Annotated in this window: 43 protein-coding genes; 13 read left to right on the top strand and 30 right to left on the bottom strand. The window is 56.6% G+C overall.

Features of this window, described 5'->3' with window-relative positions; all coding sequences use genetic code 11:
• Positions 1-152: 152 nt before the first annotated feature.
• Positions 153-524: a helix-turn-helix domain-containing protein gene (locus ABLV07_RS15665; protein ID WP_046883312.1), complete on the bottom strand. Its 372-nt coding sequence runs from the start codon at positions 522-524 to the stop codon at positions 153-155.
• 89 nt (positions 525-613) lie between these two features.
• Here ABLV07_RS15665 and ABLV07_RS15660 point away from each other — a divergent pair, with 89 nt between their 5' ends.
• The 4 genes from ABLV07_RS15660 to ytfE all read left to right on the top strand — a co-directional run bounded on the left by ABLV07_RS15660 (position 614) and on the right by ytfE (position 4,166).
• Complete coding sequence (locus ABLV07_RS15660; RefSeq protein ID WP_046883313.1) at positions 614-1,462, top strand: SDR family oxidoreductase; 849 nt, start codon at positions 614-616, stop codon at positions 1,460-1,462.
• An 80-nt stretch (positions 1,463-1,542) separates the two neighbouring features.
• The gene (locus tag ABLV07_RS15655) at positions 1,543-2,367 is read left to right on the top strand and encodes an AraC family transcriptional regulator (RefSeq protein WP_045379637.1); all 825 of its coding nucleotides are present in this window, start codon (positions 1,543-1,545) and stop codon (positions 2,365-2,367) included.
• Between the two features lie 76 nt (positions 2,368-2,443).
• Positions 2,444-3,418: a DMT family transporter gene (locus ABLV07_RS15650; RefSeq protein WP_348853606.1), complete on the top strand. Its 975-nt coding sequence runs from the start codon at positions 2,444-2,446 to the stop codon at positions 3,416-3,418.
• An 82-nt stretch (positions 3,419-3,500) separates the two neighbouring features.
• On the top strand, positions 3,501-4,166 hold the full coding sequence (ytfE, locus tag ABLV07_RS15645; protein ID WP_348853600.1) for an iron-sulfur cluster repair protein YtfE: 666 nt from the start codon (positions 3,501-3,503) through the stop codon (positions 4,164-4,166).
• A gap of 64 nt (positions 4,167-4,230) precedes the next feature.
• Here the strand turns inward: ytfE and cycA are convergent, their stop codons facing one another.
• Positions 4,231-5,634 carry a D-serine/D-alanine/glycine transporter gene (cycA, locus tag ABLV07_RS15640; RefSeq protein WP_015368603.1) on the bottom strand — a complete coding sequence of 468 codons (1,404 nt, stop codon included), beginning with the start codon at positions 5,632-5,634 and terminating at the stop codon, positions 4,231-4,233.
• A 307-nt stretch (positions 5,635-5,941) separates the two neighbouring features.
• Entirely contained in the window at positions 5,942-6,562 is a 621-nt protein-coding gene (fklB, locus tag ABLV07_RS15635) for an FKBP-type peptidyl-prolyl cis-trans isomerase (protein ID WP_002886687.1), read from the bottom strand.
• Positions 6,563-6,771: 209 nt separating this feature from the next.
• On the opposite strand from fklB, the gene ABLV07_RS15630 reads away from it, so the two are divergent.
• Positions 6,772-7,443 carry a LysM-like peptidoglycan-binding domain-containing protein gene (locus ABLV07_RS15630; RefSeq protein ID WP_015368604.1) on the top strand — a complete coding sequence of 224 codons (672 nt, stop codon included), beginning with the start codon at positions 6,772-6,774 and terminating at the stop codon, positions 7,441-7,443.
• Positions 7,444-7,475: 32 nt separating this feature from the next.
• Here the strand turns inward: ABLV07_RS15630 and ABLV07_RS15625 are convergent, their stop codons facing one another.
• The 5 genes from ABLV07_RS15625 to rpsF form a co-directional block, all read right to left on the bottom strand.
• Positions 7,476-8,411, bottom strand: coding sequence for a DMT family transporter (locus ABLV07_RS15625; RefSeq protein ID WP_063445132.1), 936 nt, complete (start codon positions 8,409-8,411; stop codon positions 7,476-7,478).
• 145 nt (positions 8,412-8,556) lie between these two features.
• Complete coding sequence (rplI, locus tag ABLV07_RS15620) at positions 8,557-9,006, bottom strand: 50S ribosomal protein L9 (RefSeq protein ID WP_015368607.1); 450 nt, start codon at positions 9,004-9,006, stop codon at positions 8,557-8,559.
• A 41-nt stretch (positions 9,007-9,047) separates the two neighbouring features.
• On the bottom strand, positions 9,048-9,275 hold the full coding sequence (gene rpsR, locus ABLV07_RS15615; RefSeq protein WP_000135199.1) for a 30S ribosomal protein S18: 228 nt from the start codon (positions 9,273-9,275) through the stop codon (positions 9,048-9,050).
• Between the two features lie 4 nt (positions 9,276-9,279).
• Positions 9,280-9,594, bottom strand: coding sequence for a primosomal replication protein N (priB, locus tag ABLV07_RS15610; protein ID WP_015704181.1), 315 nt, complete (start codon positions 9,592-9,594; stop codon positions 9,280-9,282).
• 5 nt (positions 9,595-9,599) lie between these two features.
• A complete protein-coding gene (gene rpsF / locus ABLV07_RS15605; RefSeq protein ID WP_004098001.1) occupies positions 9,600-9,995 on the bottom strand; it encodes a 30S ribosomal protein S6 in 396 nt (131 codons plus the stop codon).
• A gap of 339 nt (positions 9,996-10,334) precedes the next feature.
• Between rpsF and ABLV07_RS15600 the strand changes: the two genes are divergently transcribed.
• Both ABLV07_RS15600 and ABLV07_RS15595 read left to right on the top strand, forming a co-directional pair.
• Positions 10,335-10,610, top strand: a complete 276-nt coding sequence (locus ABLV07_RS15600) for a DUF1471 domain-containing protein (protein ID WP_020079809.1) — start codon at positions 10,335-10,337, stop codon at positions 10,608-10,610.
• 147 nt (positions 10,611-10,757) lie between these two features.
• Positions 10,758-11,951, top strand: coding sequence for an MFS transporter (locus tag ABLV07_RS15595; protein WP_015704179.1), 1,194 nt, complete (start codon positions 10,758-10,760; stop codon positions 11,949-11,951).
• A gap of 61 nt (positions 11,952-12,012) precedes the next feature.
• Here ABLV07_RS15595 and ABLV07_RS15590 read toward each other — a convergent pair whose 3' ends face one another.
• Genes ABLV07_RS15590 through ulaA form a run of 6 tightly spaced genes read right to left on the bottom strand, consistent with a single transcriptional unit; the run spans position 12,013 to position 16,427 of the window.
• On the bottom strand, positions 12,013-12,699 hold the full coding sequence (locus ABLV07_RS15590) for an L-ribulose-5-phosphate 4-epimerase (protein WP_032713526.1): 687 nt from the start codon (positions 12,697-12,699) through the stop codon (positions 12,013-12,015).
• Positions 12,699-13,553, bottom strand: coding sequence for an L-ribulose-5-phosphate 3-epimerase (locus ABLV07_RS15585; protein WP_032713524.1), 855 nt, complete (start codon positions 13,551-13,553; stop codon positions 12,699-12,701). The genes ABLV07_RS15590 and ABLV07_RS15585 overlap by 1 nt, the downstream gene beginning before the upstream one ends.
• 9 nt (positions 13,554-13,562) lie before the next feature.
• Positions 13,563-14,216, bottom strand: coding sequence for a 3-keto-L-gulonate-6-phosphate decarboxylase UlaD (ulaD, locus tag ABLV07_RS15580; RefSeq protein ID WP_015368613.1), 654 nt, complete (start codon positions 14,214-14,216; stop codon positions 13,563-13,565).
• A gap of 15 nt (positions 14,217-14,231) precedes the next feature.
• Positions 14,232-14,699, bottom strand: coding sequence for a PTS ascorbate transporter subunit IIA (gene ulaC / locus ABLV07_RS15575; protein ID WP_015368614.1), 468 nt, complete (start codon positions 14,697-14,699; stop codon positions 14,232-14,234).
• A gap of 9 nt (positions 14,700-14,708) precedes the next feature.
• A complete protein-coding gene (gene ulaB, locus ABLV07_RS15570; protein ID WP_001577590.1) occupies positions 14,709-15,014 on the bottom strand; it encodes a PTS ascorbate transporter subunit IIB in 306 nt (101 codons plus the stop codon).
• A 12-nt stretch (positions 15,015-15,026) separates the two neighbouring features.
• Positions 15,027-16,427, bottom strand: coding sequence for a PTS ascorbate transporter subunit IIC (ulaA, locus tag ABLV07_RS15565; protein WP_015368616.1), 1,401 nt, complete (start codon positions 16,425-16,427; stop codon positions 15,027-15,029).
• 364 nt (positions 16,428-16,791) lie between these two features.
• On the opposite strand from ulaA, the gene ulaG reads away from it, so the two are divergent.
• Entirely contained in the window at positions 16,792-17,856 is a 1,065-nt protein-coding gene (gene ulaG, locus ABLV07_RS15560; RefSeq protein ID WP_045396887.1) for an L-ascorbate 6-phosphate lactonase, read from the top strand.
• 103 nt (positions 17,857-17,959) lie between these two features.
• Positions 17,960-18,715, top strand: a complete 756-nt coding sequence (gene ulaR, locus ABLV07_RS15555) for an HTH-type transcriptional regulator UlaR (RefSeq protein ID WP_015368619.1) — start codon at positions 17,960-17,962, stop codon at positions 18,713-18,715.
• Here ulaR and yjfP read toward each other — a convergent pair.
• Positions 18,712-19,428 carry an esterase gene (yjfP, locus tag ABLV07_RS15550; RefSeq protein ID WP_116326568.1) on the bottom strand — a complete coding sequence of 239 codons (717 nt, stop codon included), beginning with the start codon at positions 19,426-19,428 and terminating at the stop codon, positions 18,712-18,714. The genes ulaR and yjfP overlap by 4 nt on opposite strands.
• A 209-nt stretch (positions 19,429-19,637) precedes the next feature.
• On the opposite strand from yjfP, the gene bsmA reads away from it, so the two are divergent.
• Together bsmA and yjfN are read left to right on the top strand one after the other, a co-directional pair.
• The gene (bsmA, locus tag ABLV07_RS15545) at positions 19,638-19,946 is read left to right on the top strand and encodes a biofilm peroxide resistance protein BsmA (RefSeq protein ID WP_015368621.1); all 309 of its coding nucleotides are present in this window, start codon (positions 19,638-19,640) and stop codon (positions 19,944-19,946) included.
• Positions 19,947-20,086: 140 nt separating this feature from the next.
• Complete coding sequence (gene yjfN / locus ABLV07_RS15540; RefSeq protein WP_020079815.1) at positions 20,087-20,362, top strand: DUF1471 family protease activator YjfN; 276 nt, start codon at positions 20,087-20,089, stop codon at positions 20,360-20,362.
• Here yjfN and ABLV07_RS15535 read toward each other — a convergent pair.
• Positions 20,353-21,990 (bottom strand): isovaleryl-CoA dehydrogenase, encoded by a 1,638-nt coding sequence (locus ABLV07_RS15535; protein WP_348853601.1) that lies wholly within the window; start codon positions 21,988-21,990, stop codon positions 20,353-20,355. The two genes, yjfN and ABLV07_RS15535, sit on opposite strands and share 10 nt — an antisense overlap.
• A gap of 179 nt (positions 21,991-22,169) precedes the next feature.
• On the opposite strand from ABLV07_RS15535, the gene ABLV07_RS15530 reads away from it, so the two are divergent.
• The gene (locus tag ABLV07_RS15530; protein WP_348853602.1) at positions 22,170-23,465 is read left to right on the top strand and encodes an MFS transporter; all 1,296 of its coding nucleotides are present in this window, start codon (positions 22,170-22,172) and stop codon (positions 23,463-23,465) included.
• Between the two features lie 20 nt (positions 23,466-23,485).
• On the opposite strand, the gene rlmB is transcribed toward ABLV07_RS15530, so the two are convergent.
• From rlmB to nnr, 14 genes are all read right to left on the bottom strand, one after another.
• Complete coding sequence (gene rlmB, locus ABLV07_RS15525; protein WP_015704174.1) at positions 23,486-24,217, bottom strand: 23S rRNA (guanosine(2251)-2'-O)-methyltransferase RlmB; 732 nt, start codon at positions 24,215-24,217, stop codon at positions 23,486-23,488.
• An 81-nt stretch (positions 24,218-24,298) separates the two neighbouring features.
• A complete protein-coding gene (rnr, locus tag ABLV07_RS15520; RefSeq protein WP_047063860.1) occupies positions 24,299-26,740 on the bottom strand; it encodes a ribonuclease R in 2,442 nt (813 codons plus the stop codon).
• A 91-nt stretch (positions 26,741-26,831) separates the two neighbouring features.
• Positions 26,832-27,266, bottom strand: coding sequence for a nitric oxide-sensing transcriptional repressor NsrR (gene nsrR, locus ABLV07_RS15515; protein ID WP_015368627.1), 435 nt, complete (start codon positions 27,264-27,266; stop codon positions 26,832-26,834).
• Positions 27,267-27,416: 150 nt separating this feature from the next.
• On the bottom strand, positions 27,417-28,715 hold the full coding sequence (locus ABLV07_RS15510; protein ID WP_002885665.1) for an adenylosuccinate synthase: 1,299 nt from the start codon (positions 28,713-28,715) through the stop codon (positions 27,417-27,419).
• Positions 28,716-28,818: 103 nt separating this feature from the next.
• A complete protein-coding gene (locus tag ABLV07_RS15505) occupies positions 28,819-29,016 on the bottom strand; it encodes a DUF2065 domain-containing protein (protein WP_015368629.1) in 198 nt (65 codons plus the stop codon).
• A 198-nt stretch (positions 29,017-29,214) separates the two neighbouring features.
• Positions 29,215-30,219, bottom strand: coding sequence for a protease modulator HflC (gene hflC / locus ABLV07_RS15500; RefSeq protein WP_015368630.1), 1,005 nt, complete (start codon positions 30,217-30,219; stop codon positions 29,215-29,217).
• Between the two features lie 2 nt (positions 30,220-30,221).
• A complete protein-coding gene (gene hflK, locus ABLV07_RS15495) occupies positions 30,222-31,484 on the bottom strand; it encodes an FtsH protease activity modulator HflK (RefSeq protein ID WP_015368631.1) in 1,263 nt (420 codons plus the stop codon).
• 58 nt (positions 31,485-31,542) lie between these two features.
• Positions 31,543-32,823 carry a ribosome rescue GTPase HflX gene (hflX, locus tag ABLV07_RS15490; protein ID WP_032713510.1) on the bottom strand — a complete coding sequence of 427 codons (1,281 nt, stop codon included), beginning with the start codon at positions 32,821-32,823 and terminating at the stop codon, positions 31,543-31,545.
• 75 nt (positions 32,824-32,898) lie between these two features.
• A complete protein-coding gene (gene hfq, locus ABLV07_RS15485) occupies positions 32,899-33,207 on the bottom strand; it encodes an RNA chaperone Hfq (RefSeq protein ID WP_015368633.1) in 309 nt (102 codons plus the stop codon).
• A 92-nt stretch (positions 33,208-33,299) separates the two neighbouring features.
• Positions 33,300-34,250, bottom strand: a complete 951-nt coding sequence (miaA, locus tag ABLV07_RS15480) for a tRNA (adenosine(37)-N6)-dimethylallyltransferase MiaA (RefSeq protein WP_032706712.1) — start codon at positions 34,248-34,250, stop codon at positions 33,300-33,302.
• A complete protein-coding gene (mutL, locus tag ABLV07_RS15475; protein WP_230250481.1) occupies positions 34,243-36,105 on the bottom strand; it encodes a DNA mismatch repair endonuclease MutL in 1,863 nt (620 codons plus the stop codon). Before mutL ends, miaA begins: the two co-directional genes overlap by 8 nt.
• Positions 36,106-36,115: 10 nt before the next feature.
• Complete coding sequence (gene amiB, locus ABLV07_RS15470) at positions 36,116-37,465, bottom strand: N-acetylmuramoyl-L-alanine amidase AmiB (protein WP_015368636.1); 1,350 nt, start codon at positions 37,463-37,465, stop codon at positions 36,116-36,118.
• 16 nt (positions 37,466-37,481) lie between these two features.
• Positions 37,482-37,943 (bottom strand): tRNA (adenosine(37)-N6)-threonylcarbamoyltransferase complex ATPase subunit type 1 TsaE, encoded by a 462-nt coding sequence (gene tsaE / locus ABLV07_RS15465; RefSeq protein WP_015704166.1) that lies wholly within the window; start codon positions 37,941-37,943, stop codon positions 37,482-37,484.
• On the bottom strand, positions 37,936-39,447 hold the full coding sequence (gene nnr / locus ABLV07_RS15460) for a bifunctional ADP-dependent NAD(P)H-hydrate dehydratase/NAD(P)H-hydrate epimerase (RefSeq protein WP_348853603.1): 1,512 nt from the start codon (positions 39,445-39,447) through the stop codon (positions 37,936-37,938). The genes tsaE and nnr overlap by 8 nt, the downstream gene beginning before the upstream one ends.
• A gap of 13 nt (positions 39,448-39,460) precedes the next feature.
• Between nnr and queG the strand changes: the two genes are divergently transcribed.
• Positions 39,461-40,600, top strand: coding sequence for a tRNA epoxyqueuosine(34) reductase QueG (gene queG, locus ABLV07_RS15455; RefSeq protein WP_348853605.1), 1,140 nt, complete (start codon positions 39,461-39,463; stop codon positions 40,598-40,600).
• Positions 40,601-40,921 lie beyond the last annotated feature (321 nt).

Here is a 40,921-nt window from a genome sequence, read left to right as displayed (position 1 = left end):
CGAAGCTGGCCTGTAGCCCGGATAAGGCGCCAGCCGCTATCCGGGTACATCTCCCCGGTGGCGCTGCGCTTACCGGGGCTACAAAGCGGAGCTGGCCGGTAGCCCGGATAAGGCGCCAGCCGCTATCCGGGGTTACAGGGAGTGATACATTTTCACTCCCCGTGGTTAGCCAGCACCGCGGGGAGATTCAGCTCGATCCAGTCCGCCAGCGCCGCCACCTTCTCGCTCACCTGCAGGCCGAGCGACGTCAGGCTATATTCAACATGCGGCGGCACCACCGGATATGAAACACGGTCGATAAAGCCATCCTGTTCCAGCGCCTGTAAGGACTGCGCCAGCATCTTTTCGCTGACGCCGCCCATTTTGCGCCGCAGATCGCTAAAGCGGTGGGTCCCCTCGCGTAGCGCCACCAGAATCAACACGCCCCAGCGGCTGGTCACGTGTTTTAGCACATCACGCGACGGGCACTGTTCAGCAAACAGATTCCCGTTGCGCAGTTTGTCGCTCAGCGTCGGTTCGGCCATTTTATACTTACCTTTTTGTACGTACTTACTAAAAGTTAGTTAAGGTGTTAGCTTACCACAACTGCCAATGAACACGAAGGAGAAGACCTATGATCGCGATTACCGGCGCCACCGGCCAGCTTGGCCAGCACGTACTGCATGATCTGTTAAAAACCGTCCCCGCCAGCCAGATCGTGGCGATTGTCCGCAACCCGGCGAAAGCGCAAGCGCTCAGCCAGCGGGGCGTCACTGTGCGGCAGGCCGAGTACGGCGATGAAGCCGCGCTTACCGCCGCGCTGCAAGGGGTTGATAAACTGCTATTAATCTCATCAAGCGAAGTCGGCCAGCGCGCCGTTCAGCACCGTAACGTCATTAACGCCGCCAAAGCCGCTGGGGTGAAATTTATCGCCTATACCAGCCTGCTGCATGCCGATACCTCACCGCTGGGCCTGGCCGGCGAACATATCGAAACCGAACAAATGCTGGCTGATTCCGGTATTCCTTACGCGCTGCTGCGCAACGGCTGGTATACCGAAAACTATTTAGCCAGCGCGCCGCCAGCGCTGGAACACGGCGTGTTTATCGGCGCCGCCGGCGAAGGTAAAATCGCCTCCGCCACCCGTGCCGATTATGCCGCCGCCGCCGCTCACGTTATCGCCGGTGAGGGCCATGCCGGGAAAGTTTACGAACTGGCGGGGGACAACGCCTGGACCCTGAGCGAACTGGCTGCCGAGCTGAGCAAGCAAAGCGGGAAAAATGTGGTTTATCAAAACCTCAGCGAAGCCGATTTCGCCGCCGCGCTGAAAAACGTCGGCCTGCCGGCCGGGCTTGCCGATATGCTGGCGGATTCCGATACCGGCGCGTCGAAAGGCGGACTGTTTGACGACAGCCGCACTCTGAGCAAACTGATTGGCCGCCCGACCACGTCGCTTGCCGATAGCGTTAAAGGCATCATTTAACCGCTCCCTGTCAGTTTTTGCGGTTGCGTCCCGGCGCTTCATCTCTAATATTGAAGGGATGAATCGTCGGGAGACACGGCATGCAGGGCGTACCACCACAATTTAGCGATGAAAAAGACCACGCGCGCTTTCGCCATCTCGAACAACTTCCCGGCGTTGAGCTCTATCACGCCCATATTTCCCGTTATGCCTTTGAACCGCATACCCATGAAGCCTTCGGCATCGGCGTGATTGAACAAGGCGCCGAACGCTTTCGCTATCGCGGCAGCCAGCACGTCGCCTCTGCCAATTCCATCGTCACCATGAATCCGGATGAGCTCCATACCGGCGAGGCGGAAACCGCCGAAGGCTGGCGCTACCGGATGATTTATCTGGAGCCGGATCGGCTGGAGGCCTTCACCGGCGTTCGCCACTGGTGGTTCAGCGAGGTCGTGCGCCAGGAGCCGCAGCGAGCCCGGCAAATCGGCCAACTGATTTACGGCCTGTGGCACGCAGACGATCCGCTGGCGCAGCAGGGGATACTGCTCGACCTGGTTGATACCTTCCGCCCGCTGGCTCACCATGCGCCAATGGCGCCGGAAGCGGCGCACCGCTTCGATCGGGTACGCGACTACCTGCACGATAACTATATGCGCGCCGTCAGCCTTGATGAACTGGCGCAGGTGGCAGCGCTCAGCCCCTATCACTTCCAGCGCCAGTTTAAAGCCCACTTTCACGTTACCCCGCACCAGATGCTGATGGCGATTCGCCTGTGGCGCGCCAAGGCGTTTCTGACCCACGGCATGCCTGCCGCCGAAGTGGCCATTGCCGCCGGGTTAACCGACCAGTCACATTTAACCCGCGCCTTCACCCGTCGCTACGGCATCACACCGGTGCGTTACCAAAAGCAGGTCGCCGGGCGCTAAAGCGCAATCTCATACAATATTCTTTCCCTCGTACCCTCCTACACTTGGCGCAAGCAAACTGAAGATGGATGTCATCATGATTAGCGGCGTGTTGTATGCCCTGCTGGCGGGGTTAATGTGGGGGCTGATTTTCGTCGGCCCGTTGCTGGTGCCGGAATATCCGGCGGTGCTGCAGTCGATGGGGCGCTATCTGGCGCTGGGACTTATCGCCCTGCCGCTGGCGTGGCTCGGCCGCGCGCGTCTACGCCAGCTGAACGGCAAGGATTGGTGGACCGCGCTGGCGCTGACCATGATGGGGAACCTGATCTATTACTTCTGTCTGGCCAGTGCCATTCAGCGCACCGGCGCGCCGGTATCGACAATGATTATCGGCACCCTGCCGGTAGTACTGCCGGTGTGCGCCAACCTGCTTTATAGCAAGCGCGATGGCAAGCTGCCGTGGCGGCGGCTATTTCCGGCGCTAATCTGTATTGCCCTGGGGCTGGTGTGCGTCAACGTGGCGGAGCTACAGCACGGGCTTCCTGATTTCAGCCCGTGGCGCTATGGTTCGGGCATTGTTCTCGCGCTGATCTCCGTCGTCTGCTGGGCGTGGTATGCCCTGCGCAACGCTCGTTGGCTGCGTGAAAACCCGGATAAGCCGCCAATGATGTGGGCTACCGCGCAGGCGTTGGTCACCCTTCCGGTCTCGCTGGTCGGTTATATCGCCGCCTGTGGGTGGCTGCAGAGCCAGCATATCGACTTCCCGCTCCCCTTCGGCCCGCGCCCGGCGGTGTTCATCGTCCTGATGCTGGCGATCGCCGTACTCTGTTCATGGGTCGGCGCACTGTGCTGGAATATTGCCAGCCAGCGTCTGCCGACGGTGATCCTCGGGCCGCTGATCGTCTTCGAGACGCTGGCCGGTTTGCTGTACACCTTCCTTCTCCGCCAGAGCCTGCCGCCGCTGCTGACGCTCAGCGGTATCCTGCTGCTGGTGCTCGGCGTGGTGTCGGCGGTTCGCGCCCGCCCGGAGAAACCGGTCCTGCAGGAACTGCGCGTTGAGCCAAAAAAATAGCCTGGTATCCCAAAGGGGTATTCCCATCGATATAAGATGCATTTAATATGCATCTTATATTTTTGATGACGAGGTAATTGCTATGGCTTTCCGTGACCAACCTTTGGGCGAGCTGGCGCTGAGCATCCCGCGCGCCTCCGCGCTGTTCCGTAAATACGATATGGATTACTGCTGCGGCGGCAAACAAACCCTGGAGCGCGCGGCGACGCGCAAAGCGCTGGATGTTGCGGTGATTGAAGCCGAGCTGGCGAAACTGGCCGAGCAGCCGGTCGAGCGCGACTGGCGCGCCGCGCCGTTCGCCGACATCATCGACCACATCATCGTTCGCTATCATGATCGCCACCGCGAACAGCTGCCGGAACTGATCCTGCAGGCAACCAAGGTTGAACGCGTCCACGCCGATAAACCGAACGTGCCAAAAGGGCTAACCAAATATCTGACCATGCTGCACCAGGAACTCTCCAGCCACATGATGAAAGAGGAGCAGATCCTGTTCCCGATGATCAAGCAGGGGATGGGAACTCAGGCCGGTGGTCCTATCAGCGTGATGGAAAGCGAGCACGACGAAGCGGGCGAACTGCTGGAAGTCATCAAGCACATCACCCATAACGTGACACCGCCGCCGGAAGCCTGCACCACCTGGAAAGCGATGTACAACGGCATTAACGAGATGATTGACGACCTGATGGAGCACATCAGTCTGGAAAATAACGTGCTGTTCCCGCGTGCCCTCGCCGGAAAACCATAAAAAAAGGCGCCCGCAGGCGCCCTCTCGACATTGTCAGTTTATTGGCCACTCCGGGTGGCCTTTTTTATTTCGCCAGACGTTTTTTACCGGCAAACAGCCAGCCCGCGCCCAGCAGAACAAACCACAGCGGGGTAACCATCAGCGCTTCGCGGGTATCATCTTCCAGCGTCAACAGCACCAGTACGAAGACGAAGAAGGCCATGCACACCCAGCACATCACTTTACCCAGCGGCATCTTATAGATGGACTTCTCGTGCAGCTGCGGACGCTTTTTACGATAGACCAGGTAAGAGCAGAGGATAATGGTCCAGACGAACATGAACAGAATCGCCGACACCGTGGTGATCATGGTGAACGCGGCAATCACGCTCGGGTTGACCATCAGCATCACCACGCCGCCCAGCAGGCACATGCAGGAGAAGGTTAAGCCCTTCGCCGGCACCGCGCGTTTAGACAGCTTGGCGAACATTTTCGGCGCCTGGCCTTCCTGCGCCAGACCGAACAGCATACGGCTGGTGGAGAACACTCCGCTGTTAGCGGAAGAGGCAGCGGAAGTCAGTACCACGAAGTTGATCAGGCTGGCGGCAGCCGGCAGGCCGACCAGAACAAACAGCTCAACGAACGGGCTCTTGCTCGGCACGACGGAGCTCCACGGCGTCACCGACATAATCACAATCAGCGCGAAGACGTAGAACATAATGATACGCAGCGGGATGGAGTTGATCGCCCGCGGCAGCGATTTTTCCGGGTCTTTGGTTTCCGCCGCGGTAGTACCCACCAGCTCAATCCCCACGAAGGCGAATACCGCTATCTGGAAGCCGGCAAAGAAACCGCTGAGGCCTTTCGGGAACCAGCCGCCGTCATTCCACAGATGCGCGAATGAAGCTTCAACGCCGGTCGGCGATTTAAAGTGCATCATCACCATCACCAGGCCGACCACGATCAGCGCCACGATGGCGACGATTTTGATCATCGCGAACCAGAACTCCATTTCGCCAAACATCTTCACGGTTGCGAGGTTCAGGCCCAGCAGCAGCAGGATAACCGCTAACGAAGCGACCCAGTCAGAAAGCCCGGGGAACCAGAACTGCGCGTAGGCGGTGATGGCGACAACGTCCGCCATCCCGGTGACCACCCAACAGAACCAGTAGGTCCAGCCGGTAAAATACCCCGCCCACGGCCCTAACAGGTCGGAGGCGAAATCACTGAATGATTTATATTCGAGGTTCGACAGCAGTAATTCGCCCATTGCACGCATGACGAAAAACAGCATAAAACCGATGATCATATAAACAAAAATAATGGATGGCCCGGCGAGACTGATGGTCTTGCCAGACCCCATAAACAGCCCGGTGCCGATCGCCCCGCCGATAGCAATAAGCTGAATATGCCGGTTAGTGAGATTTCGCCGTAGCGATTGTTCAGTCGTCTCCTGCTCGTCGGCAACGACTTTGACCTGATCTACCATGTGATTTTCTTCCTGTTGTACCTGTCTGTGTTGTTCAGGCTCTGTTGGCCTGTCATTTGTCGCAACCCTGGCAAGAGGGTTTATCGATATTAGGTAAGAATCGGAGGGATGAATACTATGATTTAGATATAATGTTAATTTTATGTTTAAAGTGAGTGTTATATCACCAATGTAACGCGAAACAGCTCACAAAAATACACTCAACGAACTTATATGCAATACAAAATTCCAATAAATTTATAACTTAAGGATTTTACACTGTTTTTATTGGCTCCCTCCCCCTGACAGGAGAGGAAGCCCCTGGTGCTTAAATAATGTCCAACAGCTCAACTTCAAAGATGAGGGTGCTGAATGGCGGGATAGAAGCACCCGCGCCGCGCTCGCCATAAGCCAGGTTGTGCGGAATAGTCAGTTCCCATTTGGAACCCACCGGCATCAGAGTCAGCGCTTCGATCCAGCCGCCGATCACGCCGGTCACCGGGAATTCAGCCGGTTCGCCGCGGGCCACGGAGCTATCGAACACGGTACCGTCGATAAGTTTGCCGGTGTAGTGAACGCGTACGCGGTCGGTGCGCGCCGGGATCGGGCCTTCGCCCTGCGTCAGTACGCGGAACTGCAGGCCGGATTCAGTGCTGTTCACGCCTTCTTTTTCACGGTTTTCATCGAGGTATTTCTGGCCATCAGCGGCCATCGCCTGGAAGCGCTCGCGACGCACGGCGTCAGCGCGTTCATGGATTTCACGCAGCGCGCGGTGTACGGCTTCAACCGGCACCTGCGGCTGATTACCTTCCAGCGCATCGGCAATGCCGGCAACCAGCGCTTCCGGCAGCAGCCCCTGCAGGCCGGATTCGCTCAGTTGTTGTCCAACCTGCAAGCCGATACCGTAACTTGCCTGCGCTTCGATAGTGTCAAAAGTCGGGGTTGCCATCTTTGTTCCTTTTTTGGGTGATAAACATCTTGAGAAAAGCGTTCGAAAGCATAACAGCCATAGAGGAATGGGTAAAACTTTGTCGGCGGATGATGACAAATCTCAGCGAAACAGAAACAATAGGCGATATCAGGTTAACCTCTACCTTCAGGACGTTAGCCGTCTATACTCATAAGCAGGATAAAAATATGCGGAGCAGGAGGAAAGCCATGCCCGGGCGCTTTGAATTGACATCTACCCTGGCGAAGATCTGGCACGCCCCGGATCAACTTCGTCTCATGGATCCGCTACCGCCCATGCATCGCCGCGGCATCATCGCCGGCTTCCTGCTGGTCATTATTGGTTTCCTGCTCCCCTCCGGCGATAACAGCACGCCGACCCAGGCCAGCCGCGAAGCTAATCTCGATCTGCAGTCCCAGTCTCAGCCGCAAGGTTCGGGCAATCAGGCCGTGCCGCTTCCGCCAATCACCAATACACCGACGGTCAGCGATGCCGACCAGGTTGCGCCTGTGGCGCCTGAAGCCATTCAGGATGAACAGCCGGACCAGACGCAAACCGCTTCCTCTTCTCAGCCGTACCAGCAGCCGGCGCAGCAGCAGTCTGCTCCGGGCATCGAACAGCAGTGGCGCACCTACCGGATTGAATCCGGCAAAACGCTGGCGCAGCTGTTCCGCGACCACGGTCTGCCAGCCACTGACGTCTATGCCATGGCGCAGGTCGAAGGCGCCGGCAAACCATTAAGCACCTTGCAAAGTGGACAAACGGTGCAAATTCGCCAGAACGCCAACGGCGTCGTCACCGGCCTCACTATCGATACCGGCAACGGCCAGCAGGTGCTGTTCACCCGCCAGTCGAACGGCAGCTTCGTGCGCGCGCGATAAACACTTCGCTTAGGCCGGGTCGAACACCCGGCCTAACGCGCCTGGTTTTTGTTCACCCAGCGGATCCCTACGCATACCAACACCAGTGCGATCGCGTACTTCCACTCAAAGATATTCTCGCCAAGAAAGATCGCTGACAGCACCGTCCCGGCCACCGGGATAACAAAGTTAAACGGCGCAATCATACTGACGCGGTTGTGCTTGAGCAGCACGCTCCATAGTGCGAAAGCTATCGACGACAGCAGAGTTAAATAGCCAAGGATCATCGCTGCGGTCAGGCTGTGCATCCGTAGCTCCCCGCCGGTCAAATACCCGCCCGCCACCAGCACCAGGCCGCCGAAGGCCAGTTGCCAGCCGGTCATCACCGTTGGGTCGACGGTTTGCGAGATGCGTTTGCCGTAGAGCGTCGCCGCCGAGAGGATGAACGCCGCCAGCACGACAAATCCATCCCCCTGCCAGACAAAATTAAAATCGCCCAATGAGGTGTTGAAGTTCACCAACATCACGCCGACGAAGCCCAGCACGCAGCCGATAGTTTTGTTATAGCTGAGCCGGTCATTCTGGTAGATAAAATGCGCCAGCAGAACGCTGAAGAACGTCCCGGTGGCATTCATAATCGATCCCTTCACTCCGGTGGTGAATGCCAGGCCAACGTAGAAGAAGGCGTACTGGATAGCGGTCTGCGTCAGCCCCAGCATCGCCAGCTGCCCGCACTGGCGGCCAGTGAGCCGGGCGATGGGTTTGCGCTGCGCCAGCGCAAACAGCAGCAACAATAAGCCCGCAAACAGGAAGCGATATCCGGCAAAAACAATTTTTGAGGGAACATCATCGGTGGCGATGTGCAGAAGCTCATAGCCGTTTTTAATCGCCGGATAAGAACTGCCCCACAGCAGACAGCATAGGGTCGCGCAGACATAAGCTACTTTTTTATTGGCAAAAATCGAGGGGGTCGGAAAGGAAGCGTCCATTAACTTTACCGGAAATAAAATCGTGTTTTATTTTATCATCCAGAAAGTGGAGAGAATAGCTACCATACCAGATAAAAATCAGGCTGGCGCTAAAAAGCAAAACGCCGGCACAAGGCCGGCGCATCGACGTGAGTTGAGTAAAAAATTACTCAGCTACAACGTTAACAACCAGTTTAGCGAAGACTTCGCTGTGAACCTGGAAGTCTACTTCGTGCTCACCGGTGGTGCGCAGAACGCCGTTCGGCAGGCGAACTTCGCTCTTCGCAACGGCAACGCCAGCTGCAGAAACAGCGTCAGCGATGTCGCGAGTACCGATGGAACCGAACAGTTTACCTTCGTCGCCAGATTTGGACGCGATGGTAACGGTGCCCAGTGCGTTGATTGCTTCAGCACGTGCGTTAGCAGCGGCCAGAACGTCAGCCAGTTTGGCTTCCAGTTCAGCGCGGCGCGCTTCGAAGAACTCAACGTTTTTCTTGGTAGCTGGAACAGCTTTACCCTGTGGTACCAGGAAGTTACGAGCATAGCCCGCTTTAACGTTTACCTGATCACCCAGGCTACCCAGGTTTGCTACTTTATCAAGCAGAATAACTTGCATTACCTTATCCTCTCAAAGTCGTATTAATGGACCGTGACCGATTACTGATGACGATCAGTGTACGGCAGCAGGGACAGGTAGCGTGCGCGTTTGATAGCGCGAGCCAGCTGACGCTGATATTTTGCACGGGTACCGGTGATACGGCTTGGGACAATCTTACCGCTTTCGGTGATGTAGTTTTTCAGCGTAGCGATATCTTTATAGTCGATCTCTTGAACGCCTTCCGCGGTGAAACGGCAGAACTTGCGACGACGGAAATAACGTGCCATATGGCTAGTCTCCAGAATCTATCAATTCAATCTGCTCGGCATGCAGAACCATTTTACTCAAGCCGTTCTTTGCCTTATGGCAACTAATGAACCCTTGAACGGTGACTGCGCTACCGACCGTTATACTGTGAGTAATGGCCTGGTTCTCGTGTCCGCTAATAATAACGGGCATTTGGCACCACGCCTGCCGGTGAAAACCGGCTTCCTCCTGCACAGAACGATGCTCAAGCACGAACTGGCAATGAGGAATTCCTGACGGGCTGACCTTTCGAAGGGGCATCCTGCACACGGTGCCGGACAACACCAGACGGTTGGTCATCAGGATTACTCTTCAGAATCCCCAGCTTCAGAATCATCTGCGGTTTCGTTAGCGAAATCTTCACGACGCTCACGGCGCTCGTCTTTCGCTTTAACCATCGGAGATGCTTCGGTAACAGCGTGCTTAGTACGCATTACCATGCTGCGGATAACGGCGTCGTTGAAGCGGAAGTTAGTTTCCAGCTCATCGATCGCTTCCTGCGGCGCTTCAACGTTCAGCAGAACGTAGTGAGCTTTGTGCAGTTTGTTGATCGGATAAGCCAGCTGACGGCGGCCCCAGTCTTCCAGACGGTGGATCGTACCTTCTGCTGCAGTGATTGCACCAGTGTAACGTTCGATCATGCCCGGAACCTGTTCGCTCTGGTCAGGATGGACCATAAAAACGATTTCGTAATGACGCATCGAATTGCTCCTTACGGATTATTCAGCCTCCTGTCTGGGTCAGCCGCGGCCCATGGAGGCAAGGAACGTGTTAAAGGGCGGCTGAAAAATTGACGCGTCATTCTAATTGCGCCCCCCCAGGAACACAAGCGCATTTGCACAAATAATTCGCACTAAGCGCCAAGCTGGGCTAAGTGGGTGATTTAAAATTAACCAATAACGAACGCGGCATTTTTTTGAACAACTGCATCAGAAAAGGTCGCTATCAGGCGACGCGCCAGCGATTACAATTTAATCAATGGCCAGACACCAGCAAGAGGAGTCCAGCGTTTTACCCGTACTGTCAGTAAGGAGCGTTCTATGAAAAGCATTATCATCGCCGTTATGGCTGCGCTACTCCTTAGCGCCAACGCGCTGGCAGCCATCAAAATCGATGGGCGTCAGGCTCGCAACATGGACGATGTGCAGAGTCTGGGCGTAATTTATATCAACCATAATATGGCTAGCGAGCAAGAGGCCGACCAGGCCCTGAACCAGGAAAGCGATGCCCTGGGAGCGAAGTACTTCCAGCCAATCCTGATTCACGAACCGCAGAGCAATGGCCTTATTCATGCCAGCGCCGCTATTTACCGCTAACCCAGGTCGATGCTTCGCCTCTCCTCACGAGGGGCGAAGCGATAGCCGATGTAAACGCAATTGAGAATTATTTTCCAAACTGACTTACCAGCGTCATCGCAACCTGATTTAATCATCAATTCACCGTTTGTTAATCAGGAGTGATTGATGGTCCCGCGTTTCGCGACGTTAGGTCGCATCCCGAAAGGAGTTTGGGTGCTCGGCGGCGTCAGCCTGCTAATGGATGTCTCATCCGAGATGATCCACAGCCTGCTCCCGCTGTTTATGGCCACCACGCTCGGCGCCAGCGTCATTATTATCGGTCTTATCGAAGGGCTAGCCGAAGCCACCGCCTTAATTCTCAAAGTCTTCTCCGGCGTCATTAGCGACTACGTTGGCAAACGCAAAGGGCTGGCGCTGCTTGGCTACGGGCTGGGGGCGCTGAGTAAACCGCTGTTTGCCCTCGCGCCGAGCGCCGGGGTGGTATTTAGCGCCCGCATGATCGACCGCGTCGGAAAAGGTATCCGCGGAGCGCCGCGCGATGCGCTGGTCGCCGACGTAACACCGCCGGAGATCCGTGGCGCTGCCTACGGGTTACGCCAGGCGCTGGATACCGTCGGCGCCTTTCTCGGCCCGCTGCTGGCGGTGCTGCTGATGTTCATCTGGGCCAACGATTTTCACGCTATCTTCTGGGTGGCGGTCATTCCCGCCGTACTATCCATTGCTCTACTGGGCTTTGGCCTGCAGGAGCCGAAATCCGCCATCGCGCACAAACGTAGCAATCCGCTGAAGCGCGAAAACCTGAAAAAGCTCTCCGCCGCCTACTGGTGGGTGGTGGCGATCGGCAGTATCTTCACCCTCGCCCGCTTCAGCGAAGCTTTTTTGGTACTGCGCGCCCAGCAGATGGAGATCCCGCTGTTTACTATTCCACTGGTCATGGTCGCGATGAACCTGGTCTACAGCCTCACGGCTTACCCGTTCGGTAAGCTCTCTGACAGCATGAGCCACAGTAAACTGCTGCAATGGGGGCTGCTGGTGCTGATCCTCGCCGATATCGTGCTGGCGCTCAGCGGCCACTGGAGCACGCTGCTGATCGGCGTCGCGCTGTGGGGGATTCACATGGGGATGACTCAAGGCCTACTGGCGGCCATGGTTGCGCATACCGCGCCGCCGGAACTACGCGGTACGGCATTCGGCATGTTCAACCTGATGAGCGGGCTGGCGCTGCTGCTGGCCAGTACCGGCGCGGGGATACTCTGGGAAAGCTTCGGCGCCGCATCGACGTTTTACGCCGGCGCGGTTATCTGTCTGCTGACGCTCATCGGCATGCGCTGTATGCCATCGGCCTATCGTCAGGGTTAAAAACGGCTCCGGGGCCAGACCAGTTGCTTCACCCTGAGGTGAAAGCCCCGGAGCGCGTAGCTTACTTCTGCCCGTAGTAGGCGTCAGGCCCGTGTTTACGCAGAAAATGTTTCTCCATTAGCCAGCTGTCGATGGGCTGTAGCTGCGGATTAATGCCGCGGGCGATCCACGCCATTCGCGCCACTTCTTCCATCACCACCGCATTGTGCACCGCCTCGTGGGCATCTTTCCCCCAGGAGAAGGGCCCGTGCTGATACACCACAATTCCCGGCGTATGTAACGGGTTGGCCTCGCCCAGCGTTTCGATAATCACCTTCCCGGTGTTCAGCTCATAGGCCTCTTCCACCTCCTGTGCGCTGAGCGCCCGGGTGCAGGGGATATCACCGAAGAAGTAGTCCGCGTGGGTGGTGCCGAGCGCCGGGATTGCCAGCCCCGCCTGCGCCCAGGCGGTAGCGTGCGTCGAGTGGGTATGCACCACCCCGCCAAGGCCGGAATAACGGCGGTATAACGCAAGGTGGGTAGCGGTATCAGAAGAGGGACGCCAGCGCCCTTCCACCACGTTGCCCTGCAAATCGACCACCACCATATCATCGACGGCCATTGACTCGTAGGCTACGCCGCTGGGCTTAATCACCACCAGCCCACGCTGCCGGTCGATTGCGCTAACGTTGCCCCAGGTAAAGGTCACCAGCCCGTAGCGCGGCAGATCCATATTAGCTGCAAATACCTGCTGTTTAAGCTGCTGCATTATGCCGCCTCCGTCAGGCCTGCGCGGGCCATCCGCGCCTTCACCCAGTCACGGGCTTTCGCGACTTCCGCCGACGGGTCATCGGTGGTTTCGCTCCACATCTCAATCAGATACGGACCGCAGTAGCCTGTCTGCTTGAGCGTTTCGAAGCAACGTTCAAAATCGACGACCCCTTCACCAAACGGCACGTTTTTAAAGACGCCGGGCTTCGTATCTTTGACATGTACCGCCACGATATGCCCCATGCCGGCCTGCAATTCCATCTGTACGTCGTTATCCCACGCAGACAGATTGCCAATATCCGGATAAAGCTGGAACCACGGATTATTCAGGTAGTGGGCATAACCCAGCGCCTTACTGATCGAGTTCATCAGCGGATAGTCCATGATTTCCATCGCCAGCGTGACCTGAGCCCGGCTGGCCATTTCGACGCTCTCTTTCAGGCCTTCACGAAAACGGCGGCGCGTTTCATCATTCGCCTGCTGATAATAAACATCGTAGCCCGCCAGTTGGATCACCCGAATCCCCACATCCTGCGCCAGCTGAATGGCTTTACGCATGATGTCCAGCCCCTGCTTGCGCACCGCGTCATCTTCGCTGCCGAGCGGAAAACGACGATGGGCGCTAAGGCACATCGATGGTACCCGGACGCCGGTTTCGGCTACCGCCTTGACCAGCGCGAGGCGCTGCTCCTGGCTCCAGTCCAGCCGGGCGAGACGGGCATCGGTTTCATCAAGCGACATTTCAACAAAATCAAAACCCAGCGCTTTCGCCAGCTGTAACCGCTCCAGCCAGCACTCCCCGGCGGGGAGCGCTTTTTCATAGATACCGAGCGGAATTTGTTTCGACAACATAACCGCTCCTTAACCCCACAGCTGGGCGATAGAGCGTTTAAACTGGCGAGCCGCTTCCACCGGCGAGGCGGCATCGCGGATGCTGCGCCCGGCAATAAAGACGTGAATAGGGATACCGGCGAACAGCGGCAGGTCTTCCAGCGCCAGTCCGCCGGTCACGGTGACTTTGAAGCCCATATCGGAAAGACGCTTAATCGCACTGATATCCGCCTCGCTCCACGCCACGCCCGCGGCCTGCGCGTCGCGGCTGCGGTGATAGACCACCTGCTGAATGCCCGCATCGCGCCACGCCTGCGCCTGCTCCCAGGTCCAGAAGCCGGTCAGTTCAATTTGTACGTCGCCATTGAACTCTTTGGCGACATCCAGCGCCCCCTTGGCGGTGTTGATATCGGCGCAGCAGATCACGGTCACCCAGTCAGCGTTAGCTTCAAAGCACATCCGCGACAGGATTTTTCCGGCATCGGCGATTTTGGCATCCGCCAGCACGATTTTATGCGGGTACAGCGCTTTCAGATCGCGCACCGCGCGCACCCCTTCGCCGACGCAGAGAATCGTGCCCACTTCAATGATATCCACCTCTTCGGCGATCAGGCGGGTGGTCTCATAGGCGTGAGACAGGGTTTGGTTATCCAGCGCAACCTGCAACATTGGTAACTGAGACATCGTATCAACTCCCTCTTAAACAGCCGCCGCAGTGGCGTTTTCAATTAAATCCAGCACTTCCTGCTCGGTGCGGCAGGCGCGTAAACGGTCGAAATTGGCTTCATCATCAAACAGGTTAACGATCTGCATGATGCCCACCTCCTGGTGGGTGGTGGCGTCAACTGCCGCCATGGTGATCAGAATGTCGACCGGGTCGTTATCTTCGTGATTGAAAATCAGCGGTTTTTTTAGCGTCACCAGCGCAAAGCCGGTTTTCTTAACGCCCTCTTCCGGACGCCCATGAGGCATCGCCAGGCCCGGCGCGATAACAAAATAGGGACCATGCTGTGCGACGCCATCGAGGATCGCCTGGTAGTAACGCGGTTCCACTACGTCGGCGGCCACCAGCAGATCGACGCCGATTTTCACCGCCTCCTGCCAGCTTTCCGCCTCCGCCTGCAGGCGTATGGAGTGGTTCTGCGCCAGAGAATCATGAAGTTTCATGGCGGCTCCTTATTTCACATCCTGCGGGAAGTGGGCTTTGATCACTTCAAGCAGTTTTGGGCCGAAATCCGCAGGCGACAGCATATTGCGCACGCCAACCACATATTTATTGCCAGTGACGGTGATTTCGCCTGCGATGTGGGTCGAGGCAATAATGATATCCGCGCCGTTTAGCTCGCTTTTATACTCACCTACCGCGCAGCTGTTCACCGTGTGGTCGATGTTTGATTGCGTCAGGAACTGGTCCACCTTCATTTTCATGATCATGGAACTACCTTGCCCGTTGCCACACACAGCCAGAATACGTACGGTCATAATCAGAACTCCTTATTGAGCAGAGGCTTCTGCCAGTTGTTTTTCCGCGTCTTCCTCGGCGCGCAGCGCGCGGCCGGCGAAGAACATATAAGCCAGTGAAATCAGAATAATGACGGCCATAAACGCCAGCCCTATCGAGGCGAAGCCCTGCATCATCGGCGGCGCCAGGATTGACCAATCCGCCATGCCCATCCAGGCGCTCATTCCGGTCAACTTCACCGCCCACACGCAGCCGAAGATTTCAATCATGCCCATCACCAGACAGATTTTGAGCGCCGCGCGCCAGCCGCCGAAGTGGTTAGCAAAGACGCCAATCGTCGCGTTAGAGAAGAACATTGGGATAAAGCCCGGGATGATCAGGATGGAGGAACCAACGCCGACGAGAATACCCACGGCAATCAGTTGGCCGATGGTGCCCCACATAAAGCCCCAGACCACGGCATTCGGCGCGAAGCTATAGATAGCGGCGCAGTCGATCGCCAGCACAGCGCCGGGGATCAGGCGCTGAGAGATGCCATTAAAGGCTTCGGACAGCTCGGCGACGAACATACGCACGCCCTGGGTAATGATGAAAATGGCCACGGCGAAGGAGAAACCGGTCTGCAGGATATAGACCGTCCAGTGGGTTTTGCCCGCCATCGCCTGTACAACGTCGATACCAAAGGAGAGCAGAATGGCGCCAAAGAAAATGGTCATCACAATCGCGGTAGAGACGATGTTGTCGTGGAAGATATTGAGCCAACCGGGCAGTTTGAGGTCTTCGACGCTCTCCTCTTTTTTCCCCAGATACGGCGCCACTTTATAGGCAATCCACGAGGCAAACTGCTGTTGGTGCCCGATAGAGAAGCCGCAACCGTCGGTAACCAGTTGAGTCGGCTTGAACATCATGTTGGAGGTGATCCCCCAGTACAGGGAGACCAGTACCGCGGTACAGATAATGGTCGTCCACATGGAGTAGCCGAAAATGAAGAAAGAGACCGCAATCAGCCCCGCCTGCTGAAACATGATATGGCCAGTCAGCATAATGGTGCGGATGCCGGTAATGCGGCGCAGCAGGACGTAACAGATGTTTAGCGCCAGGGCCAACAGCACCGCATACCCCACCCAGCTATAGGCTTCACCCATCCGGTCGATGGTCGCCATCATTGAGGCGTAGGTATCGGAAATCGCGCCATTGATGCCATAAACCTCTGACATTTTCGCCACCACCGGCTTAAAGGTGCTGGTAAGAATGCCAGAGCCGGCTTGTAACAGCATGAAACCAATGATGGTTTTGATCGTGCCTTTGATAATCACGCTGACGCTTTTACGCAACAAGATATAGCCAAGGCAGGTCACGATACCCAGCAGCAGCGGGGCATTAGTCATTACCTGATTAAAGAAGACGGTAAAGATGTTGTAGAGGATCTCCATAACACACTCCAGAAGAGGAAGGCTTTGAACGCGCATGACGCTCAGCAGTTGTCGTCGCCCTCACTCTAATAATCAAAAACAATCACAACAAGATTGAATTTGATTAAATGTGACGCATCACGCAAATAATCACATTTTTTATGCGTGTATTTTCCATTACGTCATATCACAACCAAACAAACCACTAATATCAACAATATACATACATCCATGATATTAAACTCAGGGCTTATCAGCGCGTTAGCGCAACGATATCAGCGCTTTTTATCGAAAATAGCCGATTGCATTCCTGAAAAAACAGTGACAATATCAATCAAAACAAATCACCGATTGATTACTTTTGAAATAAAAGAGGAAGAGATAGATGAGTAAAGTGCAAACCATCACCCGTGAATCCTGGATTTTGAGCACTTTCCCGGAATGGGGCAGCTGGCTGAATGAAGAGATCGAACAAGAGCAGGTTGCGCCGGGCACCTTTGCCATGTGGTGGCTGGGATGCACCGGTATTTGGCTTAAATCGGAAGGCGGCGCTAATATTTGCGTCGATTTCTGGTGCGGCACCGGTAAGCAGAGCCACGGTAATCCGCTGATGAAAACCGGCCACCAGATGCAGCGCATGGCCGGGGTGAAAAAACTGCAGCCGAACCTGCGCACTACGCCATTCGTGCTCGATCCTTTCGCCATCCGTCAAATTGACGCCGTGCTGGCGACGCACGATCACAACGATCATATCGACGTTAACGTCGCCGCCGCGGTGATGCAAAACTGCGCCGCCGATGTGCCGTTTATCGGGCCGAAAACCTGCGTTGACCTGTGGATTGGCTGGGGCGTGCCGGCAGAACGCTGCATCGTCATGAAACCTGGCGATGTGGTGAAGATCAAAGATATTGAGATCCACGCGCTCGACGCATTCGATCGTACTGCGCTCATTACCCTGCCAGCCGATCAAAAAGCCGCCGGCGTGCTGCCGGACGGCATGGACCAGCGCGCGGTCAACTATCTGTTCAAAACGCCGGGCGGCAACCTGTACCACAGCGGCGACTCACACTATTCCAACTACTATGCGAAGCACGGTAACGAGCATCAGATTGACGTCGCCCTCGGTTCCTATGGGGAAAACCCGCGCGGTATCACCGACAAAATGACCAGCGCCGATATCCTGCGCATGGCGGAATCGCTAAATGCCAAAGTGGTCATTCCGTTCCACCATGATATCTGGTCCAACTTCCAGGCCGACCCACAGGAGATCCGCGTACTGTGGGAGATGAAAAAGGATCGTCTGAAATACGGCTTCAAGCCGTTTATCTGGCAGGTCGGCGGTAAATTTACCTGGCCGCTGGATAAAGACAATTTCGAATACCACTACCCACGCGGATTCGATGACTGCTTTACCATTGAGCCAGACCTGCCGTTCAAATCCTTTTTGTAATCCTATTCCGGCGGGCGCGCCCGCCGGAATTCCCTTTCCACATTAGTATTTAGCGTTAATTTCAAATATCATCTTTGCTTGTCACTTTTAATCGGATTCGCTCATGACTGAAGCGCAAAGACATCAAATTTTACTGGATTTGCTGGCGCAAACGGGATTTGTCACCGTTGAACAGGTAATCTCCCGCCTCGGCATCTCTCCGGCGACGGCAAGACGCGATATCAATAAGCTGGATGAAAACGGCAAGCTGAAAAAGGTCCGTAATGGCGCGGAAGCCATCAGCGAACAGCGCCCACGTTGGTCGCCAATGAACATTCATCAGGCGCAAAACCACGATGAGAAAGTGCGGATTGCCCGCGCCGCCTCGCAGCTGGTTTCTCCGGGCGAAAGCATCGTTATCAACTGCGGCTCCACCGCCTTCCTGCTTGGCCGTGAATTATGCGGCAAACCGGTGCAGATCATCACCAACTACCTGCCGCTGGCCAACTATCTGATTGACCAGGAGCATGACAGCGTCATCATTATGGGGGGGCAATATAACCACAGCCACTTCATCACCCTCAGCCCGCAGGGTAGCGAAAACAGCCTGTATGCCGGGCACTGGATGTTCACCAGCGGCAAAGGGTTAACCGCCGAGGGATTGTACAAAACCGATATGTTGACCGCGATGGCCGAGCAGAAAATGCTTAACGTCGTTGGCAAACTGGCGGTACTGGTCGATAGCAGCAAAGTCGGCGAACGCGCCGGGATGCTGTTCAGCCAGGCCAGCCAAATCGACCTGGTTATCACCGGCAAGCAGGCCGATGAAACGATCCTCAAGCAGCTTGAGGATCAGGGCGTGCAGGTTATCCGCGTTTAAAGATGCTGCCGGAAAAAGGCGGTGGTCGCGTCCAGCGCTTCCGGGGTAATGCGGTGGCGCACGCCCTTTTGCCACTGGCAGGTCAGGTTAGTTGCCAGGCCGCTCTGCGTTAACGCCTGCTGCAGGCGAAATGTGTCGCCGGGCGGAACCACGTCGTCTGCGTCGCCGTGCCACAGCAGCAGCGGCTTGTCGGCTAGCGCCGCTAACTGATGAGTCACGTCCCACTCCGCCAGGCTTGCCGTATCGAATCCGGGCGACGGAAACAGCGTCTGCGCGAGGCTGCTGGAATAGCCTGAGCCCATCAGGCAGGCCACGCATTTTAGCTCCGGATGATGGGTCATGATACCGAGCGCGGTCATGCCGCCCATTGATGCGCCGGCCACCGCCAGCCGTTCATCTTCCAGCCATCCCTCAGCGATAATCGCGTCTCGCAGGGCGGGAAATTCAAGAAAATTCTGTCGCAGGATCGGCCAAAAACGCTGCATTCGCCCCTCCTCGTCGCCGCGAAAACGCGCGCCATGTTCGGCGGCATCCGGCATAATCACCCGGAAACCGGCTTCAGCCAGCGCGACGGCGAAGTAGCTGTAGACCAGCTTAGAAGAGGTAAAACCGTGATAAAAGACGATAACTGGCAGAGGCTTATCCGCCATCCCAGCCGGACAGGCATGGATCGCTTCACCGCCCGCCAGATTGCGCATTTCGAGTGTTATCATTTATCGTCTCCTTCTTTATAGTGGCATCACGCAATGCGCAAAAAGCAACCACCAAAATTCTGCTTTTGCCGTGAATTATAATGTTGAGAGCTCGGTTACGCTTTCATAACATTTTCATTCGAAAATCGCGCGATAGATAACAATTCGGGAACATTCCCCAGAAATGATGTTCAGGCTACCACTACACTATCACTATCAGGAAACGAGATATGGTCATGCGTAGGTTTACACCGTGGTTACTGGCTCTCGCCTTAAGCGGATGTAGTGTCCTGCAGGGTACGCCGGAGGCACCGCCGCCGGCAAGCGATCATCCGCAGGAGATTCGTCGCAATCAGACTGAGGGCCTGCAAAAGATAGGTACCGTCAGCGTGCTAATGTACGGTTCGCCGATGGATGTCGAGACCGCGTTGAAAGCCAAAGCAGAAGCCGCAAAAGCGGATTACTACGTCATCGTCATGATCGATGACACCATGGTTCCCGGCCAGTGGTATTCGCAAGCGATTCTGTATCATAAATAGCGGTGTGATGCGTTTTTAACCAGCTTTACACTGCTTTGCGTCCATTCACGTTCTCCTGCGCATAATAACGTTCGGCCAGCCTTTTTGGCAGAACGTTAGCAAACGGACTGCCCTCGGGATTACGTGAAATGGAGCTGACGATGAAACGATCACTGACCTTACCCAGCCTGTTGCTGACCACCGCGACGGCCAATACTTCCGCTCAGTCAGCCGAATTCGCCAGTGCGGATTGCGTCACCGGCCTGAACGAAATTGGTCTGATTTCCGTCAATAATATCTCCGGCAGTCAGCAGGATGTCGAGCACGCCATTGCCGTAAAAGCCGATGAGCAGGGCGCTTCCTGGTATCGTATCGTTCAGATGTATGAAGAGCCGCAGCCGGATAGCTGGCGGGTGCAGGCCATTCTCTACGCCTGAGACGGCTGTCGTCCGCGCCCCATTGCTCGCAGCAGCGCATCGTCAAGCAGTTGAGCGTCCAGGCGGACACTTCCTCGCGTATCCAGCATCATTCGGCACCATGCCTGGGCCAGCGGCGGCGACGCAAAGCGCAGCATCTGCGCACCCGTCCCCAGGCAATACACCAGACGCGCTATTTCTCGTCCCTGCGCCTCAACCGGCCGCCGTAAAAGTTGCTGAAGCTGTCGCCACGCGCGATCGTAATGGCGATTTTGCCCTTTGACTTCCGCACACTCCGCCGCCAGCATTTCTAGCGCCGCCGGCTGCTTGCTAAGTACCCGCATCACGTCGAGACACATAATATTGCCGGAGCCTTCCCAGATACTATTCACCGGCATCTCACGGTATAAACGTGGGAGCTCGCTCTCTTCGCAATAACCGATACCGCCCAGCGTTTCCATCGCCTCGGCGACAAACGGTATACCGGCGCGACAGATAGCAAACTTGGCGACCGGGGTAAATAACCGGGCCCATAGCACTTCATGCGCATCGTCGCGCCGATCCCAGGCGCGAGCCAGACGGAACAGAAAAGCGGTTTGTCCTTCAAGACGCAGCGCCATCTGGCCCAGCACCTGACGCATCATCGGCTGATCGGCCAGATTCTTGCCGAACGCCTGACGCTGCAGCGCATGATACAGCGCCACCGAGTAAGCGCGGCGCATCAGGGCATGGCTGCCGGCGGCGCAGTCGAAGCGGGTCAGCGCGCCCATCTTGAGAATTTGCCGCACGCCGTCGCCTTCTTCGCCTATCAGCCACCCGCAGGCGTCAAAGAATTCGGCTTCGCTACTGGCGTTAGAGCGGTTGCCTAATTTATCTTTCAGCCTCTCAAGACGCACGCCATTGCGTTGACCATCGGGTAAAAAACGCGGCACAAAGAAGCAGGAGAGCCCGCCCGGCGTCTGGCCTAATACCAGATGCGCATCGCTCTGCGGCACCGAGAAGAACCATTTATGGCCCACCAGCCGATAGAATCCTTCCGCCGTTTTTTCCGCTCGGGTGGTATTACTGAGCACATCGGAACCGCCCTGTTTTTCGGTCATTCCCATACCAATCAGCAACCCACGCTTCTGATCGCCGGGCGCCAGATGCGGGTCATAGCGGTCGCTGAGCAACGGCGGCAGCCAGTCGCTAAAGACGGTGGGCAGCGCGCGCTGTAGCAGCGGCGTTGCGGCGAAGGTCATGGTTATCGGGCATAACGTTCCCGCCTCCACCTGGGCATGCAGCATAAAGCGGGCAGTACGGGCAACAAACGAACCCGCGCGGGCATCCTCCTGCCAGGCAAGATTATGCACCCGGTTGGCGCACAGTCCCTGCATTAGCAAATGCCAGGCGGGGTGAAACCGCACGTCATCCAATCGGGCGCCGGTGGCGTCGTAGCGTAGCAGTTCCGGCGGATTACTATTGGCCAGACGCCCCAACTCCAGCGATTCCGCCGTGCCCAACTGCTGGCCGATGCTGGCGAGCAGATCGCCATCCCAGCCGGCGCCTTCACGCGTCACTGCCTCACAAAGCGCGGTATCGGACAAAAACAGATTACTGTTACACAACGGCGTCGGTTGATTGAATACGGTATGCGTTTGCCAGTGCATGATGTCTCACTCCGTCAATGGCTCTGACAGTAAGTATGGTCGGCCGCATAGACGCTCACAAAAAAACCGCTCCGCCTTCGTGAAGCCCATCACAGGCATAAGAATTTAAAATTTTCTCATTAAAAATGTATGGAATAATTTATTCATTCGTTACTGTTTTGTATCAGTCGGGGCTTCCTATGCACACCGCCAGCACAACATCGGCAGCGCAAAAACGCGCGCTGATCGCCGGTTCTATCGGTAACTTTATTGAATGGTACGAGTTCGCGGTCTATGGCTTTCTGGCGACCGTAATTGCGAAAAATTTTTTCCAAATGACTGGAGAAGCGCCGCTGACCGGGCTGATTCTGACTTACGCCTCTTTCGCGATAGCGTTCTTCTTTCGCCCGCTGGGCGCCATCGTTTTTGGCCGTCTCGGCGACCGCATCGGCCGCAAGCCGACGCTGATTATCGTATTGGTGCTGATGACGCTCGCCACCACGGCAATCGGACTGGTGCCGGTTTACGCCAGCATCGGTATTGCCGCGCCGCTTATTCTGACCGGATTACGTATTCTTCAGGGATTGTTTGCCGGCGGCGAATACGGAGGGGCGGTGTCGCTGATGACCGAGTTCGCCCCTAAAGGTAAGCGTGGTCTGTATGGCGCATGGCAATCTTTTACCGTCGCGCTGGGGCTGCTGGCAGGCGCAGGCGTGGTCGCGCTGATTTCCGCCGCGCTTAGCCCCGAATCGCTGCATGACTGGGGCTGGCGCATCCCCTTCTTCCTCGCCATACCGATGGGCATCGTCGCGCTGTGGCTACGCGTTAAAATGGAAGAGACGCCGGGCTTTTTACGCCAGCAGCAGGCTACGCCGCTCGCGGAAACCCGTGCCAGTTTGCGCCAGACGCTCAAAGCGATTCTCACCGGCATTGGCCGGCTGATGGTATGGTCGGCGGCGGGTTATACCTACCTGGTGATCATGCCCTCATACCTTCAGTCCGCGCTGCACACCGGTTTTAATCAGGCGCTGCTGATTGCGGTGATCTCCAATATTGGCTTCGCCATCACCATCTTGCCTGCCGGGATGCTCAGCGATAAGTGGGGGCGTCGGCGGGTGATGGTCGCGGCTGCGGTATTGCTGCTGGTACTGGCGCTACCGCTGCTGAAAATATTGCAGGCGGAAAGCAGTACGCTGCTGGTGAAAGGTATCGTGGTGCTGATTGCGGGTGGCCTGGTGGGGATTCTGGCCGGGCCTGGGCCGGCGATGCTGGCGGAGATGTTCCCAACCAGAGTGCGTTATACCGGGCTGGGTTTAGCCTATTCGCTTTCGAATGCTGTCTTCTCCGGCTGTGCCGGGTTGATTATTACCGGCCTGATTAAACAGACCGGTAATCTGGATATTCCGGCGTACTACGTGATGGCGACGGCCGTCGTCAGTATTGCCGCGCTGATGACGCTCAATAAGAACGATCATTTACGGGCGCTGGACGACTAACCCACCTCGCCAGCGGCGGCTTAGCTGCGCTGGCGCACCGCTTCAAACAGGCAGATACCGGTGGCGACGGAGACGTTCAGCGAAGAGACGCTACCCGCCATCGGGATGCTGATCAGTTCATCACAATGTTCGCGGGTCAGGCGACGCATACCTTCGCCTTCCGCGCCCATCACCAGCGCCATCGGGCCGGTCATTTTGCTCTGGAACAGCGTATGGTCGGCTTCGCCGGCGGTACCAACGATCCACACGTTTTCTTCCTGCAGCAGACGCATGGTCCGCGCCAGATTAGTGACGCGGATCAGCGGCACGCTTTCCGCCGCGCCGCAGGCGACTTTCTTCGCCGTAGCGTTGAGCTGAGCGGAACGATCGCGCGGCACGATCACCGCATGCACGCCGGCGGCGTCGGCGCTACGCAGGCAGGCGCCGAGGTTGTGCGGATCGGTGACGCCGTCGAGGATCAGCAGGAACGGTTGATCGAACTGCGCCAGCAGATCCGGCAGATCGTTTTCCTGATACTGACGTCCCGGCTTCACGCGAGCAATAATGCCCTGGTGCACCGCGCCTTCGCTTTTCTCATCGAGAAACTGGCGGCTGGCAACCTGAATCACCACGCCCTGCGCTTCAAGGGCATGAATCAGCGGCAGCAGACGCTTATCCTCACGGCCTTTCAGAATAAAAACTTCCTGAAAACGCTCAGGTGCGCGTTCCAGCAGTGCCTGCACCGCATGGATGCCGTAAATCATTTCACTCATTGATGTACTCGTTTTAGGTTCTGTTATCCGTCCCCATCACCCCGCCCCGCGCCAGCAGGCTTCAGGGTAAAGGGACGTCAATCACTCGGCGTTCTTCTTTTTCGCCGCGCGCTTGGCTTTGGTTGCCGCGGCGATTTTCTGCGTTTTCGCCGACGGCTTTTTCGCTTTCTTCTCGCCTTTCGGTTTGGCTTTAGCTTTGTCTTTTTCCTTGCGGAAGGCGCTATCCGGCTCGAAGTTTACCTGCTTGCCAACCTGGCGACGACGGCCGCCGCCGTTTTTACCCGGCGCGCCCTTCTTCGCTTTTTCGCGTGCGGTTTTGCCAACATTACGCGGGCCGCGTTCACTGGAAATCAGGCTGAAATCAATCTTACGCTCATCCATATTGACCGCTTCGACGCGCACTTCCACGCGGTCGCCCAGACGGTAAGTCTGGCCGCCGGACTCGCCGATCAGCCGCTGCCCGACCTGGTCGAAGCGATAGTAGTCATTATCCAGCGAGGAGACATGTACCAGACCATCGATAAACAGATCGTTCAGGCGGACGAAGAAGCCAAAGCCGGTGACGCTGGCGATCACGCCGGAGAAGGTGTTGCCCACCTGATCCTGCATGAAGTCGCACTTCAGCCAGTCTGACACTTCACGCGTTGCTTCATCGGCGCGGCGCTCGGTCATCGAGCAGTGCTCGCCCAGCTGCAGCATCTCTTCCATGCTGTAGTGCCAGCCGCCGGTCTCGGTGCTATTGCCTTTATGTCCCTGCTCTTTCGCCAGTAAATACTTAATAGCGCGATGCAGCGACAGGTCAGGATAACGACGGATCGGCGAGGTGAAGTGGGCGTATGACTGCAGCGCCAGGCCGAAGTGGCCGCGGTTTTCCGGATCGTAGACCGCCTGCTTCATAGAACGCAGCAGCATCGTCTGCAGCATTTCCGCATCCGGGCGATCGGCGATGGAAGTCAACAGCTCGGCGTAATCGCGCGGCTCCGGCTTGTTGCCGCCCGGTAGTTCCAGCCCCAGTTCCGCCAGCACGGTACGGAAGGCGGTAATCGCTTCGGTGCTTGGCTTATCGTGAATACGGAACAGCGCCGGCTCCTGCGCTTTCTCAACGAAACGCGCCGCGGAGATGTTCGCCAGGATCATGCACTCTTCAATCAGCTTGTGCGCATCGTTACGCTGAGTCTGTTCAATACGCTCGATACGACGCTCGGCGTTGAAGATGAATTTAGCTTCTTCACTTTCAAATGAGATACCGCCGCGCTCTTCACGGGCGCCATCCAGCACCTTATAGAGGTTATGCAGCTCTTCAATATGCTTCACCAGCGGCGCATAGTGCTCGCGTAGCTCCTGATCGCCCTGCAGCATATGCCACACCTTGGTATAGGTCAGGCGGGCGTGAGAGCTCATCACCGCTTCATAGAATTTAAAGCCGGTCAGGCGGCCTTTTGACGAGATCGTCATTTCGCAGACCATACACAGGCGATCGACCTGTGGGTTCAGCGAACACAGGCCGTTGGACAGCACCTCTGGCAGCATCGGTACGACCTGCGAAGGGAAGTAGACTGACGTCCCGCGGCTGCGCGCTTCGCCGTCCAGCGGCGTACCGGGGCGCACGTAGTAGCTCACGTCGGCGATAGCCACCCACAGTCGCCAGCCGCCACCGCGTTTTTTCTCGCAATACACCGCGTCATCGAAGTCGCGGGCATCTTCGCCGTCAATAGTGACCAGCGGCAGAGAGCGCAAATCGACGCGCCCGGCTTTCGCCTCTTCTGGCACTTGCTCTTTGAGGCCGGAGACCTGTTTTTCCACCGCCGGCGGCCAGACGTAAGGGATCTCATGGGTACGCAGCGCCATATCAACGGCCATGCCGGTGCCCATGTTGTCGCCCAGCACTTCAACTATTTTGCCGACCGCTTTGGTACGGCGGGTTGGACGCTGGGTCAGCTCGACCACCACCACGTAGCCCATACGCGCGCCCATGATCTCTTCAGGCGGGATCAGGATATCGAAGCTAAGACGGCTGTCATCCGGCACCACGAAGCCTACACCGGCATCGGTGAAATAACGGCCGACGATCTGGCTGGTTTTCGGCACCAGCACGCGAACGATGCGCGCTTCGCGACGCCCCTTACGATCGGCGCCCAACGGCTGGGCCAGCACCTGATCGCCATGGATACACATTTTCATCTGCTCAGATGAAAGATACAGGTCGTCTTTACGCCCTTCGACGCGTAAAAAGCCGTAGCCGTCGCGGTGGCCAATAACGACGCCTTTGACTAAATCGAGACGTTCCGGCAGCGCATAGCACTGACGGCGAGTAAACACCAACTGGCCATCGCGTTCCATTGCACGCAGGCGACGACGTAGCGCTTCGGTTTGTTCTTCGCCCTCGATATTTAACTCAATCGCCAGCTCATCACGGCTGGCCGGTTTTTCGCGTTTGGTTAAATGTTCGAGGATAAATTCCCGGCTCGGGATTGGATTCGCGTACTTCTCAGCTTCGCGTTCCTGGAATGGATCTTGTGACATATCGGTTCCTCCGTTGTCATCTCCGATGAAAGTCTCTGGGTGGCGCACGCCGCCGCTTTGTGAGTTCTCTTTACGCTGCGGCGCGAATCACTCAGCGCTTTTCTTCCACCAGTAATAATTTATAGAGCGGTTGATTCTTTTCAACCAAATCGGCCAGCGTGTAGTTATCCAGTTCCTTCAGGAAACTTTGCGCGGCTTCGGCAAGTGCCTGTTTCAGGCGGCAAGCGGGAGTAATGTGGCAAAATTCGCTGCTGCAATTCACCAGCGATAGCGGCTCAAGATCGCGCACAACATCACCCACGCGAATCATTTTAGCTGGCTTGCCAAGGCGAATCCCCCCATTCTTTCCCCGCACGGCCGTCACGTAGCCAGCACGGCTTAACTGATTGATTATTTTGACCATATGATTACGGGAAACGCCATAGACATCCGTCACCTCGGAAATACTGGTCATTCGGTCATCCGGCAACGACGCCATATAAATCAGCGCACGTAATCCATAATCGGTGAAACTCGTTAACTGCACATCAACCTCAGGGTAAGGGGAAAGCGGTGAATCCGCGGGTATTAACTCTATTGATGATAAACCAGCCAGCGCTCAGGCCGCTAATTTATTTGAAATGGGGCGGGCGAACTGCAAAAACAAGGGCGCCCGAACGGCGCCCCTGGATGATGATTACGCGTCGAACGGGTCGCGCAGAATCATAGTCTCAGTACGGTCAGGACCGGTAGAGATGATATCAACCGGCACGCCGGTCAGCTCTTCAATACGCTGGATGTAGTTCAGCGCTGCCTGCGGCAGACCGCTGCGCTCTTTCACGCCGAAGGTGGTTTCGGACCAACCCGGCATGGTTTCGTAGATAGGCTCGATACCTTCCCAGTTGTCGGCAGCCAGCGGAGTGGTGGTCACTTCACGGCCGTCCGGCATACGGTAGCCGACGCAGATTTTCACTTCTTTCAGGCCGTCCAGGACGTCCAGTTTGGTCAGGCAGAAGCCAGACAGGGAGTTAATCTGCACCGCGCGGCGTACCGCGACAGCGTCCAGCCAGCCGGTACGACGACGACGGCCGGTAGTGGCGCCGAATTCGTTACCCTGCTTGCACAGGAACTCGCCGGTTTCATCAAACAGCTCGGTCGGGAACGGACCCGCGCCTACACGAGTAGAGTAAGCTTTGATGATACCCAGAACGTAATCCACATAACGCGGGCCCAGGCCGGAGCCGGTCGCCACGCCACCAGCAGTGGTGTTGGAGGAAGTTACATACGGATAGGTACCGTGGTCGATATCCAGCAGCGTGCCCTGCGCGCCTTCGAACATCACGAAGTCGCCGCGCTGACGCGCCTGATCCAGCAGATCGGAGACGTCAACGACCATGCTGGTCAGGATGTCGGCAATCGCCATCACATCGTCCAGCACTTTTTGATAGTCGACCGCTTCTGCTTTATAGAAGTTCACCAACTGGAAGTTGTGATATTCCATCACTTCTTTCAGTTTGTCAGCGAAGGTGGCTTTATCAAACAGGTCGCCAACGCGCAGGCCGCGACGGGCGACTTTATCTTCGTAAGCCGGGCCGATACCGCGACCGGTTGTACCGATAGCTTTCGCACCGCGTGCTTTCTCACGCGCAACATCCAGCGCAACGTGATAGTCGAGAATAAGCGGACAGGCTTCGGACAGCAGCAGACGCTCACGAACAGGGATACCACGGTCTTCCAGACCTTTCATCTCTTTCATCAGCGCAGCCGGAGACAGCACAACACCGTTACCGATGATGCTGGTTACATTCTCACGGAGAATACCTGATGGAATAAGATGGAGGACGGTTTTTTCACCGTTGATTACGAGAGTATGGCCTGCGTTATGGCCACCCTGGTAGCGCACAACATATTTAGCCCGTTCAGTCAGGAGATCGACGATCTTCCCTTTACCTTCGTCACCCCATTGGGTGCCCAGTACGACGACGTTGTTACCCATTTTTTCAAAATCACCGTTTGCTTAAAAATGGATTCTACCATCGCTTTTTCAGAGTTACAGCACTTTTTGCACTCAAAATGAGGGTAATACGATTGTTTTTTGATCAGCCAATCGATTTCCTCAACATGTAGTAGATGACGATACCAGCTACCACAAGACCGCCGCCAAAGCGACGCAATAAATTATCCGGCAGTTGGCTCATGGTCGCTACCATCTTGCGCCACGCGCGGGGATAAAGCAGTGGGCCAAGACCTTCGAGAACTAAAACCAGCGCCAGTGCCAGCCAAATTGTTGCATTCATTATTGATGACCCTTATAGAAAAACAAAACCGCCGCCAGTTTGGCGCCGGTGAGTATTACCGCAAAACCCTTTTCTTTCTTCACATTCTCCGGCATTTCACAGGCAATATGAAACCACCAGCTGAGAGAAAAATCACAATCTATGGCATGAAAAAAGGCGCCTCTTGCAAGGCGCCTTCTGATTTCACACTGACCCGGCTTATTTACGCACAGAATCCGGTGACTTCATGTAACGGAAGAAATCGCTATCCGGACTGAGGACCATCACGTCCTGGTTGCTCTGGAAGCTCTTCTCATAGGCGCGCAGGCTACGGATAAAGGCATAGAAGCCCGGATCCTGACTGAATGCATCGGCAAACAGTTTTGCCGACTCGGCATCGCCTTCACCGCGCAGAATACGCCCTTGACGCTCGGCTTCCGCCAGGGTCTTGGTCACTTCATAGTCCGCGGTCGCGCGCAGTTTTTCCGCTTCTTCCTGACCTTGTGAACGATGGCGACGAGCAACCGCTTCACGCTCGGCGCGCATACGGTTGTAGATCGCTTCAGACACTTCAGCCGGCAGGTTGATCTGCTTGATACGTACGTCAACGACTTCAATACCCAGCGCCGCCATACTGTTCGGGTTGATTACCTGAACCTTACCGTTAGTTTCAGCTTCTACCCGTTCTGCCGCTTTAGCGATAGCGTCATCGGCTGCCGGCGTCGAGACTTCATCTTCTGTACCTGCAGAACCGGAGTTCAGCGCATCACGCACTTCCAGGGTCAAACGACCGCGGGAATCAGTCACGATGTCTTTCACGTCCAGACGACCAATCTCAGAGCGCAGACGGTCAGAGAACTTACGCTTCAGCAGAACTTCGGCCTGGGAGACGTCGCCGCCGCCGGTCGCCAGATAGTAACGACTGAAGTCACTGATGCGCCACTTGATATAGGAGTCGACGATCAGGTCTTTCTTCTCTTTGGTAACAAAGCGGTCAGCCTGGTTGTCCATGGTCTGGATACGCGCATCCAGCATTTTCACGGATTCAATGAACGGGATCTTGAAGTGCAGACCCGGCGCATACACCAGCGGCTTGTTCTCATCGTCGCGCAGAACTTTGCCAAAGCGCAGCGTAATGCCACGCTCGCCTTCTTTCACCACGAAGACAGACATGTAGAGCACTACCAGCACGACGACAATGATCGCGATAACAGATTTACGCATCGTTATTCCCCCTGACGCTGGTAGTCGTTACGCTGCGCGTTGGCGCGGCGTTGGTCCATAATGGTACCCCCGGTTGAACTCGAGGTTGATGAGGTGCTGGCGCTGCTTGAGCTGGACGCAGGCGGCAGGCGCAGCAGATCGCTTGCGCCACTGCTATCGCTCTTTGCCGGCGCACCAGTGGCGCCTTTCAGCATCTGATCCAACGGCAGAACCATCAGGTTGCCGCCCTTGCTGTCATTAACCAGCACTTTGCGGGTATGGCTCAGCACTTTTTCCATGGTTTCGATATACAGACGCTCGCGGGTAATTTCCGGCGCGGCTTTATATTCCGGCAGGATCTTCGCAAAGCGAGCGACTTCACCCTGTGCTTCCAGTACGGTCTGGGTTTTATACGCACGCGCCTCTTCGAGGATACGCTGCGCCTGACCGTTCGCACGCGGCTGAACTTCGTTGGTATAAGCTTCCGCTTCGCGGATGTACTGCTGCTCGTTCTCACGCGCGGCAATGGCATCATCAAACGCGGCCTTCACCTCTTCCGGCGGACGCGCCGTCTGGAAGTTGACGTCCAGCAGGGTGATACCCATGTTGTACGGACGAATGGTCTCTTCCAGCTCGCGCTGGGTATCGCTACGGATAACGGTACGACCTTCGGTCAGGATACGGTCCATGGTGTACTTACCAATGACGCCGCGCAGGGCGCTGTCGGTGGCCTGACGCAGACTATCGTCGGCGCTGGTCACGCTAAACAGGTAGCGCTCCGGATCGGTCACCCGGTACTGTACGTTCATCTCAACGCGCACGACGTTCTCATCGGAAGTCAGCATCACACCAGATGCGGCCAGTTCACGAACCGACTCGACGTTCACCGCTTGCACATTATCGACAAAGGTTGGCTTCCAGTTCAGACCTGGCTCAACCAGATGACTGAACTTGCCAAAGCGTGTCACCACACCACGTTCCGCTTCCTTGATGGTATAGAAACCGCTGGCTGCCCAGATAATCACCGCCGCTGCAGCAACGATGCCGACAATGCGCCCACCCATCGGACCGCGCGGGCCCTGAGTCACATTACCGCCACCCTGGCCGCCTTTACCGCCGCCGAGACCGCCAAGTTTTTTGCTTAACTTGCGGAAGATATCATCCAGATCGGGCGGCCCCTGATCGCGACCGCCTTTGTTGCCATTTCCCTCAGAGTTGCCGCCATTTTTGCTGCTTCCCCACGGGTCGCGGTCCTGTCCGTTATTACCGGGCTGATTCCACGCCATGTATATGCTCCATATTTGTTTTTGATATCCCCACAGGGGTTAATATCTTCAGGCCAGGTCAAACCACGTAGTCGACCAACGCAGGCTCTTGTTTGCAGAGGCGACGCCAGTCCACGATGGGCATGCGCACTTGCAGGCTTACGCTGCCGTCATCCTCCATCCACTCTTTTTCTATCGCCTGAAGCTGATAGAAACGGCTTCTCAGGCGACCTTCCTGCGGCGGTAAGCGCAGCGTATGCTGCGCCACTTCGCCGGAAAGACGCTCTGTTAACGCCTGAAAAAGCAGTGGTACGCCAATCCCGGTCTGGGCGGAGAGCCAGACCCGAATCGGTTTATTCTCTTCATCCCGATCGATGCGCGGTTCAAAATCGTCAAGCACATCGATTTTGTTCATCACCAGCAATGACGGGATTTCATCGGCCTCGATTTCAGCAAGGACCGTATTTACTGCATCAATATTTTCCTGCACGCGGACATCCGCCGCGTCGATAACGTGCAGCAGCAGCGTCGCCTGACGCGTCTCCTGCAGCGTCGCTTTAAACGCCGCCACCAAATCGTGCGGCAGATGACGAATAAAGCCTACGGTGTCAGCCAGTACCGTTTCGCCGACGTCGGTGACGTTAATGCGGCGCAGCGTTGGGTCCAGGGTGGCGAACAGTTGGTCCGCGGCATAGACTTCCGCTTCGGTTATCTGGTTGAACAGCGTTGATTTTCCGGCGTTGGTATATCCCACCAGCGAGACGGTAGGGATATCGGCCTTAGCGCGTGACCGCCGACCTTGCTCGCGCTGCTTTTCTACTTTTTCCAGTCGCGACAGGATCTGCATAATACGGTTACGCAGCAATCGACGGTCGGTTTCGAGCTGGGTTTCACCCGGTCCGCGCAAACCAATCCCGCCCTTCTGCCTTTCAAGGTGGGTCCAGCCGCGTACCAGACGGGTGGCCAGATGGCGCAGCTGCGCCAGCTCAACCTGCAGTTTCCCTTCGTGGGTACGCGCTCGCTGGGCAAAAATATCTAAAATCAGACCGGTGCGATCGATAACCCGGCATTCGCAAAGCTGCTCCAGGTTACGTTCCTGGGCCGGACTCAAGGCATGATCGAACAGCACGACCGAGGCGCCGGTCGCTTTTACGGCTTCCGCAATTTCAACAGCCTTACCTTCACCAACAAAATACTTCGGGTGCGGTGCTTTACGGCTACCGGTAATCACCTGCATTGCTTCGACACCGGCGGAAGAAACCAGGGATTCAAACTCCTGGAGATCCTCCATATCTTTGTCTTGCGAAAAATAGATGTGTACCAGTACCGCCTGCTCACCGGCATCATAACGGTCAAACAAGCGTAAACCCCTTATAAAATACCAGCGGGGAACGCAGAAAACCTGGCTCCCCGACGTGGAAAAACAGCATTAGCCTTATTCGGCGTCGTCGCTGTCTTGCTGCGGCGCAGAAGAACCTTGCGCGCTACCACCGTGGTGATAGTTGTTTGCACCGCCGCCAGCATTATTGCTGTGGTGAGACACCGGACGGGACGGAACAACAGTAGAAATTGCGTGCTTATAGACCATCTGGCTGACCGTGTTCTTCAACAGGATCACGAACTGATCGAAAGACTCAATTTGCCCTTGCAGCTTAATACCATTCACCAAATAAATAGAAACCGGAACACGTTCCCGACGCAAAGCGTTCAGGAACGGATCTTGTAAAGATTGCCCCTTAGCCATTCTCTCTTTTCCTTATATGTATGCTTGTTTTGTACTCAGAACCTTACGATTCTTAAAAAAAATTACGCACGATACCATTCAATTGTACACGTTCAGTTCTGGCTAGCACCAACAACCTGTAATACTTTGTTGAGCGCTTGTTCAGGTTGCTCACTGTCTAACCAGTGAACATCTTCCCAACCACGCAGCCAGGTGACCTGACGTTTAGCTAACTGTCTCGTCGCGCAAACACCTCGATAAACCATTTCATCATACGGGACCTCGCCTTCAAGGTATGACCACATCTGGCGGTATCCGACACAACGAATGGAAGGCATATCCGTATGCAAATCTCCACGGGCAAATAGCGCCCGCACTTCTGCTTCAAAACCTGAAGCCAACATCTGATGAAAACGCTGCTCAATGCGTTGATGTAGCAGTTCACGGCTCGCCGGGGCGATGGCGAACTGATGCACCTGATACGGCAGAGCCTCTCCTGACGTTTGCGTCAGTTCCGTTAAAGTTTTACCCGAAATGAAAAAAACTTCCAGTGCTCGGGAAAGTCTTTGCGGATCATTTGGATGAATACGCGCGGCGGCCACGGGATCGATCTCCTGTAACTGCCGGTGCAATGCGTGCCACCCCTGCTCTGCTGCTTGTTGCTCAATTCTGGCCCTGACTGCGGGATCCGCCGAAGGCAGCGGCGATAACCCTTCCAACAACGCTTTGAAGTACAACATTGTTCCGCCGACCAGCAGCGGGATGCGCCCGGCGGCGACGATATCCGCCATTTCCGCCAACGCATCGCGGCGAAAATCCGCCGCCGAGTACGACTCTGCCGGATCAAGGATATCCAGCAACCGATGCGGCGCAGCGCTAAGCTCCGCGGCATCGGGTTTGGCCGTGCCGATATCCATTCCTCGATAGATGAGGGCGGAATCGACGCTAATCAACTCTACGGGCAAAACTTTACGCAAGGCGATAGCTAATGCGGTTTTACCGGAGGCCGTCGGCCCCATTAAAAAAATTGCCTTAGGCAGGCTCGCCTCAGTTACATCACTCATCTTTCAGGGCTGTCATCGCCGAATGTAAATCAACAGGTTGTAACAGACCACCCGGCGGCGCTTTAATCAGCTGCGGACATAAACGCTCAACGTCCGCCAGCACGGAAATCGCCTGCGCCATACTCCACTGCGCGTGCTCGCTCGTCAGATTACGCGCCGTCCACTGGGCAATGTCGCCGACGTCGAATGCCGTTAGCTGCGCCAGGTAGCCTATCAGTTCAGGAATCAAGATTTGTAAATTTTGTTGTCTTAAGGGTAAAGGCACCGCGCGGACCGTCACGTGCTGAGCATCTGCTTGTAAATCGATACCCAATTGCGCCAGCGCCGGCTGCGCCTTTTCCAGCGCCTTACGTTCTGCTTCGCTCACTTTAAGACGTAGCGGGATCAGCAGCGGCTGCGCGCAAACCGCTTCCGCGCCCGGCGTTAGCTGCGCCTGACGCAGCCAGCGCTCCGCCACCGGCAGCGCCAGCAACGCCAATGTGCCGCCGCGCTCGAGCAGCGCGCAATCGCTGCCGATAATAGTCAGCACCCGGCCAAAGCTTTGGCTATGGGCTGCCAGGCTTTCCGCAGGCGCCGGCGCAACGGGTGGCTTTTCCGCCGCCGGGGTTTGCAGCAGTTGACGGTAAAGCGCCCCCTGCTGTTTTTGATAGCCCGGCTGCGCGTGGGGCCAGTTGGCGCCGCCTGCGCTATAGCCGCCGCCGGCGGCAGGTTCCCGCGGCGCGCGGGTATCATAACCCGCCGCCGGTTCCCGGGCAGGCGATGGGCGAGCGAAATGGTTAGCGCCCGCCGCTACGCGATTTTCCGGCACCGGCCGCGACGCGGGCGCTTCGTCTTCTTCCGCCAACGGCGCATCCAGTTGCTGCTGCAGCACGCTCAGTACGCCTTGATAGATAAAATCATGCACCAGCCGCGATTGATGGAAACGTACTTCGTGCTTCGCCGGATGCACGTTGACATCAACCTGATGCGGGTCAATCTCCAGATACAGCACAAACGCCGGCTGCTGGTCAGCGCCCAGCTTGTCTTCACAGGCCTGGCGAATGGCATGGTTGATCAGCCGGTCGCGCATCATACGCCCGTTGACGTAGCAGTACTGGATTTCCGCTAATGCCGGATTGGTATGCAACGGATCGGCAACCCAGCCGCGCAGCGTCAGATCGCCATGCTGCCACTCAATGGCCAACGCGTGTTCCAGAAACGCCGCGCCGCAAATCGAGCCGAGGCGGCGTTCACGCGGGCCGCCTTCCGCCACTGCGCGATACTGGCGCATCATTTTGCCGTTATGGCTGAGATTAATCGTTACATCGAAACGCGCCAGCGCGATGCGGCGGACGATTTCATCAATATGATTAAACTCGGTTTTTTCGGTGCGCATGAACTTGCGCCGCGCGGGGGTGTTGTAAAACAGATCCAGGACTTCCAGCGTGGTGCCTATCGGATGCGCCGCCGGTTTCACCGTCACTGCCTGGTCGCGCCCTTCAGCATAAGCCTGCCATGCCTCGTGCTGCTCCGCGGTACGCGAAGTCAGCGTCAGGCGGGCGACGGAACTGATACTGGCCAACGCTTCGCCGCGAAAGCCAAGGCTGATGATCGCCTCAAGGTCATCCAGCGAGGCGATTTTACTGGTGGCGTGACGAGCCAGCGCCAGCGCCAGCTCATCTTTTTTGATCCCACAGCCGTTATCGCGAATACGGATAAGCTTCGCGCCCCCGCGTTCGATATCAATGTCGATACGGGTTGCGCCGGCATCAAGGCTGTTCTCAATCAGCTCCTTCACTACCGACGCCGGACGTTCCACCACCTCGCCAGCGGCAATCTGGTTGGCGAGCTGCGGCGGTAGAACCTGAATCGGCATGACCTTCTCCTTAGTTAATCAACGTCCCGCCAGGCGAACTGGCGCTGGCGGTTTGCGCGGCCGTGCCGCGCGGCGCTGATTGCAGCGGGTGCTGCATATAATAGTTACGCAGCCCTTTATAAATCGCCTCTGCAATCTGCTGTTGGTAATCATCACTACCCAGCAGGCGCTCTTCGCCGTTATTACTGATAAAGCCGGTTTCGACGAGGATCGACGGAATATCCGGCGAGCGCAGAACGCCAAGGCTGGCATGCTCCGGGCGGCGTTTATGGAGATTACCGACCCGCTGCAGCTGGCTTAGTACATCCGTCGCCACATCATAACCGACGCGCTGGGAATGGCCGAACTGTAAATCCAGCACCGCCTGGCTCAGATAAGGATCCGACTGGCTATTCGCCAGCACGTCGCCCGCACCGCCCAAAAGTTCAGATTGTTTCTCATGCTGTTCTAGCCAGCCGGCCATTTCGCTATTCGCGCGGCGGTTAGAGAGCACCCACACCGATGCGCCGGTCGCGTCGCGGTTCGGGGCCGCATCGGCATGGATAGAGACAAGGAAATTGGCGTTTTGTTTGCGCGCTACGTCCGAACGCCCCATAACCGAGATGAAGTAGTCGCCATTGCGGGTTAGCACCGGTTTAAACTGCGGATCGTCGTTGAGCAACGCCCGGAGTTTATGGGCGATAGCAATCGTGACGTTTTTCTCTTTGGTGCCGCCCGGTCCGATGGCGCCAGGATCCTGGCCGCCGTGACCGGCGTCAATGGCGATAATAATTTTATCGTCAGAAGAGACGGTACGCGCCGCCGGACGGCTGATGGTCTGGTTGTTGGTCATCGCCGGCTGACTGCTGGTCACCACCGTGGTTCTGTCGCTGCCAGAGTTTTTAAACGGATTGCGCGGCGGCGTGCTCGGACGCGACGCCACTACCGGCGCTTCGACCCGTTTCGCTATCACTGGCGGAGGAGGTGGCGGCGGCACATCGGCGTTAATGGTAAAGACGACGGTATAGTTGGCGCCGTTTTGCTGCTTCACCGCCCGCGTTTTACCATCTTCCGTCAGATCGACCAGCAGACGCAGCGATTGCGTATCCTGAGGCGAGCCGGAACGAATGCTCTTGACCAGATTATTACCGCTAAACTGCAGCGGCAGCCCCTGAAGTACGCCGGTTTGTTTGATATCCAACGCCACCGCCCGCTTACCTTGCGGGGTGAAAGAATATTCAGGATCGCCGACAAAACTTAGCGTGATGCGGGCCTGCCGATCGCCGTTTGAGACCTGGATATCGGATAAACTTGCCGCGGATGCCTGAGTGCCGAGCAGCATCAGAGCGGCGGCCAGCCAACTGGTTATACGATACTTCATCCCGTCATCCTTTAGGCTAAATGGCTAAACGCGCCAATAAAGACTCACCCAATGAAGAGACCGCCGTTACGCGCGCCTCACGCCCTTGCGCCTGATAATCCAGGTGAATTTCGACATCCGGGTCAGGCAGTACACCCGCGCCTTGTTGCGGCCATTCTACCAGGCAGATGGCATCGTTAGCGAAGTAATCGCGGATCCCCATAAATTCGAGCTCCTCAGGATCCGCCAGCCGGTAGAGGTCGAAGTGATACACCATCAGATTGTCGAGGGTGTAAGGCTCCACCAGCGTATACGTTGGGCTTTTGACATTGCCGCGGTGGCCAAGGGCCTGCAGAAAACCGCGGCTGAAGGTGGTTTTACCCGCGCCTAAATCGCCATACAGATAGATAACCGTCGCGCCGCTACAGGCCTGCGCTACGCGGTTGCCAAGGTCTAATGTCGCCTGCTCGTCGGGTAAAGGAATCACACGGTTAATCATGGTCTAGGTCAATCACATCCGGGTTAACAACACGCCTCAGCGTGCAAAAAAGATCGGTCGCCAGCATCCCGCGGGCGCCATCTCTGGCGGCCAGCCGGTCTGCGGCTTCGCCGTGCGCCACGCAGCCTGCGCAAGCGGCATCATATGGGGTCAGCCCCTGTCCCAACAGCGCGGCGATAATGCCGGTGAGCACATCGCCCATCCCGCCGCTGGCCATTCCGGGATTACCGGCATCAATGATACCGATTTCCCCCGCGTTATTCGCCACGACGGTTCCTGCGCCTTTTAGCACCACCACGCCGCCATACCGTTTTACCAGACGTTGTACAGAATGTAAGCGATCGCTTTCAACTTCTGCCACGCTGATATTCAATAAACGGGCGGCTTCGCCAGGATGCGGGGTTAACACGCGATTGTGACGTTTATCGGGATTGATTGCCAGCAGGTTCAACGCGTCGGCATCCCAGACCATCGGTTTGCGAAAATTCTCTACCTGCCGCAGCGCCGCTTTACCCCATTCGCTTTGCCCAAGACCGGGACCAATCGCCACGACATCCGCCCACTCCAGGCTCTCGGCAAGAGAGTCACCGTTCAGCTCATGGACCATCAATTCCGGTCTGGCAGTCACAATGCCCGCGATATTTTCCGCCCTGGTCAGCACGCGTACTAAACCCGCGCCGGCACGCAGCGCGGCCTCACCTGCCATACGAATGGCGCCAGCGGTGCCGCGATCGCCGCCGATAATCACCAGCCGACCATGCGAGCCTTTATGCGACGTCGGGCGACGCGGCGGCAACCAGCCTGCCAGCTGCGCTGCGGAAAAACGGCGAATAGCGGTGTTTTGCCCGGCAAGCCAGCGCTCCAGCCCGAGCGCATGATGATGTAAGCGCCCGACGACGTCGCGGGCGTTGCCGGTCAGTAGTCCGGGTTTTAGCGCGATAAACGTCAGGGTATGGGCGGCGTGGATTACCGCGCCAGGCGTCGCGCCGGTTTGCGCGTTCAGCCCGGAGGGGATATCAAGCGCAATAACCGGCGCGGGATAGGCATTCGCCAGTTCAATCAGCCCGGCGACGTTAGCGCGCGGCGCGCTATGCAGGCCGGTGCCGAGCAGCCCGTCAATAATCAATGAGATATCATCCGGCCAGGCGCTATCGGCGGCGTGGATGACGCCGCCGGCATTGAGCCACTCTTCCCGCGCGGCCTGCGCCTCTTCCGGCAGCGGCTTATCGCTTTCCAACGCCAGTAGCGTTACCGCGATGCCCTGCGCCTGCGCCAGTCGCGCGACGACATAGCCGTCGCCGCCGTTATTGCCGTGGCCGCAAAGAATCAACCAGTGCTGGCTGGCGGGATAAAGGCTTCGGGCCAGTTGAAACGCCGCCTCGCCGGCACGCCGCATCAATTCAAAAAGCGTCAGCCCGAGACTATCCGCCGCCTCTCTTTCCGCCTGGCGCAGCGTCTCCGCTGGCCATACGATGTGTGGTATACTGTCATGGTTTTTCGTCATTGTATGGTCCATCATGTCACAGCCCCTCGATCTCAATCAGTTAGCGCAGCAAATCAAACAATGGGGCACCGAGCTTGGCTTCCAGCAGGTCGGTATTACCGATACCGATCTCAGCGCCAGCGAACCTAAACTACAGGCATGGCTGGATAAACAATACCATGGCGAAATGGAATGGATGGCTCGCCACGGCATGATGCGCGCCCGGCCGCATGAACTGCTGCCCGGTACGCTACGCGTGATTAGCGTGCGCATGAACTACCTGCCCGCCAATGCTGCTTTCGCCAGCACTCTGAAAGATCCCACGCTGGGTTACGTCAGCCGTTATGCCCTGGGGCGTGATTATCATAAGCTGCTACGTAACCGCCTGAAAAAACTCGGCGAGATGATTCAGGAACAGTGTGCTTCGCTCAATTTTAGACCGTTTGTCGATTCCGCGCCTATCCTGGAGCGGCCCATCGCTGAAAAAGCGGGGCTTGGCTGGACAGGTAAGCACTCACTTATCTTAAGCCGCGACGCCGGATCGTTTTTCTTCCTCGGCGAGTTGCTTATCGATCTGCCACTGCCGGTAGACCAGCCGGTTGCCGAAGAGTGCGGACGCTGTGTCGCCTGTATGACTATCTGCCCCACCGGCGCCATCGTCGAGCCCTATACCGTTGACGCGCGACGCTGCATCTCCTATCTGACCATCGAGCTGGAAGGCGCCATCCCGGAAGAATTTCGTCCGCTTATCGGCAACCGTATTTACGGCTGCGATGATTGCCAGTTGATATGTCCGTGGAACCGTTTTTCGCAGCTCACCGATGAAGAGGACTTCAGCCCGCGTAAAGCGCTACATGCGCCGCAGCTGATTGAGCTGTTCGCCTGGAGCGAAGCCTGGTTCCTGAAAGTCACTGAGGGATCGGCGATACGCCGTATCGGTCACTTACGCTGGCTACGCAATATCGCCGTCGCGCTCGGTAATGCCCCGTGGAATGAAGCCAATCTGGCAGCGCTGGAAAGTCGCCGAGGTGAGCACCCACTTCTCGATGAACACATTGAATGGGCGGTTACGCAGCAGATCGAAAAGCGAAACGCCAACGTTGTCGAAGTACAGTCACCGCAGAAACTACGCCTGGTCCGGGTGGTCGAGAAAGGATTGCCACGCGACGCCTGATTCATTCACAGGCTGTGAATAAAAACAAAAACACATTGCGTTTCAACGGGCAGACGTACGTCAAGTGATCGAATTAACAGTTTGAAATGAAATTTAAATGTTAAATTTCAATCAGATACAATAATACTATTTACAAAGTGAAGCATTTATCGCGCAATCATCCAAACGATAGCCTGTGGATAACTCTGTTTACAGTATTTTTGGATAGGCAATGAAAATCATCCCCGGCGCGATTTCGCGCTGTGGATAAACTAGATAAAGGAAGAAATTTGGAGCGGGAAACGAGACTCGAACTCGCGACCCCGACCTTGGCAAGGTCGT

The sequence above is a fragment of the Klebsiella sp. CN_Kp097 genome (assembly GCF_040064495.1).
GTDB classification, from domain to species: Bacteria; Pseudomonadota; Gammaproteobacteria; order Enterobacterales; family Enterobacteriaceae; genus Klebsiella; species Klebsiella aerogenes.
Note: the sequence above shows the minus strand (reverse complement) of the source record. Positions and strands in the feature narration are given on the sequence as shown.

What these genes read in the sequence shown, in the direction of transcription:
- ABLV07_RS15665 (WP_046883312.1), bottom strand. Translation starts at nt 524, where the DNA reads ATGGCCGAACCGACGCTGAGCGACAAACTGCGCAACGGGAATCTGTTT.
- ABLV07_RS15660 (WP_046883313.1), top strand. Translation starts at nt 614, where the DNA reads ATGATCGCGATTACCGGCGCCACCGGCCAGCTTGGCCAGCACGTACTG.
- ABLV07_RS15655 (WP_045379637.1), top strand. Translation starts at nt 1,543, where the DNA reads ATGCAGGGCGTACCACCACAATTTAGCGATGAAAAAGACCACGCGCGC.
- ABLV07_RS15650 (WP_348853606.1), top strand. Translation starts at nt 2,444, where the DNA reads ATGATTAGCGGCGTGTTGTATGCCCTGCTGGCGGGGTTAATGTGGGGG.
- ytfE (WP_348853600.1), top strand. Translation starts at nt 3,501, where the DNA reads ATGGCTTTCCGTGACCAACCTTTGGGCGAGCTGGCGCTGAGCATCCCG.
- cycA (WP_015368603.1), bottom strand. Translation starts at nt 5,634, where the DNA reads ATGGTAGATCAGGTCAAAGTCGTTGCCGACGAGCAGGAGACGACTGAA.
- fklB (WP_002886687.1), bottom strand. Translation starts at nt 6,562, where the DNA reads ATGGCAACCCCGACTTTTGACACTATCGAAGCGCAGGCAAGTTACGGT.
- ABLV07_RS15630 (WP_015368604.1), top strand. Translation starts at nt 6,772, where the DNA reads ATGCCCGGGCGCTTTGAATTGACATCTACCCTGGCGAAGATCTGGCAC.
- ABLV07_RS15625 (WP_063445132.1), bottom strand. Translation starts at nt 8,411, where the DNA reads ATGGACGCTTCCTTTCCGACCCCCTCGATTTTTGCCAATAAAAAAGTA.
- rplI (WP_015368607.1), bottom strand. Translation starts at nt 9,006, where the DNA reads ATGCAAGTTATTCTGCTTGATAAAGTAGCAAACCTGGGTAGCCTGGGT.
- rpsR (WP_000135199.1), bottom strand. Translation starts at nt 9,275, where the DNA reads ATGGCACGTTATTTCCGTCGTCGCAAGTTCTGCCGTTTCACCGCGGAA.
- priB (WP_015704181.1), bottom strand. Translation starts at nt 9,594, where the DNA reads ATGACCAACCGTCTGGTGTTGTCCGGCACCGTGTGCAGGATGCCCCTT.
- rpsF (WP_004098001.1), bottom strand. Translation starts at nt 9,995, where the DNA reads ATGCGTCATTACGAAATCGTTTTTATGGTCCATCCTGACCAGAGCGAA.
- ABLV07_RS15600 (WP_020079809.1), top strand. Translation starts at nt 10,335, where the DNA reads ATGAAAAGCATTATCATCGCCGTTATGGCTGCGCTACTCCTTAGCGCC.
- ABLV07_RS15595 (WP_015704179.1), top strand. Translation starts at nt 10,758, where the DNA reads ATGGTCCCGCGTTTCGCGACGTTAGGTCGCATCCCGAAAGGAGTTTGG.
- ABLV07_RS15590 (WP_032713526.1), bottom strand. Translation starts at nt 12,699, where the DNA reads ATGCAGCAGCTTAAACAGCAGGTATTTGCAGCTAATATGGATCTGCCG.
- ABLV07_RS15585 (WP_032713524.1), bottom strand. Translation starts at nt 13,553, where the DNA reads ATGTTGTCGAAACAAATTCCGCTCGGTATCTATGAAAAAGCGCTCCCC.
- ulaD (WP_015368613.1), bottom strand. Translation starts at nt 14,216, where the DNA reads ATGTCTCAGTTACCAATGTTGCAGGTTGCGCTGGATAACCAAACCCTG.
- ulaC (WP_015368614.1), bottom strand. Translation starts at nt 14,699, where the DNA reads ATGAAACTTCATGATTCTCTGGCGCAGAACCACTCCATACGCCTGCAG.
- ulaB (WP_001577590.1), bottom strand. Translation starts at nt 15,014, where the DNA reads ATGACCGTACGTATTCTGGCTGTGTGTGGCAACGGGCAAGGTAGTTCC.
- ulaA (WP_015368616.1), bottom strand. Translation starts at nt 16,427, where the DNA reads ATGGAGATCCTCTACAACATCTTTACCGTCTTCTTTAATCAGGTAATG.
- ulaG (WP_045396887.1), top strand. Translation starts at nt 16,792, where the DNA reads ATGAGTAAAGTGCAAACCATCACCCGTGAATCCTGGATTTTGAGCACT.
- ulaR (WP_015368619.1), top strand. Translation starts at nt 17,960, where the DNA reads ATGACTGAAGCGCAAAGACATCAAATTTTACTGGATTTGCTGGCGCAA.
- yjfP (WP_116326568.1), bottom strand. Translation starts at nt 19,428, where the DNA reads ATGATAACACTCGAAATGCGCAATCTGGCGGGCGGTGAAGCGATCCAT.
- bsmA (WP_015368621.1), top strand. Translation starts at nt 19,638, where the DNA reads ATGGTCATGCGTAGGTTTACACCGTGGTTACTGGCTCTCGCCTTAAGC.
- yjfN (WP_020079815.1), top strand. Translation starts at nt 20,087, where the DNA reads ATGAAACGATCACTGACCTTACCCAGCCTGTTGCTGACCACCGCGACG.
- ABLV07_RS15535 (WP_348853601.1), bottom strand. Translation starts at nt 21,990, where the DNA reads ATGCACTGGCAAACGCATACCGTATTCAATCAACCGACGCCGTTGTGT.
- ABLV07_RS15530 (WP_348853602.1), top strand. Translation starts at nt 22,170, where the DNA reads ATGCACACCGCCAGCACAACATCGGCAGCGCAAAAACGCGCGCTGATC.
- rlmB (WP_015704174.1), bottom strand. Translation starts at nt 24,217, where the DNA reads ATGAGTGAAATGATTTACGGCATCCATGCGGTGCAGGCACTGCTGGAA.
- rnr (WP_047063860.1), bottom strand. Translation starts at nt 26,740, where the DNA reads ATGTCACAAGATCCATTCCAGGAACGCGAAGCTGAGAAGTACGCGAAT.
- ABLV07_RS15510 (WP_002885665.1), bottom strand. Translation starts at nt 28,715, where the DNA reads ATGGGTAACAACGTCGTCGTACTGGGCACCCAATGGGGTGACGAAGGT.
- ABLV07_RS15505 (WP_015368629.1), bottom strand. Translation starts at nt 29,016, where the DNA reads ATGAATGCAACAATTTGGCTGGCACTGGCGCTGGTTTTAGTTCTCGAA.
- hflC (WP_015368630.1), bottom strand. Translation starts at nt 30,219, where the DNA reads ATGCGTAAATCTGTTATCGCGATCATTGTCGTCGTGCTGGTAGTGCTC.
- hflK (WP_015368631.1), bottom strand. Translation starts at nt 31,484, where the DNA reads ATGGCGTGGAATCAGCCCGGTAATAACGGACAGGACCGCGACCCGTGG.
- hfq (WP_015368633.1), bottom strand. Translation starts at nt 33,207, where the DNA reads ATGGCTAAGGGGCAATCTTTACAAGATCCGTTCCTGAACGCTTTGCGT.
- miaA (WP_032706712.1), bottom strand. Translation starts at nt 34,250, where the DNA reads ATGAGTGATGTAACTGAGGCGAGCCTGCCTAAGGCAATTTTTTTAATG.
- mutL (WP_230250481.1), bottom strand. Translation starts at nt 36,105, where the DNA reads ATGCCGATTCAGGTTCTACCGCCGCAGCTCGCCAACCAGATTGCCGCT.
- amiB (WP_015368636.1), bottom strand. Translation starts at nt 37,465, where the DNA reads ATGAAGTATCGTATAACCAGTTGGCTGGCCGCCGCTCTGATGCTGCTC.
- tsaE (WP_015704166.1), bottom strand. Translation starts at nt 37,943, where the DNA reads ATGATTAACCGTGTGATTCCTTTACCCGACGAGCAGGCGACATTAGAC.
- nnr (WP_348853603.1), bottom strand. Translation starts at nt 39,447, where the DNA reads ATGACGAAAAACCATGACAGTATACCACACATCGTATGGCCAGCGGAG.
- queG (WP_348853605.1), top strand. Translation starts at nt 39,461, where the DNA reads ATGTCACAGCCCCTCGATCTCAATCAGTTAGCGCAGCAAATCAAACAA.